This is a genomic window from Sphingomonas sp. BK481, from assembly GCF_014194875.1.
Lineage (GTDB): Bacteria > Pseudomonadota > Alphaproteobacteria > Sphingomonadales > Sphingomonadaceae > Sphingomonas > Sphingomonas aerolata.
The window spans coordinates 1-57,671 of record NZ_JACIAP010000015.1 but is presented as its reverse complement, the minus strand read 5'-3'; the positions used below and the strand labels follow the sequence as shown (position 1 = coordinate 57,671).

General features: G+C 67.7%; 44 protein-coding genes and 1 tRNA gene (1 of these 45 running past the window's edge). 26 read left to right on the top strand and 19 right to left on the bottom strand.

Features of this window, described 5'->3' with window-relative positions:
- The 6 genes from FHY04_RS19680 to FHY04_RS19655 form a co-directional block, all read left to right on the top strand.
- Positions 1 to 341 carry the 3' portion of an undecaprenyl-diphosphate phosphatase gene (locus FHY04_RS19680; protein ID WP_183937551.1) on the top strand. It extends 469 nt beyond the left edge of the window, so the window shows 341 of its 810 coding nt (coding positions 470-810); its start codon lies off the left edge, out of view; it ends in the stop codon at positions 339 to 341.
- A gap of 152 nt (positions 342 to 493) precedes the next feature.
- Positions 494 to 1,936, top strand: a complete 1,443-nt coding sequence (locus tag FHY04_RS19675; RefSeq protein WP_056409692.1) for an NAD(P)-dependent oxidoreductase — start codon at positions 494 to 496, stop codon at positions 1,934 to 1,936.
- Complete coding sequence (locus tag FHY04_RS19670) at positions 1,933 to 2,514, top strand: DUF2059 domain-containing protein (RefSeq protein ID WP_183937550.1); 582 nt, start codon at positions 1,933 to 1,935, stop codon at positions 2,512 to 2,514. The genes FHY04_RS19675 and FHY04_RS19670 overlap by 4 nt, the downstream gene beginning before the upstream one ends.
- A gap of 2 nt (positions 2,515 to 2,516) precedes the next feature.
- Complete coding sequence (gene gltB, locus FHY04_RS19665) at positions 2,517 to 7,031, top strand: glutamate synthase large subunit (RefSeq protein ID WP_166746678.1); 4,515 nt, start codon at positions 2,517 to 2,519, stop codon at positions 7,029 to 7,031.
- A gap of 327 nt (positions 7,032 to 7,358) precedes the next feature.
- Positions 7,359 to 8,033 carry a glutathione S-transferase family protein gene (locus FHY04_RS19660; RefSeq protein WP_031396481.1) on the top strand — a complete coding sequence of 225 codons (675 nt, stop codon included), beginning with the start codon at positions 7,359 to 7,361 and terminating at the stop codon, positions 8,031 to 8,033.
- Positions 8,034 to 8,035: 2 nt separating this feature from the next.
- A complete protein-coding gene (locus tag FHY04_RS19655; RefSeq protein WP_183937549.1) occupies positions 8,036 to 8,380 on the top strand; it encodes a tRNA-binding protein in 345 nt (114 codons plus the stop codon).
- Between the two features lie 34 nt (positions 8,381 to 8,414).
- On the opposite strand, the gene pepN is transcribed toward FHY04_RS19655, so the two are convergent.
- Positions 8,415 to 11,027 (bottom strand): aminopeptidase N, encoded by a 2,613-nt coding sequence (gene pepN / locus FHY04_RS19650; RefSeq protein ID WP_183937548.1) that lies wholly within the window; start codon positions 11,025 to 11,027, stop codon positions 8,415 to 8,417.
- A 119-nt stretch (positions 11,028 to 11,146) separates the two neighbouring features.
- Here pepN and FHY04_RS19645 point away from each other — a divergent pair, with 119 nt between their 5' ends.
- Both FHY04_RS19645 and FHY04_RS19640 read left to right on the top strand, forming a co-directional pair.
- Positions 11,147 to 12,889: a M28 family metallopeptidase gene (locus tag FHY04_RS19645; protein ID WP_183937547.1), complete on the top strand. Its 1,743-nt coding sequence runs from the start codon at positions 11,147 to 11,149 to the stop codon at positions 12,887 to 12,889.
- Positions 12,886 to 13,722, top strand: coding sequence for an NAD(P)-dependent oxidoreductase (locus FHY04_RS19640; protein ID WP_183937546.1), 837 nt, complete (start codon positions 12,886 to 12,888; stop codon positions 13,720 to 13,722). Before FHY04_RS19645 ends, FHY04_RS19640 begins: the two co-directional genes overlap by 4 nt.
- Here the strand turns inward: FHY04_RS19640 and FHY04_RS19635 are convergent.
- The 3 genes from FHY04_RS19635 to FHY04_RS19625 form a co-directional block, all read right to left on the bottom strand.
- Entirely contained in the window at positions 13,635 to 14,567 is a 933-nt protein-coding gene (locus FHY04_RS19635; protein WP_183937545.1) for a DMT family transporter, read from the bottom strand. The genes FHY04_RS19640 and FHY04_RS19635 overlap by 88 nt on opposite strands.
- Positions 14,564 to 15,565: a low specificity L-threonine aldolase gene (locus tag FHY04_RS19630; RefSeq protein WP_183937544.1), complete on the bottom strand. Its 1,002-nt coding sequence runs from the start codon at positions 15,563 to 15,565 to the stop codon at positions 14,564 to 14,566. Before FHY04_RS19630 ends, FHY04_RS19635 begins: the two co-directional genes overlap by 4 nt.
- A gap of 116 nt (positions 15,566 to 15,681) precedes the next feature.
- Positions 15,682 to 17,871, bottom strand: a complete 2,190-nt coding sequence (locus FHY04_RS19625; RefSeq protein WP_056409713.1) for a transglycosylase domain-containing protein — start codon at positions 17,869 to 17,871, stop codon at positions 15,682 to 15,684.
- A 118-nt stretch (positions 17,872 to 17,989) separates the two neighbouring features.
- Here FHY04_RS19625 and FHY04_RS19620 point away from each other — a divergent pair, with 118 nt between their 5' ends.
- The gene (locus FHY04_RS19620) at positions 17,990 to 18,616 is read left to right on the top strand and encodes an NADPH-dependent FMN reductase (protein ID WP_260171666.1); all 627 of its coding nucleotides are present in this window, start codon (positions 17,990 to 17,992) and stop codon (positions 18,614 to 18,616) included.
- Between the two features lie 68 nt (positions 18,617 to 18,684).
- Here the strand turns inward: FHY04_RS19620 and FHY04_RS19615 are convergent, their stop codons facing one another.
- From FHY04_RS19615 to FHY04_RS19605, 3 genes are read right to left on the bottom strand one after another with little or no spacing between them, the layout of a single operon-like run.
- Complete coding sequence (locus FHY04_RS19615) at positions 18,685 to 20,178, bottom strand: efflux transporter outer membrane subunit (protein WP_183937543.1); 1,494 nt, start codon at positions 20,176 to 20,178, stop codon at positions 18,685 to 18,687.
- Between the two features lie 4 nt (positions 20,179 to 20,182).
- On the bottom strand, positions 20,183 to 23,380 hold the full coding sequence (locus FHY04_RS19610; RefSeq protein ID WP_183937542.1) for an efflux RND transporter permease subunit: 3,198 nt from the start codon (positions 23,378 to 23,380) through the stop codon (positions 20,183 to 20,185).
- A 6-nt stretch (positions 23,381 to 23,386) separates the two neighbouring features.
- Positions 23,387 to 24,589: an efflux RND transporter periplasmic adaptor subunit gene (locus FHY04_RS19605; RefSeq protein ID WP_183937541.1), complete on the bottom strand. Its 1,203-nt coding sequence runs from the start codon at positions 24,587 to 24,589 to the stop codon at positions 23,387 to 23,389.
- 128 nt (positions 24,590 to 24,717) lie between these two features.
- Between FHY04_RS19605 and FHY04_RS19600 the strand changes: the two genes are divergently transcribed.
- From FHY04_RS19600 to mdoH, 3 genes are all read left to right on the top strand, one after another.
- Positions 24,718 to 25,293, top strand: coding sequence for a helix-turn-helix domain-containing protein (locus FHY04_RS19600; RefSeq protein ID WP_311725698.1), 576 nt, complete (start codon positions 24,718 to 24,720; stop codon positions 25,291 to 25,293).
- Between the two features lie 113 nt (positions 25,294 to 25,406).
- On the top strand, positions 25,407 to 26,954 hold the full coding sequence (locus FHY04_RS19595; protein ID WP_183937539.1) for a glucan biosynthesis protein: 1,548 nt from the start codon (positions 25,407 to 25,409) through the stop codon (positions 26,952 to 26,954).
- A 3-nt stretch (positions 26,955 to 26,957) separates the two neighbouring features.
- Positions 26,958 to 28,826: a glucans biosynthesis glucosyltransferase MdoH gene (gene mdoH, locus FHY04_RS19590; protein ID WP_183937538.1), complete on the top strand. Its 1,869-nt coding sequence runs from the start codon at positions 26,958 to 26,960 to the stop codon at positions 28,824 to 28,826.
- 25 nt (positions 28,827 to 28,851) lie between these two features.
- Here the strand turns inward: mdoH and FHY04_RS19585 are convergent, their stop codons facing one another.
- Together FHY04_RS19585 and FHY04_RS19580 are read right to left on the bottom strand one after the other, a co-directional pair.
- Positions 28,852 to 30,819: a beta-N-acetylglucosaminidase domain-containing protein gene (locus FHY04_RS19585; protein ID WP_260171665.1), complete on the bottom strand. Its 1,968-nt coding sequence runs from the start codon at positions 30,817 to 30,819 to the stop codon at positions 28,852 to 28,854.
- A gap of 206 nt (positions 30,820 to 31,025) precedes the next feature.
- Positions 31,026 to 31,100 (bottom strand) — tRNA-Thr (locus tag FHY04_RS19580).
- A gap of 89 nt (positions 31,101 to 31,189) precedes the next feature.
- On the opposite strand from FHY04_RS19580, the gene FHY04_RS19575 reads away from it, so the two are divergent.
- Positions 31,190 to 31,339: a hypothetical protein gene (locus tag FHY04_RS19575; RefSeq protein WP_183937536.1), complete on the top strand. Its 150-nt coding sequence runs from the start codon at positions 31,190 to 31,192 to the stop codon at positions 31,337 to 31,339.
- A 5-nt stretch (positions 31,340 to 31,344) separates the two neighbouring features.
- On the opposite strand, the gene FHY04_RS19570 is transcribed toward FHY04_RS19575, so the two are convergent.
- The gene (locus tag FHY04_RS19570; RefSeq protein WP_183937535.1) at positions 31,345 to 33,156 is read right to left on the bottom strand and encodes an aminopeptidase P family protein; all 1,812 of its coding nucleotides are present in this window, start codon (positions 33,154 to 33,156) and stop codon (positions 31,345 to 31,347) included.
- Positions 33,157 to 33,409: 253 nt separating this feature from the next.
- On the opposite strand from FHY04_RS19570, the gene FHY04_RS19565 reads away from it, so the two are divergent.
- The 3 genes from FHY04_RS19565 to FHY04_RS19555 all read left to right on the top strand — a co-directional run bounded on the left by FHY04_RS19565 (position 33,410) and on the right by FHY04_RS19555 (position 36,670).
- Positions 33,410 to 35,503, top strand: coding sequence for a S9 family peptidase (locus FHY04_RS19565; RefSeq protein WP_183937534.1), 2,094 nt, complete (start codon positions 33,410 to 33,412; stop codon positions 35,501 to 35,503).
- Positions 35,504 to 35,696: 193 nt separating this feature from the next.
- Positions 35,697 to 36,275: a DedA family protein gene (locus FHY04_RS19560; RefSeq protein WP_221211894.1), complete on the top strand. Its 579-nt coding sequence runs from the start codon at positions 35,697 to 35,699 to the stop codon at positions 36,273 to 36,275.
- A complete protein-coding gene (locus tag FHY04_RS19555; protein WP_183937533.1) occupies positions 36,272 to 36,670 on the top strand; it encodes a thioesterase family protein in 399 nt (132 codons plus the stop codon). The genes FHY04_RS19560 and FHY04_RS19555 overlap by 4 nt, the downstream gene beginning before the upstream one ends.
- Before the next feature lie 95 nt (positions 36,671 to 36,765).
- On the opposite strand, the gene ppc is transcribed toward FHY04_RS19555, so the two are convergent.
- The 3 genes from ppc to FHY04_RS19540 form a co-directional block, all read right to left on the bottom strand.
- A complete protein-coding gene (ppc, locus tag FHY04_RS19550; RefSeq protein WP_183937532.1) occupies positions 36,766 to 39,459 on the bottom strand; it encodes a phosphoenolpyruvate carboxylase in 2,694 nt (897 codons plus the stop codon).
- A gap of 105 nt (positions 39,460 to 39,564) precedes the next feature.
- Positions 39,565 to 39,942, bottom strand: a complete 378-nt coding sequence (locus FHY04_RS19545) for an EF-hand domain-containing protein (protein WP_056409745.1) — start codon at positions 39,940 to 39,942, stop codon at positions 39,565 to 39,567.
- Positions 39,943 to 39,979: 37 nt separating this feature from the next.
- Positions 39,980 to 40,546, bottom strand: coding sequence for an HNH endonuclease (locus tag FHY04_RS19540; RefSeq protein WP_031440448.1), 567 nt, complete (start codon positions 40,544 to 40,546; stop codon positions 39,980 to 39,982).
- 89 nt (positions 40,547 to 40,635) lie between these two features.
- Here FHY04_RS19540 and gluQRS point away from each other — a divergent pair, with 89 nt between their 5' ends.
- Entirely contained in the window at positions 40,636 to 41,499 is an 864-nt protein-coding gene (gene gluQRS / locus FHY04_RS19535) for a tRNA glutamyl-Q(34) synthetase GluQRS (RefSeq protein WP_311725679.1), read from the top strand.
- Positions 41,500 to 41,622: 123 nt separating this feature from the next.
- Here gluQRS and FHY04_RS19530 read toward each other — a convergent pair whose 3' ends face one another.
- Complete coding sequence (locus FHY04_RS19530) at positions 41,623 to 43,098, bottom strand: S41 family peptidase (protein ID WP_260171664.1); 1,476 nt, start codon at positions 43,096 to 43,098, stop codon at positions 41,623 to 41,625.
- Positions 43,099 to 43,235: 137 nt separating this feature from the next.
- Between FHY04_RS19530 and FHY04_RS19525 the strand changes: the two genes are divergently transcribed.
- From FHY04_RS19525 to egtD, 4 genes are all read left to right on the top strand, one after another.
- The gene (locus FHY04_RS19525) at positions 43,236 to 43,463 is read left to right on the top strand and encodes a twin transmembrane helix small protein (protein WP_031395690.1); all 228 of its coding nucleotides are present in this window, start codon (positions 43,236 to 43,238) and stop codon (positions 43,461 to 43,463) included.
- A gap of 19 nt (positions 43,464 to 43,482) precedes the next feature.
- Positions 43,483 to 44,049, top strand: a complete 567-nt coding sequence (locus FHY04_RS19520) for a cob(I)yrinic acid a,c-diamide adenosyltransferase (RefSeq protein WP_183937530.1) — start codon at positions 43,483 to 43,485, stop codon at positions 44,047 to 44,049.
- Positions 44,050 to 44,116: 67 nt separating this feature from the next.
- The gene (egtB, locus tag FHY04_RS19515; RefSeq protein WP_183937529.1) at positions 44,117 to 45,394 is read left to right on the top strand and encodes an ergothioneine biosynthesis protein EgtB; all 1,278 of its coding nucleotides are present in this window, start codon (positions 44,117 to 44,119) and stop codon (positions 45,392 to 45,394) included.
- Positions 45,394 to 46,371, top strand: coding sequence for an L-histidine N(alpha)-methyltransferase (egtD, locus tag FHY04_RS19510; RefSeq protein ID WP_183937528.1), 978 nt, complete (start codon positions 45,394 to 45,396; stop codon positions 46,369 to 46,371). The genes egtB and egtD overlap by 1 nt, the downstream gene beginning before the upstream one ends.
- Before the next feature lie 158 nt (positions 46,372 to 46,529).
- Here the strand turns inward: egtD and ppa are convergent, their stop codons facing one another.
- From ppa to FHY04_RS19495, 3 genes are all read right to left on the bottom strand, one after another.
- Positions 46,530 to 47,108 carry an inorganic diphosphatase gene (gene ppa, locus FHY04_RS19505; protein WP_031393175.1) on the bottom strand — a complete coding sequence of 193 codons (579 nt, stop codon included), beginning with the start codon at positions 47,106 to 47,108 and terminating at the stop codon, positions 46,530 to 46,532.
- A gap of 77 nt (positions 47,109 to 47,185) precedes the next feature.
- Positions 47,186 to 49,099 (bottom strand): M61 family metallopeptidase, encoded by a 1,914-nt coding sequence (locus FHY04_RS19500; protein WP_183937527.1) that lies wholly within the window; start codon positions 49,097 to 49,099, stop codon positions 47,186 to 47,188.
- A 211-nt stretch (positions 49,100 to 49,310) separates the two neighbouring features.
- Positions 49,311 to 49,961 (bottom strand): DUF1345 domain-containing protein, encoded by a 651-nt coding sequence (locus FHY04_RS19495; protein WP_031393173.1) that lies wholly within the window; start codon positions 49,959 to 49,961, stop codon positions 49,311 to 49,313.
- 49 nt (positions 49,962 to 50,010) lie between these two features.
- Here FHY04_RS19495 and hisS point away from each other — a divergent pair, with 49 nt between their 5' ends.
- From hisS to FHY04_RS19475, 4 genes are all read left to right on the top strand, one after another.
- Positions 50,011 to 51,255, top strand: a complete 1,245-nt coding sequence (hisS, locus tag FHY04_RS19490; RefSeq protein WP_183937526.1) for a histidine--tRNA ligase — start codon at positions 50,011 to 50,013, stop codon at positions 51,253 to 51,255.
- Positions 51,256 to 51,361: 106 nt separating this feature from the next.
- Complete coding sequence (prfA, locus tag FHY04_RS19485; RefSeq protein WP_107045050.1) at positions 51,362 to 52,435, top strand: peptide chain release factor 1; 1,074 nt, start codon at positions 51,362 to 51,364, stop codon at positions 52,433 to 52,435.
- A gap of 123 nt (positions 52,436 to 52,558) precedes the next feature.
- A complete protein-coding gene (gene prmC / locus FHY04_RS19480; RefSeq protein WP_183937525.1) occupies positions 52,559 to 53,404 on the top strand; it encodes a peptide chain release factor N(5)-glutamine methyltransferase in 846 nt (281 codons plus the stop codon).
- A 260-nt stretch (positions 53,405 to 53,664) separates the two neighbouring features.
- Complete coding sequence (locus FHY04_RS19475; protein ID WP_183937524.1) at positions 53,665 to 54,900, top strand: DUF4167 domain-containing protein; 1,236 nt, start codon at positions 53,665 to 53,667, stop codon at positions 54,898 to 54,900.
- A 99-nt stretch (positions 54,901 to 54,999) separates the two neighbouring features.
- Here FHY04_RS19475 and FHY04_RS19470 read toward each other — a convergent pair whose 3' ends face one another.
- Positions 55,000 to 55,290, bottom strand: coding sequence for a hypothetical protein (locus tag FHY04_RS19470; RefSeq protein WP_031394022.1), 291 nt, complete (start codon positions 55,288 to 55,290; stop codon positions 55,000 to 55,002).
- Between the two features lie 71 nt (positions 55,291 to 55,361).
- Here FHY04_RS19470 and FHY04_RS19465 point away from each other — a divergent pair, with 71 nt between their 5' ends.
- Positions 55,362 to 55,814: a CBS domain-containing protein gene (locus FHY04_RS19465; RefSeq protein ID WP_031394021.1), complete on the top strand. Its 453-nt coding sequence runs from the start codon at positions 55,362 to 55,364 to the stop codon at positions 55,812 to 55,814.
- Between the two features lie 30 nt (positions 55,815 to 55,844).
- Here the strand turns inward: FHY04_RS19465 and FHY04_RS19460 are convergent, their stop codons facing one another.
- Complete coding sequence (locus FHY04_RS19460) at positions 55,845 to 57,380, bottom strand: lipopolysaccharide biosynthesis protein (protein WP_183937523.1); 1,536 nt, start codon at positions 57,378 to 57,380, stop codon at positions 55,845 to 55,847.
- Between the last annotated feature and the right edge of the window lie 291 nt (positions 57,381 to 57,671).

The following is a 57,671-nucleotide window of genomic DNA, read 5'->3' as shown; positions in this document are numbered from 1 at the left end:
TCGCGATGATCCCTGGCGTCAGCCGCTCGGGCGCAACGATCCTCGGGGCGCTGGCACTCGGCGTCGAGCGGCGCACCGCCGCCGAGTTCAGCTTCTTCCTCGCCATCCCCACGATGCTGGGGGCGAGCGGGCTCGAACTGATGAAGAACCATGCGGCGCTGACCAGCGGCGATGGTGTCGGCCTGCTGTCGATCGCGATCGGCGCGCTAGTTTCGTTCGTCGTCGCGTTGCTGGTGGTCAAATGGTTCGTCGGGATCGTCACAAAACACGGGTTTGTGCCGTTTGCATGGTATCGCATCGCCGCAGGCTCCGCCGCGCTGGTATGGCTCCTGTCGAAATAGGTCCGGGTCGGGATATATTTTGTGAGATTGGTGAATATTTTTCCCGACCTGCGCGATTTGGCGTAATTTATAGGTCAGGTTGGCTGACATAATGGGCGATTTTGCCGTGACAAACCTCCGACGACGCAATAACGCGATTGTCGGAGGCATACATGGCGAACGATTCGATGCTCAAATTCGTCGGGCGGGAGCAATCCTATCCCGACAAGCGTAATGCGGCGGAACGCGCGGACGATTTTCGCGAGATCGCCGCGCGCTATGCGGTCGAACCCGCCGAAGAGCAGGCGGGGCGCTGTTCGCAATGCGGCGTGCCCTATTGCTCGGTCCATTGTCCGCTCCACAACCATATCCCCGACTGGCTGCGCCTGACTGCCGAGGGCCGGCTCCGCGAGGCGTATGAGCTGAGCAACGCGACCTCGACCATGCCCGAGATCTGCGGTCGCATCTGTCCGCAGGACCGGCTGTGCGAGGGTAATTGCGTCATCGAGTTCACGGGCCACGGCGCGGTCACGATCGGCTCGGTCGAGAAGTTCATCACCGACACCGCCTGGGAGAATGGCTGGGTCGAGCCGCTGGTCCCCGGCAAGTCTCGCGGCCAGTCGGTCGGCGTGATCGGGGCAGGGCCTGCCGGGCTGAGCGCCGCCGAATATCTGCGCGGCCACGGCTATGACGTGCACGTCTATGATCGTTACGACCGCGCGGGCGGCCTGCTCACTTATGGCATTCCCGGGTTCAAGCTCGAAAAGCCGATTGTCATGCGTCGGGTCGAGCGACTGAAGACCGCGGGCATCGTGTTCCACGAAGGCTTTGCGGTCGGTGACGACGCCAGCCTCGACGAGCTGAGGCAGCGCCACGACGCGATCCTGATCGCGACCGGCGTGTACAAGGCGCGCGCGATGGACCTGCCCGGTGGCGGTTCCAATGGCGTGGTGGCGGCGCTCGACTTCCTCGTTGCGTCCAACCGCAAGGGTTTCGGTGATGCGGTCCCCGCGTTTGACGACGGCAGCCTGAATGCCGAGGGCAAGGACGTCGTCGTGATCGGCGGCGGCGATACCGCGATGGACTGTGTCCGCACCGCGATCCGCCAGGGCGCCAAGTCGGTGAAGTGCCTCTATCGCCGCGACCGCGCGAACATGCCCGGGTCGCAGCGCGAAGTCGCCAATGCCGAGGAGGAGGGCGTCGAATTCGTCTGGTTGTCGGGCCCGCAGAGCTTCGACGGCGGCGAGAGCGTGTCGAGCGTCAAGGTGCGCAAGATGCGTCTGGGCGCAGCCGATGCGAGCGGTCGCCGCACGCCCGAACCCGATCCTGCCGGTGACTATTCGGTCGATGCCGACCTCGTCATCAAGGCGCTGGGCTTCGACGCCGAGGACTTGCCGACCTTGTTCGCGACGCCCGAACTGGGGGTAAGCCGCTGGGGTACCGTGCTGGTCGACGGCAAGACGCTGATGACCAGCCTCGACGGCGTGTTCGCGGCGGGCGACATCGTCCGCGGCGCGAGCCTGGTTGTGTGGGCGATCCGTGACGGGCGCGACGTGGCGGCGACGATGCACAAGTATCTCAAGGCGAAGGCGGCCAGCGCGAAGGTCGCGGCATGAGGCTCGGGTTTCTCGGGGCGGTTTTGCTGGCGGGTGCGGTAGTCTCGTCGGCGGCGCATGCGCAGGCAGCGCCTGTTGCCGCCGCGGCCCCTGATCCGGCCCGACTCGCAGCAGCGCGCGAATTGATCGACGTCTTGATGCCTCCCGAATCGCGCGCGCGGATGATCGAGGGCATGATCGCGCCGATGTTGGGCAATCTCCAGCAGGGCATGGCGCAGAGCCCGATGTTCAGCAGCGCAATGGCTAAAAATCCGCAGATGCAGGCGCAGTTTGCCGCCTTCATGAACCAGCAGCAGACTCGCACGCTGACGTTGATGCGCGACGGCATGCCGGGCATGTTCGATGCGATGGCGCGTGCCTATGCGCGCCGCTTCGACGTTGCCCAGTGTCGCGACATCAAGGCGTTCTTCGCGACGCCGAGCGGACGCCTGTACATGCAGCAGTCGCTGACGATCATGGCCGATCCTGACGTCGCCGCGTGGCAGCGGTCGATGATGGAATCCTCGATGCGCCACATGCAGGCCGATGTCGCCGAATTCGCCAAGCACGTTGCCACGCCCGAGCAAAAGAAGAAGTGACGATGACCGATTCCAGCACCGATCAGCGCCAATATCTCGCCGAACACGGCATGTACCGCCCCGAGTTCGAGGGTGATGCCTGCGGCGTCGGGCTCGTCGCCGCGACCGACGGCCGCGCCTCGCGGCGCGTCGTGCAGTCCGCGGTCGATGCGCTGAAGGCGGTGTGGCACCGCGGCGCGGTCGATGCGGACGGCAAGACCGGCGATGGCGCTGGGCTTCACATCGACCTTCCGCTCAAGTTCTTCGACGACGCGGTCGCCGCCTCGGGGCACAAGGTGCGGCCGAACCGGCTCGCGGTCGGCATGATCTTCCTGCCGCGCACCGATCTGGGGGCGCAGGAGGATTGCCGGACGATCGTCGAGAGCGCGATCATCGAGGCGGGCTATACCATCTATGGCTGGCGCCAGGTGCCGGTCGACGTGTCGGTGATCGGCCAGAAGGCGCAGGCGACGCGCCCCGAGATCGAGCAGATCATGATCGCCGGGCCGCTGCCCGACGAGCAGGACGCCGCCGAGTTCGAAAAGACGCTGTACCTGGTCCGCAGGCGTATCGAGAAGCGCGTGATCGCGGCGCAGATCCAGGGCTTCTACATCTGTTCGCTGTCGTGCCGCTCGATCATCTACAAGGGGCTCTTCCTCGCCGAATCGCTGTCGGTCTTCTATCCCGATCTGTGCGACCAGCGGTTCGAGAGCCGCGTCGCGATTTTCCATCAGCGTTATTCGACCAACACCTTCCCGCAATGGTGGCTGGCGCAGCCGTTCCGCTGCCTTGCGCATAACGGCGAGATCAACACGATCCGCGGCAACAAGAACTGGATGCTGTCCCACGAGATCCGGATGGCGAGCCTCGCCTTCGGGGACAATTCGGAGGACATCAAGCCGGTGATCCCGGCAGGCGCGTCCGACACCGCCGCGCTCGATGCGGTGTTCGAGGCGATCTGCCGGTCGGGCCGCGATGCGCCGACCGCCAAGCTGATGCTGGTGCCCGAGGCTGCGAGCCCCGACATGCCGCCCGAGCACCGCGCGATGTACCAGTATCTGGCGTCGGTGATGGAGCCATGGGACGGCCCGGCCGCGCTGGCGATGACCGATGGCCGCTGGGCCGTCGCAGGCATGGACCGCAACGCGCTTAGGCCGCTGCGCTACACGTTGACCGTCGACGGGCTGCTGATCGTCGGATCGGAAAGCGGGATGGTCGTCGTCCCCGAATCAACGATCATCGCCAAGGGGCGGCTCGGGCCGGGCGAGATGATCGCGGTCGACCTCGACGAAGGGCGGCTGCTGCAGGACCGCGCGGTCAAGGATCGCATCTCCGGCGAGGCCGACTATGCCGCGATGATCGGCGAGTTCCACACGCTGGCAGACCTGCCGTCGGTCGAGGATGCCGTGGTCCGCTATGATCGCGCCGAGCTGGCACGACGCCAGGTCGCGGCCGGGCAGACGATCGAGGACATGGAACTGATCCTGTCGCCGATGGTCGAATCGGCCAAGGAAGCGATCGGATCGATGGGCGACGACACGCCGCTCGCGGTCATTTCGGACAAGCCGCGGCTGATCAGCCAGTTCTTCCGCCAGAATTTCAGCCAGGTGACGAACCCGCCGATCGACCCGCTGCGCGAGCGGCACGTGATGTCGCTCAAGACGCGGTTCGGCAATCTCGCCAACATCCTCGACGTGCGCGACCAGCGCGAGCGCGTGCTGGTGCTCGATTCACCGGTGCTTACCGGTGAGCATTGGGCGCGGCTGAAGGCGCATTTCGGCGGCGCGGTCGCCGAGATCGACTGCACCTTCGACGCGGGCGGCGGCCCGGAGAAGCTGCGCGCGGCGATCCAGCGGATCCGCAACGAGGCCGAGCAGGCGGTCCGCCAGGGCAAGAGCGAGCTGTTCCTGACCGACGAGGCGATCGGCGAGGACCGCGTCGGCATCGCCGGCGTGCTTGCGGTGGCGGCGGTGCACACGCATCTCGTCCGTCGCGGCCTGCGCTCCTATGCGTCGATCAACGTGCGCACGGCGGAATGCCTCGACACGCATTATTATGCGGTGCTGATCGGCGTCGGCGCGACGACCGTGAACGCCTATCTCGCCGAGGCCGCGATCGTCGATCGCCAGAGCCGCGGGCTGTTCGGTGATCTCGATCTGGCCGAATGCCTCCGCCGCCACCGCGTCGCGGTCGAGGAGGGGCTGCTCAAGATCATGTCGAAGATGGGCATCGCGGTCATCTCGTCCTACCGCGGCGGCTATAATTTCGAGGCGGTCGGCCTGTCGCGCAGCCTGGTCAACGACCTGTTCCCCGGCATGCCCGCGAAGATCAGCGGCGAGGGCTATGCCTCGCTTCACGTCAACGCGACCGATCGCCACGAGGCGGCGTTCGATCCGGCGGTCGCGACGCTGCCGATCGGCGGCTTCTATCGCCAGCGCCACACCGGCGAAACGCATGCCTATTCGGCGCAGCTGATGCATCTGCTCCAGACCGCGGTCGCGACCGACAGCTATACGAGCTATCTGCAATTCTCGCGCGGGGTGTCGGACCTGCCGCCGGTGTATCTGCGCGACCTGCTCCAGTTCAACTTCCCCGCCGAGGGCGTGCCCGTCGACCAGGTCGAGGCGATCACCGAGATCCGCAAGCGGTTCGTGACGCCGGGCATGTCGCTCGGCGCGCTCTCCCCCGAGGCGCACGAGACGCTGGCGATCGCGATGAACCGGATCGGCGCGAAGGCGGTGTCGGGCGAGGGCGGCGAGGACAAGTCGCGCTTCGTGCCGTACGCGAACGGCGACAATGCGAACTCGACGATCAAGCAGATCGCGAGCGGCCGGTTCGGCGTGACCGCGGAATATCTGAACGCGTGCGAGGAGATCGAGGTCAAGGTCGCGCAGGGTGCCAAGCCCGGCGAGGGCGGCCAGCTGCCCGGCTTCAAGGTGACCGAGTTCATCGCCAAGTTGCGTCATGCGACGCCCGGCGTGACGCTGATCTCGCCGCCGCCGCACCACGACATCTACTCGATCGAGGATCTGGCGCAGCTCATCTATGACCTGAAGCAGATCAATCCGCGCGCGCGCGTCTGTGTGAAGCTCGTCAGCTCGGCGGGCATCGGCACCGTGGCGGCGGGCGTCGCGAAGGCACATGCCGACGTGATCCTGATCGCGGGCCATGTCGGCGGGACAGGCGCGTCGCCGCAGACGTCGATCAAATATGCGGGCACGCCGTGGGAAATGGGGCTGTCCGAGGTCAACCAGGTGCTGACGCTCAACGGCCTGCGCGGACGCGTGCGGCTGCGCACGGATGGCGGGCTCAAGACCGGACGCGACATCGTGATCGCCGCGATCCTCGGCGCGGAGGAGTTCGGGATCGGCACGCTGTCGCTGGTGGCGATGGGCTGCATCATGGTCCGCCAGTGCCATTCGAACACCTGCCCGGTCGGTATCTGCACGCAGAATGACGCGCTCAGGCAGAAGTTCGTCGGCACGCCCGAGAAGGTCATCAACCTGATGACGTTCATCGCCGAGGAAGTCCGCGACATCCTCGCGCGGCTGGGCGTGAAGAGCCTCGACGACGTGATCGGCCGTACCGAGCTGTTGCGGCAGGTCAGCCGTGGTGCCGAGCATCTCGACGATCTCGATCTCAACCCGATCCTCGCCAAGGTCGACGCCTCGGATGCCGAGCGGCGTTTCTCGCTCTCGACCTTCCGCAACGAAGTGCCCGACAGCCTCGACGCGCAGATCATCAAGGATGCTGCGGCGGTGTTCTCGCGCGGCGAGAAGATGCAGCTGACCTATTCGGTGCGCAACACGCACCGCGCGGTGGGCACGCGGCTGTCGAGCGAGATCACGCGCAAGTTTGGCATGTCGACGCTCGCGGACGATCACGTCACGATCCGGTTGCGGGGCTCGGCGGGCCAGTCGCTCGGCGCATTCCTCTGCAAGGGGATCACGCTCGAGGTGTTTGGCGATTCGAACGACTATGTCGGCAAGGGGCTGTCGGGGGGGACGATCATCGTCCGGCCCGCGGTAAGCTCGCCGCTCGCCAGCCAGGACAACACGATCATCGGCAACACCGTGCTCTATGGCGCGACCAGCGGCCGGCTGTTCGCGGCGGGGCAGGCGGGCGAGCGGTTCGCTGTCCGCAACTCAGGTGCGACCGTGGTCGTCGAGGGCTGCGGCGCGAACGGCTGCGAGTACATGACCAACGGAATCGCGGTCGTGCTCGGCGCGGTGGGGGCGAACTTCGGCGCGGGGATGACCGGCGGGATGGCGTTTGTCTACGATCCCGAAGGCCTGTTCGCAAAGCGCGCCAACCCCGAGAACATCACCTGGGACCGGGTGAAGTCGCTGCACTGGGCGGATGTCCTGCTAGACCTGGTGCGCGACCATGCGGATACGACCGACAGCAAATGGTCGAAGGGCCTGCTCGAGGACTGGGACCGGGTGGCACCGCATTTCTGGCAGATCGTCCCGAAGGAAATGCTGACGCGCCTGCCGCATCCGCTGGACGACAGCGCGGAGCTGGTCGCGGCGGAATAGCTCTGCCGGTTATTCCACCCCGGCGAAGGCCGGGGCCCAGTTGGAAAGGTCGCAGTAACGGAGCGCGGCGCTTCGTTATCTGCGCGCCCCAACTGGGCCCCGACCTTCGCCGGGGAGGGGGAAAGAAGGGGGTTCACGCGGAGGCGCGGAGACGCGGAGCTTCAATCCCCTCTGCTGCTTCTTGATCGCGAACGGTGATGAAGGAGCTTTGCTAATAGCGAGCGCGACACCTCCGCGCCTCCGCGTCTCCGCGCGAACCCAATCTTCTTACGCACCAGCAAACCCGCGCTAGTGACACACCCGCCCGATGCCGCCTAAACGGACGCTATGTGGCAGCTTTATCAATTCCCCTTATGTCCCTTCTCGCGAAAGGTGCGCTTGCTGCTAGGCGAGAAGGGCATCGGCTACGAGCTCGTCCGCGAATCGCCCTGGGAGCGGCGCGACGAGTTCATGGACATGAACCCCGCGGGGCAGACGCCGGTGATGGTCGATGCGTCGCGCGGCGTCGCGCCGCTGATCGATTCGATGGCGATCTGCGAATTCTTCGAGGAAACCGTCGAGAAGTCGGCGATGATCAACGGCACCGCGACCAACCGCGCGGAGATCCGCCGGCTGGTGACCTGGTTCGACACGCATTTCTACCGCGACGTGACCGGCCCGCTGCTTCACGAGCGGATGGTCAAGCGCCTCGCGCACCGCGCCGCACCCGATGCGAAAGGCCTGCGCGAGGCGATGAAGGCAGCGGTGGGGCATCTGGACTACACCGATTACCTGCTCGATCACCGCAACTGGCTCGGCGGCGCGACAATGAGCCTGGTCGATCTGGCCGCCGCGGCGCAGATCTCGGTCACGGATTATCTCGGCGGGATCGACTGGAAGGGGCACGACCAGACGGCACGCTGGTATCGCGGGTTCAAGAGCCGGCCGAGCTTTCGTCCCTTGCTTAGCGAGCGCATGGAATTGATCGCGCCGCCCGCGCATTACGACAATGTGGATTTCTGACGATGGCCGAGCCCGTGATCGCGTTCGACGACTTTGCCAAGGTCGATATCCGGGTCGGGACGATCATCGCGGCCGAGGCCTTCCCCGAGGCGCGCAAACCTGCGTTCAAGCTGAAGATCGATTTCGGTGACACGATCGGGATCAAGCGATCCTCGGCCCAGATCACCGACCATTATTCGCTCGAGACGCTGATCGGCCGCCAGGTTGCCGCGGTGGTCAACTTCCCGCCGCGGCAGATCGGGCCGATGATGTCCGAGGTGCTGACATTGGGCTTTCCCGATGCCGACGGCAAAGTTGTGCTGATCGCACCGTCCGAGCCCGTCCCGAACGGCGGCCGCCTCTTCTGACGCCGCGCCGTCCGGGGCGAATACGGCCCGGCGCCTAGCCCTCGAGGCTTTTCGAGCTCTGCTCGACCATGTCGCGCGACAAGCCGGGCGTGTTCAGGATCCGCTCGAGTTCCGCACGCATCAGCCCGGCGCGTTTGGCGTCGAACCGGCGCCAGCGACCAAGCGGCGGCAGGAGCTTTGCCGCCGTCTGCGGGTTGAGCCGGTCGAGCGCGATCAGATGATCGGCGAGGAAGCGATAACCGCTGCCGTCGATCGCATGGAAGGCACGCTGGTTTGCCGCGAACGCGCCGATGAGCGCGCGCGCGCGGTTCGGATTGGTCAGCGTGAAATCGGGATGGCGGGCAAGCGCCGCGACGACCGTGCCGGTATCGTCGCGTGACGACTGGGCCTGGGTCTGGAACCACTTGTCGAGCACCAGCGGATTGCTGCTGTAGCGCGCGTAGAAGCGGTCGAGCGCCGCGTCGCGCTGTGCCGCGGTCGAACTGACGAGCGCGGTCAGCGCGCCCTGGCGGTCGGTCATGTTGTCCGCCCCCTCGAACTGCGCGAGCGCCAGTTCGGCGGCGTCGGGCGCGTCGCTCGCCATGATATAGGCGAGCGCGACCGAGCGCAGCCGGCGCAGGCCCTTGCCCTCCGGCGTATAGGCAAAGGGTGCCGAACCGGCGCGCGCATGCGCCTGGCGCCACTGGCGTTCGAGCTGCGTGCCGAGATCGCGACGCAGGCCATCGCGCGCGCGGAAGATGGCGTCGGGATCGACGATCCGCATCTGGTCGCCGATAAAGCTCTCGGACGGCAGCATCACCGCTTCGGCGATGAAGGCGGGGTCGAGATCGGGATCCTCCAGCGTCCGGGCGACCGCGGCGATCACACCGTCATGCTCCGCCCGACCCGTGCTTGCGCTGGCCACGAGCGTCTCGAGCATCAGCTGCTGCATCGCCTCGTACCGCGCGAAGGGGTCGTCGTCATGCGCGCTGAGAAAGGCGAGATCCGCGGCGCTGCGATCGCTTTCGACCACGACCGGCGCGGAAAAGCCGCGATTGATCGACAGGACCGGGCGTTCGTCGATCCCCTCGAACCGGATCGTCTCGCCCGGCCGGTCGAGCAGGACGAGCCGTTCGTCGATCAGCGCGGTGCCCGTGTCGGCGCCGAACAGCTTGATCGCGAGCGGCAGGACCATCGGCGCCTTGTCCGGCTGGCCCGGCGTGGCGGGTACATGCTGCGCCAGTGTCAGCGTCGCGCGCCGCGCCGCGGGATCATGCGACAGGCTTGCCGAGAGACGCGGAGTGCCTGCCTGCGAATACCAGAGGCGGAACTGCGTCAGATCGATCCCGCTCGCCTCTTCCATGCTGGCGACGAAATCCTCGCAGGTCGCGGCGGTGCCGTCGAAGCGGTGGAAATACAGATCGGTCCCCGCCCGGAAGTTCTTCGGCCCGAGGATCGCCGCCATCATGCGGATCAGCTCGGCGCCCTTGTTGTAGATGGTCGCGGTGTAGAAGTTCGAGATTTCCTGGTAGGACTCGGGGCGGACGGGATGCGCGAGCGGTCCTGAATCCTCGGGAAACTGCGACGCGCGCAGGCCGCGAACGTCCTCGATCCGCTTGACCGCACGGCTGCCCTGGTCGGCGGAGAAGCCCTGGTCGCGATAGACCGTGAAGCCCTCCTTCAGCGACAGCTGGAACCAGTCGCGGCAAGTGATCCGGTTGCCCGACCAGTTGTGGAAATATTCGTGCGCGACGACCGCGGCGATCGCGTCATAGTCATAATCGGTCGCGGTATCGGGGTCGGCCAGGATGTAGCGCGAGTTGAAGATGTTGAGCCCCTTGTTCTCCATCGCGCCGAAATTGAAGTCGTCGACCGCAACGATGTTGAACACGTCGAGATCATATTCTCGGCCATAGGTCGCCTCGTCCCAGGCCATGGAGAGCGCCAGCGCCTCGAGCGCATGATCGGTCTTGGCGAGGTCCGCCTTGCGCACCCAGATGCCGAGCGAAACCTCGCGCCCCGACATCGTCGTGAAACGGCCCGAATTGACCGCGAGATCCCCGGCGACGATCGCGAAGAGATAGGAGGGCTTGGGGAAGGGGTCGTTCCATTCCGCCCAGTGGCGGCCATCGGCCAGATCGCCCTGTGCGACGGGGTCGCCGTTCGCCAGCAGCACGGGGAAGCGCGCCTTGTCCGCGGTCATCCGCACCGAATGGCGGCTGAGCACGTCGGGGCGGTCGGGGAAATAGGTGATGCGGCGAAACCCCTCCGCCTCGCACTGCGTGCACAGATTGCCGCCCGAGGCATAGAGCCCCATCAGCTGGGTGTTGCGGTCGGGGGCGATCTCGACCTCGGTCTCGACGACATGCGCGTCGCCCGACAGGGGGATCACCAGCTGCTCGCCCTCGAAATGCCAGTCGTTGACCGCGACGCCGTCGACCATGATCGACAGCGGTCGCTGGCCTGCCCCATCGAGCTTCAGCGGATCGCGGTGGTCACCGTTGCGGGTGACGGACAGCGTCGCGATGACGCGCGTCGCGGACGGATCGAGCGTGAACTCCAGCCGTGTCGTCGGCACCAGCCAGGCCGGCACCCTATAATCGACCCGGCGAATGGCGACCGGGGCAGCGATGTCGGGCTGGGCGAGGCTGTGTTGGATGTCGAGCATAGACGTCGAATATAGGGGCCGTCGCGGGCTCCGCCAGCCAAAGCTTGCCGGGCTGTGCTTGCGTGTCCCGGCCGGCGTGCTACCCGGCTGCAACACGTTCGTCTTGCAAGGATTTCGGCATGTATCGGTTCATCGGCGCGCTCTCGGTGCTCGCCCTCTCCACGGCGACGCTGGCGCAGACGTCGGCCCCGCAACCGAAAGCCGCCGCGCCGACACCGGCAGCCGCACCCGCGGCCACCCCGGCGGCAAAGCCCGATCCGGCGATCCTCAATGCACGGCTCGCAGCGCCGCTGCCGGCGGATCAGGCGGCGATGAAGGCGCACGTCCTGTTCCTCGCCTCCGATGCGATGAAGGGGCGCGAGGCGGGCAGCCCCGAGTTCGACATCGCCGCGCAATATGTCGCGGCGCAATTCTATGCCGCCGGTCTGCGGCCAGGTGGTGACGATGCCGGCTATCTGCAGCGCGTGCCGCTGGTCAGCTACAAGGCCGCGGACAAGGGCAGCTTCACCTGGACGCCGCAGTCGGGCGCCGCGCAGCCGCTGGTGTTCGCGGCAGACTATGTCCCCGCCGCCAACGGTGCGAAGGCGGATACCGCGGTGTCGGCGCCGATCGTGTTCGTCGGCTATGGCATCGACGCCCCGCAATACGGCCAGAACGACTATGCCGGCGTCGACGTCCGCGGCAAGATCGTCGCCTATTTCGGCGGCGCGCCGGCACGGTTCAGCGGCGAGGAGCGCGCCTTTTTCGGATCCGGCGGCACCAAGGCCCGGACCGCCGAAAGCAAGGGGGCGGTCGGCGTGATCACACTGGAAAGCCCGCGGACCGCCAAGGCCCGCCCGTTCGCGCGATCGGCGCAATTCTACGACGCCGCCCGGATGACCTGGGCCAACCCCGACGGCACCGGCAAGGTCGACGCGCCCGGCGCGCCGTCGCTCGGCACGCTGAGCGTCGCAGGTGCGACCAAGCTGTTCGGCGCGTCGTGGAAGGCGATCGCCAAGCAGGCGCGGTCGGACAATGCGAAGTTCAAGTCGGCGCCGCTTGCGGGCACGCTGACGGTCGCGACCAAGACGAGCTTCGCGCCGGCGGCGAGCAGCAACGTCGTCGGCGTCATCCCCGGCACCGATCCGGTGCTTGGCAAGGAGGTCGTCGTGCTGTCCGCGCATCTCGACCATATCGGCATCACCCGGCCCGCGAACGGCGCGAAGGACGGCGATGCGCTCAACAACGGCGCGCTCGACAATGCGATCGGCATCGCCAGCCTGATCGAGGAAGCCAAGCGCTTCACGACCAGCGGCAAGGGCTCGAAGCGCACGCTGATCTTCCTTGCGGTCACTGGCGAGGAAAAGGGGCTGGTCGGCAGCGATTATTTCACCAACCATCCGACCGTGCCGCTCGCCAATATCGTCGCGGACGTGAATCTCGACATGCCGATCCTGACCTACAAGTTCGAGGACATGGTGGTGTTCGGCGCGGAGCGATCGACGCTCGGCCCGATCGTCCAGAAGGCGGTCGCGGCGATCGGTGTCGGCCTGTCGCCCGATCCGATGCCCGAAGAGGGAATCTTCGTCCGCTCGGATCATTTCCGCTTCGTCCAGAAGGGGATCCCGGCAGTGTTCCTGTGGCCGGGGCAGAAGGGGCCGGGCAAGGCCGCGGTCGCCTATTTCATGGCGAACAACTATCACAAGCCGTCTGACGATCTGTCGCAGCCGATCCTATGGGATCAGGGCGTGCGGTTCGTCGATGCGAACTACCGGATCGCGCGCGAGATCGCCGATGGCGCGGAGCGGCCGGTCTGGAATGCGGGCGACTATTTCGGCACGCTCTACAAGGGGCCGATGGGCCGGGCGGCGGCCGCGAAATGAGCCGGCTCCTCGTCTTCGGCCTCGGCTATACCGCGTCGCGGATCGCACGCCGCCTGGCCGGGGACGGGTGGCATGTCGTCGGCACGTCGCGCGACGGTCGCGACGGCACGATCCGGTTCGACGACGCCGCCGCGGTCATGACGGAGATCGCCGCGGCGACGCATATCCTGTCCTCGGTCCCGCCCGAGCATGACGCCGACCCCGTGCTGGCGCGCTACGGATCGGCGCTGCTGCGGACGCGCGCCTGGCTCGGCTATCTGTCGTCGACCGGCGTCTACGGCGATGCCGGCGGTGCCTGGGTCGACGAGACCGCGCCGATCGGCGGCGGACGCCGGAGCGCGCGCGCCGCGGCGGATGCCGACTGGCTCGCGATCGGTGCGCGGACCTTTCGCCTGCCCGGCATCTACGGCCCCGGCCGGTCGCCGCTCGACCGCGTGCGCGAGGGCAAGGCGCACCGGATCGACCAGCCGGGACAGGTGTTCAGTCGCGCGCATGTCGACGATATCGGCGCGGGCGTGATCGCCGCGTTCGATGCGCCGCCGGGCGCCTATAATCTGGCGGATGACGTTCCGGCGTCGCAGAACGACGTCGTCGCCTTCGCCGCAGCGCTGCTCGGTCTGCCCGCGCCGCCGTTCGTGACGATCGAGCAGCTGTCGGCCATGGGGCGCGGCTTCTATGCCGAGAACCGGCGGGTGGCGAACGGCAAGGCGAAGCGCGTCCTGCGCTGGACGCCGACCTGGCCGGATTACCGGGCGGGTCTGCGGGCGCTGAGCGCGATGACGAGCCCGGCACCGGCGAGCACCGCACCGGCCACCGCTAGCGTCGACCAGTGATAATGCTCGAAGATCGTCGATAAGATCATCGCGATGACCGGCACGATCACCCCCGAATAGGCCGCCTTGGCAGGCCCGATCGCGCGGATGACGTTGAAATAGAGCGGGAAGGCGAGCGCGGAGGCGAAGATGCCGAGATAGAGGATCCCGGCGATATAGCCCAGCCGCAGCTCGAACACCGGCGGTCCGGTGGTGATCCAGGCGAAGGTCGCGTCGAGCGTCGCGCCGATCAGCATCGCGATCGCCAGCATCGGGGCCATCGGATAACGTTTGGCAAACGCGCTGCCCTGCATGACATTGGCGATCGACGCGGCGAGGACGCCGCCCAGCGTCAGGGCGATGCCGATGGTCGCGGACTGCGGACCATGCGGATCGACCCGCGCCTCGTTGACGAACAGCAATGCGACGCCCGCCATCGCGACGCCGCACCCGAGCATCAATTGTCGCCCGAGCTTCTGCCCCAGGAAGATGCGGCCGAACACCGCGTTGGGGACGAGCAGCAACGCGAACACCACCGCGACCAGCCCCGACGTCACATAATGCTCGGCGCGGTAGACGAAGTTGAAATTGAACGCGAACAGCGCGGTACCGATGACCGCGGCAAAGGCGTAGCCGCGGGCGTCGAGCACGAGGCTTTCGCGCTTCACCCGCGCATAGATCGCCATCGCGATGCCGGCGATGAGGAAGCGGTAGCTGATCGACCAGCTCGGCGGCACCACCGCGATCTGGTCGCGGATGACGAGCCAGGTCGACCCCCAGATCAGCGTGACGATCCCGAACGGGACCAGCACCGCCGCACGCGTCGACTGGATCGGGGGTTGCGGCGAACCGGACGGCCCGGTCATAACGCCCGGATCGCGTCCGCGAGCTGGTCGACCGGACCAACCGGCGTGTCCCATGCGGTCACCAGCCGGATCTCGCCTGCTGCCCAGTCGTAGAAGTCGAACCCCTGCGCGCGGAGCGCGGCGGCCTCGTCGGGGGTCGCGCGGAGAAAGACCTCGTTGGCCTCGACCGGATGGACGAGGCGGTCGCCCGCCGCCGCGGCCAGTCGCGTGGCAGCCTGGTTCGCGGCCTCGCCATTGGCGAGCCACAGGTCGTCCTCGAGCATCGCGAGGATCTGCGCGGCCAGATACCGCCCTTTTGACAGCAGCAGGCCCGCGCGCTTGCGGCGATACTGGGTGACGGCGGCAAGCTCGGGCTTGAAGAACACCAGCGCCTCCGCGCTCATCGCGCCGTTCTTGACGAACCCGAAACTGAGCGCGTCGACGCCCGCGCGCCACGTCATGTCGGCGGGCGAGCATCCCGCATGGACCATCGCGTTCGCAAAACGCGCGCCGTCCATGTGGAAGCCGAGCCCGCGCTCACGCGCGAGCGCGCCGATCTCGGCGACCTCGTGGGGAAGGTAAACCCGGCCATATTCGGTGGCGTTGGTGATCGAGATCGCGTGCGGCTGGACGCGGTGAACGTCGTCGGGGATCGCGTCGAGGATGGTGCGGATCGTCGCGGGCGTCAGCTTCGCGCCGTCCCCATCGGCGAGGAACAGCTTGGCACCGTGGGTGTAGAATTCGGGCGCGCCGCCCTCGTCATTCTGAATATGCGCGTCGCGGTGGCAGACGATGCCGCCATGCGGCGGGCACAGCGCTGCAAGCGCGAGGCAGTTGGCGGCGGTGCCGGTAGGCACCCACAGCACCGCGACCTCGGTTTCGAACAGCGCCGACAGGCGGCCGTCGAGCTGCTGGCTCCATTGATCGCCCGCATAGGCGGTGTCGAGCGTGTCGGCGGCGGCGATCGCGGCCATGACCTGTGGGTGGATCCTGGCGGCGTTGTCGGAGAAAAAGCGCATCGTCAGGACATGCTGCGATGCGGTGATGGCGTCAACGGGCGCTTCGCCTTGGTCGCCGCCTTCTACGTCGTCATCCCGGGGCCTGACTTTCGTCAGGATGACGGCGGGGGATCGAACTACTGCCCCTCGTCAAACCCCGGTTCCTCCTCGGGCGGCCGGCGATCGTCGCGTGGTGGCCCATCCTCCGGTCGATCGCGGCGTGCGGGGCCGACCGAGATCGTCCCGTCCTCGCCCATCTTCAGGTTGAAGCCGAGCCCCTCGATCTCGCCGCCGAGCGGCAGGACGCTGTTGTCCCCGTCTTCGGGCGGCAGTGCATCGGGGTCGATCTCCTCGACCGGCGGCGCGGGGGCGGCGACGGGGGCGATGCCCAGCGCGGACTGCATGAAGTCGCGCCAGATCCGCGCCGGGATGCCACCGCCGGACAGGCCGGGATTCGAACTGTTGTCGTCGTTGCCGACCCATACGCCGACCACCAGGTCGCGTGCGAAGCCGACGAACAGCGCATCCTTGTTGTCCGACGTCGTCCCGGTCTTGCCGAACGCATCGACTGTCAGGTTGGCGCTCCGCCCGGTTCCGTTGCGGATCGAGGCAGCGAGCAGGTCGAGCATCTCGTCATGGATCTTCGGCGGCAGGGCGGTCGAACCCCCGGTCAGCGACTGATACCAGCCCTTTTCCCGAACATCGGCGAGCCCGCGCGGCTGCACCGGATAGGTCTCGCGCGCGATCGCGGCATAGGCGGCGGTCAGTTCGAGCAGCGACACGGTCGAGGTGCCGAGGCCGATCGTCGCCTCGTTCGGAATGGGCGTGGAAATCCCCAGGTCGCGCGCGGCCTTGATCACCGCCCGGACGCCGACTTCTTGCGTCAACCGGGCGGCGGCAACGTTGGAAGAGCGGGCAAATGCCTGGCGCAGCGTGATCGTCCCCTGATAGCGCCCGTCGCTGTTCTTGGGCGTCCAGTCGCCGATCGTCACCGGGCGGTCCTCGATCGTCGAATCGGGTGTCATCCCCGCGCGCATCGCGGCGAGATAGACGAACAGCTTGAACGTCGATCCGGGCTGGCGACGCGCCTGAGTCGCACGGTTGAACGGGCTCTTGCGGTAATCCTTGCCGCCGACCATCGCAACGACGCGCCCGTCGGGACGCATCGCCACCAGCGCGACCTGCGCCTCGCGCAGCCCGGCGCGCGCGACGGTGCGTTCGGCGGCACGTTGCAGCCGCGGATCGAGCGTGGTCCGGACGGTCGTCTCGGTCTTCACCTCGCCCGCCTGGTCACGCGCCTCGGGCAGGATCCAGTCGGCGAAATAGGTGCCGTTGGGGAGTTGCGTCGGGCGGTTCGACAGGACGCGTTGCGGGCGGACCGCATCGCCCTCAGCTTCGGTAAGGAAGCCTGCGGCGACCATCGCGCCGACGACGACGGCTTCACGCTTTCGCGCACCCTCGAGGTTGGAGGTCGGGGCGAGCCGCGACGGCGCCTTGACCAGCCCGGCGAGCATCGCCGCCTGGCCGACGTTCAGCGCCGCGGGCGTCCGGCCGAAATAATGCTTGGCAGCCGCGCTGATCCCATAGGTGTTGTCGCCGAAATACACGTTCGACAGATAGCGCGAGAGAATCTCGTCCTTCGACAGCCATGCCTCGAGCCAGACGGCGATCATCGCCTCCCGGATCTTGCGCGTCGCGGTGCGGTCCGAATCGAGGAACGCGTTCTTCGCGAGCTGTTGCGTGATCGTGCTGCCGCCCTGGCGCACCCCGCCCGACCCGAGATTCGCCCAGGCCGCGCGCGCAATGCCACGCGGGTCGATACCCCAGTGCGAATAGAAGCGGCGGTCCTCGATCGCGAGGAACGCCTCGCGCACGTGCGGTGGCAACGTCGCCGCATCGACCGGTTTGCCGATGATCGCGCCGCGCCGTGCGATCGGCGTGCCGTCATCGGCGGTCAGCGTGATCGAGGGCGGGGTCGGCGGCTGCAGCGATTTCGACAAAGGCGCGGTGATCGCCAGCCAGATGATCGCGATCACCAGCAGGATGATGCCGATACCGGTGCCGCGCACGATCCACCGGCCGATCCCGCCCCGCCTGCGCCGCGGTGTTGCGGGCTGGGGGTAGCCATCGTCCTGGCGGGGATCGTAATTGCCGTCCGGATCTTCGCCCAGTCGCTCGCGCTCATATTTCTCGCGCAGGCGTTCGCGCTCGGTGATCAACCGTTCGCGTTCATAGGCATAGGGCTCGCGTTCGCCGGACATGCCGGAGCCGGATCGGGCGGGGTCGAAGGGATCGGGGCGCATCGGATCGTTCCAGCGGTCGGGCATCTGGTGTGTTATCGTTCTATGACAGTTCGGACAAGCCTATGCGCACGCTTAACGTGTACGCGCGCTGAGCGACAGCATTGGCCTGTTGTCATCACCGGGCGAAACGGGGAAGAGCATAATGATGATGTTCGAACAGGGTGACACCGTGGCAGCTACCGACTCTCTATCGCCCTCCCTGCCGCTTGTCGTCGGCATTGGCGGGACGATCGGCGGCGTGTCGTCGACCGAGCGCGCGTTGCGGATCGCGCTCGATTCGGTCGAACGACACGGATACCGGACACAGATGTTCGGCGGTGCGGACATGGCCCGGCTGCCGCTCTACGATCCCAAGGCGACCGAACGGACCGAAGACGAGCGTGCCTTTGTCGCGGCAGTGCGCGAGGCTTCGGCGGTGATCATCGCCAGCCCGGGCTATCATGGCAGCATCTCGGGCGTGGTGAAGAACGCGCTCGACCTGCTCGAGGAAACCGCACGCGATCCCGACCGGCCCTATCTGGCGGACATGCCGGTCGGGCTGATCGCGACCGCTTACGGCTGGCAGGCGACGGGCAGCACGATCGCGGCGCTGCGCTCGATCGTCCATGCCTTGCGCGGCTGGCCGACGCCGTTTGCCGCGGCGATCAACACGCAGGTGACGAAATTCGATGCCGAGGGCGGCGCGAGCGATCCGGCGGTGATCGAACAGCTTCGCTTGGTCGGCCGGCAGGTCGCTCGGTTCGCGCCGCTTTCCGAACCGGCAAACTAAGCACGCGTCGCACCGCCGCGTCACCCGGGCCTAGCCCTAGATGACGCGGCGGGCGTGACGGGCCGGTGTTACCGCAACCCGCCGCCGAGCGCGCGATAGAGCTCGACCGCGTTGGTGTCGCGAACCAGCCGCGTCGCCAGCAGGCTCTGCTGCGCGGTGTAGAGCGACCGCTGTGAATCCAGCGTGTTTAGGAACGGATCGATCCCCGCGCGGAAGCGCAGTTGCGACAGGTTGAACGCGCCCGCCGCATTGTCGCGCAGCGACGTTTGCGCTTCGAGCTGCCCGTTGATCGTACCGCGCCGCGCGAGTGCATCGGCAACCTCGCGGAAGCCGGTCTGGACGCTCTTCTCATAGGTTGCGAGCATCGCGTCGCGCGAGGCCTTGGCGTAGTCCAGATTGCCCTTGTTGCGACCGAAGTCGAAGATCGGCTGCGTGATCGACGGCGCGACCGACCAAGATTCGCTGCCCTTGCCGAACAGGTTCGACAGGCCGAGGCTTAGCGTGCCGAGCGACGCGGTCAGCGAGATATTGGGGAAGAACGCTGCGCGGGCCGCACCGATATTGGCGTTCGCCGCGATCAGCTGATGCTCGGCAGCCGCGACGTCGGGGCGCCGCAGAAGCACCTCGGACGACAGGTTGGCGGGCAGATTTTCCAGCGTCGGCGTCTTCTCCGGCATCCGGGCCGGCAGCAGGTCGGCGCTCAGCGTGGTGCCTGCGAGCAGGTTGAGTGCGTTCTGGTCCTGCGCGATGAGCGTCGTCGCGTCGGCGATGTCGGAGCGCGCCTGGTCATAGGTCGTCCGCGCCTGGCGCACTTCGAGTTCGGACGCGATGCCGATGCGGAACCGATCCTGCGTGAGCTTGAGCGTTTCCCCGAAGGCCCGTTCGGTGTCCTGCGCGATCTTCAGGCGATCCTGGTCCGCCGCCATCGTCAGCCAGGCTGTCGCGGTTTCCGCGATTAGCGACACCTGAGCGGCGTTGCGGTTTTCCTCCGCGGCGAAATAGGCCTGTTGCTGCGCCTGGGTCAGATTGCGGACCCGGCCGAACAGATCGATCTCCCAGGCCGAGACGCCGAGATTGGCCGAATAGATATCGAAGCGGCCGCCGCCGGCGACCGCCCCGGCACCGGTGCCGCCGCCGCCGGTGCCGCCTCCAGTACCGCCCGTGCCGCCACCCGTGGTGCCGCCCGTACCGCCACCGACGGCGCCGAAGGGGGACTTCTGATAGGTTGCGCTGCCCGTCGCACCCAGCGTCGGGAACAGGTCGGCGCGCTGGACGCGATATTGCGCCCGCGCCTGCGCGACATTGGCAACCGCGATGCGGACGTCGCGGTTGTTGTCGAGCGCGGTGCGAATGACGCGGCGCAGGCGGTCGTCGGTGAAGAACGCCTCCCATGCGGTGTCCGCGGGCACGATCGCACCCGCCGCATCGGTCGCCGCATAAGCCGGTCCGGTCGGTGTGGACGGGGCCACCGGAAGCTCGGGCCGTACATATTTCGGGGCCAGGTTGCAGCCGGCGAGCGTGAGCCCGGCGGCGAACGTCAGAGCGATTTTGCGCGAGAACATCGGATCAGGCCTCCTGCGGCCGCTGGTCGTGGGGCGTGGTGTCGCCGTCACGGGTATCGTCACGTGTGTCATCACGGCGGTGGTCTCCGTCCTGCAGGCCGGGCTTGTCCTGCTTGAAGACGCGCTTCACGAGCAGGAAGAACAGCGGCACGAAGAAGATCGCGAGCACGGTCGCGGACAGCATGCCGCCGACCACCGCCCAGCCGATCGCATTCTGGCCGCCGGCACCCGCACCGCTCGACAGTGCGAGCGGGAGAACACCGAAGATGAACGCGAACGAGGTCATCAGGATCGGGCGAAGACGCAGCTTGGCAGCCTCGACCGCGGCATCCGCCGCATTCATCCCGTCACCCATCTTTTCCTCGGCGAACTCGACAATCAGGATCGCGTTCTTCGCCGCCACGCCGATCGTCGTGATCAGCCCGACCTGCAGATAGATGTCGTTGTTGAGCCCCGCGACCATCGCCGCGAGCACCGCACCGAGCACGCCGAGCGGCACGACGAGAAGCACGGCGATCGGGATCGACCAGCTCTCGTACAGTGCGGCAAGGCACAGGAACACGATCAGCAGCGACAGCGCATAGACATAGGTCGACTGCCCGCCCGAAAGCTGTTCCTCATAGCTGAGGCCGGTCCACTCATAGCCGATGCCGGGGGGTAGCTTGGCCGCCATTTCCTCCATCGCCTTGATCGCGGTGCCGCTGCTGACGCCGGGTGCGGGCGACCCCATGATCTCGAACGAGGCGACGCCGTTATAGCGTTCGAGACGTGCGGGGCCGTAGGTCCAGTCGGTCGTCGAGAAGGACGACATCGGCGTCATCGCGTTGGTCGCGCCGCGGACATAGAAGTTGCCGAGGTCGGCGGGCGACTTGCGGAACGGTGCATCGGCCTGGACGAACACCTTCTTCACGCGACCGCGGTCGATGAAGTCGTTGATGTAGGATCCGCCGAACGCGGTGCTGACGGTGGTGTTGATATCCGCCTGGCTCAGCCCGAGCGCGCCCGCCTGGGCCTGGTCGACGTTCAGTTTGAGCTGTGGCGCATCCTCCAGGCCGTTCGGACGGACCTGCATCAGGCGCTTGTCCTGGCTGGCCATGCCGAGCAGCATGTTGCGTGCCTCAAGCAGCTTGTCGTGGCCAACGCCGGCATTGTCCTTCAGCATGAAGTCGAAGCCGTTGGCGTTGCCGAGTTCCTGCACGGCGGGGGGCACGAAGCCGATCACCATGCCCGCGCGGATCCCGGCAAGCGCCTGGTTGGCGCGCTGGGCGACCGCAGCGACGGTGTTCGCGTCGCCTTCGCGATCCTCCCACGGCTTGAGCTGGATGAAGGCGAGGCCGACATTCTGGCCCTGGCCGACAAAGCCGAAGCCGCTGATCGTGAAGATGCCCGCAATGTTGGCCTTCTCGTCGACCAGGAAGTGATCGCGCAGCTTGTCCATCGTCCGCGCGGTCTCTTCCATCGTCGTGCCCGTGGGCATCGACACCTGCGCGAACATCAGCCCCTGATCCTCTTCGGGAAGGAAGCCCGAGGGCAGTCGCAGGAAGACGAACAGCATCGCGCCGACGATGACCACATAGACGATCATCGTCCGCACCCAGCCCTTTTCGACGCGACGCAGGCCCTTGCCATATCTGTCGACGCCGCGATCGAAGGTCCGGTTGAACCAGCCGAAAAAGCCCTTCTTGTCGCCGTGATCCTGCTTGGACGGCTTCAGGATGGTGGCGCAGAGTGCGGGCGTCAGGATCAGCGCTACCAGCACCGAAAGCACCATCGACGAAACGATGGTGATCGAGAACTGGCGGAAGATCACGCCGGTCGAACCGCTGAAGAACGCCATCGGCAGGAACACCGCGGACAGCACGAGACCGATGCCGACCAACGCGCCGCTGATCTCGTCCATCGATTTCTTGGCGGCTTCCTTGGGGCTCAGCCCCTCTTCCTGGATCAGGCGTTCGACATTCTCGACGACGACGATCGCGTCATCGACGAGCAGACCGATCGCCAGCACCATGCCGAACAGCGTCAGCGTGTTGATCGTGAAGCCCGCGACCTGAAGCACGGCGAGCGAGCCGAGCAGCACGACCGGCACCGCGATCGTCGGGATGAGCGTGGCGCGGAAGTTCTGGAGGAAGAGGAACATCACGAGGAAGACGAGGATGATCGCCTCGATCAGCGTGTGGACCACCTGTTCGACCGACAACCGCACGAACGTCGAATTGTCGACCGGATAGGCGATCTTGACGTCGGCCGGGAACTGCTTGGCGATCTTCTCGACCTCGGCCTTCACCAGCGTGACGGTGTCGAGCGCGTTGGCGCCCGGCGCCAGCTTCACGCCGAAGCCCGCCGCCTGCTTGCCGTTGTAGCGCGCCTGGAAGCTGTAGTTTTCCGAGCCCATTTCGACCCGGGCGACATCGGCGAGGCGCACGGTGGCGCCGCCGGTGGCCGAGCGGATGATGATCTGGCGGAACTGTTCCGGAGTCTGCAGACGCGACTGCGCAGTGACGGTCGCGTTCAGGGCCTGGCCCTTGACCGCGGGAAGGCTGCCGACCTGACCGGCGGAAACCTGTGCGTTCTGCGCGGTGATTGCCGAGGTGATGTCGGTGACGGTGACGCCGAGGTTCGACATCTTGAACGGATCGACCCAGATCCGCATCGAATATTGCGCGCCGAACACCTGCGTGTCGCCGACGCCCTTGATCCGGCTGAGCGGATCCTGAAGCTTGGATGCGATCAGATCGCCGAGATCGACCTGATCATGGCTGCCGTCCTGCGAATAGGCGGCGATCACGAGCAGGAAGTTGGCGGTCGCCTTGGTCACGCGAAGCCCGGCCTGCTGCACTTCCTGCGGCAGGAGCGGGGTCGCCTGTTGCAGCTTGTTCTGCACCTGAACCTGCGCGATGTCCGCGTCGGTGCCCTGCTCGAAGGTCAGCGTGATCGCGAGATTGCCCGCGCCGTCGCTGGTCGAGGCGAAGTAGCGAAGGTTGTCGATCCCCTTCATCTGCTGCTCGATGATCTGCGTCGTCGTGTTCTCGAGCGTTTGCGCGTCGGCGCCCGGATAGGACGTCGCGACCGTCACTTTGGGGGCGGCGATCTCGGGAAACTGCGCGATCGGCAGCGACCGGATCGCAAGGACGCCGGCCAGCATCAGGATGATCGCGATAACCCATGCGAAGATGGGTCTATCGATGAAATAGCGTGACATGAGGCGTTACTTCCCGGCCTGCGTGGAGGCGGCGCCGCCAGCCGTGGCATTCCCGGCGGCGTCCTTGCCACCGGCCTTGCCGACCTGCTGCGGGGCGGCGGGCTTGACGGTCGTGCCGGGGCGCAGGTTGAGCAGCCCCTCGACGATCAGCTTGTCGCCGGGCTTCAGCCCGCTGGTGACGATCCACTTGTCGCCGATCACGCGGTCGGTGACGACATTGCGCTGCTCGACCTTGTTCTGCGCGGTGACGACCATCGCGGTCGCCTTGCCGCGCGGATCGCGCGTGATGCCTTCCTGCGGGGCCATGATCGCCTGGCTGCGGATACCCTCGACGAGCTTGGCGCGGACATACATGCCCGGCAGCAGCAGCCCGTCGGGATTGGGGAAGCTGGCGCGCAGCGTGACCGCGCCCGTCGCGGGGTCGACGGTCACTTCGGCGAACTGCAGACGGCCCTCGATCGGATAGGTCTGGCCGTTGGGCAGGATGAGCTGAACGCGTGCGGTGCCGTCGCCACGCGTCACGCCGCCCGACGCCATCGCCGCCTTCAGGTCGAGCAACTGCGCCGCCGACTGGGTGACGTCGACATAGACGGTATCGGTCCGCTGGATCGTCGCGAGCGCGTCGGTCTGCCCGGTCTGGACGAGCGCGCCGGCGGTGAAGATCGAACGGCCGATACGACCCGAGATCGGCGCCTTGATGCGGGTGAAATTGAGGTTCACGCGCGCGGCTTCCACCGCCGCACGCTGCGCTGCAACATTGGCACGCGCCTGCTGGGCGGAGGCGGTGGCGTTGTCCGCCTCCTGCTTGCTGACCGCGTTCAGCGCGACGAGCTGGCCGTAACGCTGCGCCTGGAGTCGGGTCGCATTGATCTGCGACTGCGCGGCGCCGAGCTGGCCCTGCGCGGTGCCGAGCGCGGCGCGATAGGGGGCGTCCTCGATCTCGTAGAGCACCTGGCCCGAACGAACCATCGCGCCCTCGGTGAACAGGCGACGGCGGATAACGCCCGATACCTGCGGCCGCACTTCCGACGTCTCCACCGCGGCAATCCGCCCCGGCAGCTCGGTGGTGAGCGTCACCGCCTCCTGCGCGACCGTTACGACGCCGACCGTGGGCGTCGGCGGGGGCGGGGGGGCTTCTTCCTTGCTGCACGCCGCCATCAGCGCCAGCGCGGCCAGGGCCACCGATCCCTTGAGATTCAATCGCTGCATGTTGAGCATCCCGACGTCCGTGCAGAAGAGTTCACCGGAATGAACGTTCATTCCGCTTGCGCCGCCGCTATGGACGTGCAAACGCCGGGTCAAGTTAAAACGTCGTCCGGAGTGGAATTTTGAGTGCAGTGCAACATGAGAAGTCGGCGCGTTCGCACATCGTTGATGCGGCCCGGCATCTTTATGCGACGCAGGGATTCCATCAGACGTCGATGGCCGAACTGGCTGCCGCTGCGGACGTCAGCGTCGGCCAGATCTATCGCCTGTTCACTGGCAAGAACGCGCTGATCCAGGCGCTGATCCTCGAGGATGCCGAGGCCAAACTCTCAGACCTGCGCAAGCTGACCGACGACGTGTCGACGGGGCGGCTGTCGATCGAGCGCGGATTTGTCGAGCTCGCGCGGCGGTCGCTCGCCAAGGGGGACGAGGCGCTGTCGTTTGATATCATGGCGGAAGCGCATCGCAACGGCGAGGTCGCGGACACGATCGGTTCGCTGTGCGCGGGGTTTCGCGCGGTGGTGCGCGATCTCGCCTGCGTCGCGAATCCGGCGCTGTCGGCAAATGCGCTCGACGGCGCGGAGGAGCTGGTGCTGGCGTGCATGTTCGGACTGGGGCACCGGACCTTGTCCTGTCCGCGGCTGTCCGAGACCGAAACCGCAGAGGTCACCGGGCGGATGATCCTCGCGGCGCTCCACGCGCTCTGAGACACGACACGGTGTCCTGACGACGGGGCAGGCGGCCCCGTTTGGCGGGCGGGCGGCGGCGCGGGGCATTACCGATTGTTGCACTGCGGCGCGCGAAGTCGGATAAGCGGTGCATGACCGAAACGACACGACGCGACATCATGATGGCCCTTGCGGCCACGGGCCTGTGGCCGGCGGCGGCACTGGCACAGACGGGGTCGGGCACCCCCCGCAAGCGCAGCGCCGCGGCGTCGTCCGCCCCCGCGCTGGGCAAGCCCGAGTCGTTTTCCTGGGAGGCTCTGCAGCAGCGCGCCGCGGCGCTGGCGCGCGCGCCCTACCGCGCACCGGCCAAGGTCGCGGCGGCGGAGGCGATCGATTATGATGCGGTAGGGTCGATCAGCTATCGACCCGAACGGACGCTGGCGGGCGGCATCCGCCTGTTCCCGCTCGGCCGCTATGCGCCGACGCCGGTTGCGATCCACGTCGTCGAACGCGGGCAGGCGCGTGCGGTCGATTTTGCCGCGGATCTCTTCAAGACCGAATCCGGGCATCACGCCGCACTCGGCATCGCCGGCTTCCGCGCGGTGTCGAGCGACGGCAAGAGCGACTGGATGGCGTTCATCGGCGCCTCTTACTTCCGCACCGCCGGTTCGCAGGATCAATATGGCCTGTCCGCGCGCGGTATCGCGATCGACACCGGGATCGACGGCAAGGAGGAGTTTCCCGCCTTCACCGCCTTCTGGATCGAGGCGACGGGCGCGCAGAGCTATACCGTCTATGCGCTCCTCGACGGGCCCAGCGTGACCGGCGCGTACCGCTTCGTGTGCCGCTACACCGACGGGACCGATGGCGGCGTCGTGCAGGATGTCTCGTCGACGATCACGCTGCGCAAGGACGTCGCGCGGCTCGGCATCGCGCCGGCGACGAGCATGTTCTGGTATGGCGAGGGCAACCGCGCCGCGGCGATCGACTGGCGCCCCGAAATCCATGACTCGGACGGGCTGGCGATGGCGACCGGTGCCGGTGAGCGGATCTGGCGTCCGCTCGCCAATCCCGCGACCCCCACGCTCGACAGTTTCCAGGACGACAACCCGCGCGGCTTCGGCCTGATCCAGCGTGACCGGGCGTTCGATCATTATCAGGACGACGGCGCCTTCTACGATCGCCGCGCGAATCTGTGGATCGAGCCGAAGGGCGACTGGGGCAAGGGCGCGGTGACGCTGTACGCCTTCCCGACCGCGAGCGAGACGGTCGACAATGTCGCCGCCTTCTGGGTGCCCGCCGCGCCGGCGACCGCGGGCAAGACGATGCAGTTCGACTATCGGCTGACCTGGTCGTCGCGCGATCCGTCGGTCGCGCAGCCCGCGCATGCGGTCGAGAACTGGCGTGGCTCGGCCGGCCGGCCGGGCGCCGAGCCGACGCCGGGCGCACGGAAGGTCGTGGTGGATTTCGTAGGGGCGACGCTCGCCGGTCTCGACCGGTCGAGCGGGGTGACGGTGCAGGCCGATGTCAGCCGTGGCCGGGTCCTCGCGAGCGCCGCCTATCCGGTCGTCGGCCAGCCGAACCGCTGGCGCGTGACGCTCGATGTCGCCCCCGAACGCGGCGTCCTGGCCGATGTCCGGCTGTTCCTGAAGCGCGGCGGGCAGTCGCTCAGCGAAACCGTGCTGACGCAGGTGGGTTGAGCCATGACCGTGGACAGCCCGGGCCGCCCCGGTCATCCCGCACTTCCGGCACGATTGCCCGCCGACGTCCCGATCGACATGCCGCTGCAGAATTTCCGGGCGCGCGGCACCGGCGGCGGGCCGACACCCGACCCGCTGGCCGGACCGTCCAATGGCTCGGACACGCTGACCTCGCCCGAGGGCATGTCGTCGCGGCGACTGCTCCTGTTCCTGCTGACCATGCTGCTGGCCACCACCGCCTCGGCGGCGGTCCAGGACTCGCTGCTCGGCGACGGCATCGACCTGTGGGACGTCGCGCTGCTGGTGCTGTTCTTCCCGCTGTTCGCGTGGATCGCGTTCGGGTTCCTCAACGCGCTGATCGGGTTCGTCCTGCTGATGACGCGGATGCATCCCGGCTTCGTGCCGGTGCCGCAGAACCGCCAGCCGCTGACCGGGCAGACCGCGGTGCTGATCCCGGTCCATAACGAGGATGTCGACGCGGTGTTCGGCCGGATCGCGCGGATGATGCATGCGATCGAGGCTGCGGGCGAGGCGGGGAGCTTCGCCTTTTTCGTGCTGAGCGATTCGGGCGAAGAGTCGGGCGCACAGGAGGTCGCGGCCTGGGAGGTGCTCGCACCTGGATCGCGCGTTCCGCTCTATTATCGCCGCCGGACCGACAATGTCGCACGCAAGCCGGGTAATGTCGCCGACTGGGTCCGGCGCTTCGGCGGCGGCTATGATCACATGCTGGTGCTCGACGCGGACAGCCTGATGAGCGGCGACGCGATGATCGGCATGGCGCAGGTGATGGAGCGCCGCCCCTCGGTCGGCTTGTTGCAGACGGTGCCGACGATCCGCGGCGCGACCACGCTGTTCCAGCGCTGGATGCAGTTCAACAGCCGGCTCTACGGCCCGATCTCGACCGCCGGTCTGGTCTGGTGGTCGGGGTCGGAGGCGAGCTTCTGGGGGCATAATGCGATCATCCGCACCCGTGCCTTTGCCGAAAGCTGCGGCCTGCCCGTGCTGCCTGGCGGCCCGCCGTTCGGCGGCGCGATCATGAGCCACGACATGGTCGAGGCCGCCTTGCTGCGGCGGCGCGGCTGGGCGGTCCACCTGATCATGATCGACGACAGCTATGAGGAGTTTCCCCCGACGCTGATCGACATGGCGGTGCGCGACCGACGCTGGGCGCAGGGCAATATCCAGCATCTGAAGCTGCTCGGGTCGGACGGGTTCCATCCGGTCAACCGGCTGCAGCTCGCGATTGGGGCGTCCGCGTACATGACGTCGCCCGCCTGGCTGGTCCTGATCCTGACGACCATCGCGCAGGCCTTTGCCGGCGAAAGCAAGCTGGTCGAGGCGACGACCTCGGCGCGCGTGCTGGCGCTGACGGTCATCCTGCTGTTCGGCCCCAAGCTGCTCGGGATCATCTGGGCGGTGTCCGACCGGAGCCGGCGCGCGGCGTTCGGGGGCGCGCGGGCGATCATCGCGTCGGCCATTGCCGAGATCCCGCTATCGATGCTGTCCGCGCCGGTCATCATGCTGACGCAGACGATGGATCTGATCAGCATCTTCCGTGGCCAGCCCTCGGGCTGGAGCCCGCAGAACCGGGATCGCGACGGGCTGTCGATCGCGGATGTCGTGCCGCGCTATCGCTGGCATCTGGCGGCAGGGGTCGCCCTGCTCCTGATCTCGCCCGCCGTTCCGATCACCGCGCTGTGGCTGGCGCCGGTGACGCTCGGGCTGTTGCTGTCGCCGTGGCTCGCCAAATGGAGCGCGAGCAACGCGGCGGGGAGCCGCGCTGACGCGCGCGGCCTGTTCCAGGTGCCCGCCAGCGGCATCGACCAGCTACCCGCGACCGAGGCGTCGGCGCTCCGCGCGATCGCGCACTGACGCGCGACGCGCGGCGCAGGTGCCGCTACCGCACGGCTTCGGCGGAGGCGGAAACGGCTGGGGCGGATGCGGCGACGATCAGCGTCGGGGCCTTCGCGACGAACCGGTCGAGCACGCCGTCGGCGACCCGGATCGCACCGTCGAACCGAGTCGCGCCGGGAATGGTCTGGACGGCCGCGGCCTGTGCGGCGAGACGGCGCGCTTCGGCGAAATAGCCGGGGGCGGCCGTGCCGTCGTGGTTCGCGGCGTCGAGTCCCGCGGCGGTCATCTGCAACGCGCGACCCCAGAGCTGCATCGCATCGAGCCAGGGGCGTGCCTGGTCCGCAAAGCCCGGATCGATCGTGCCCGAGCGGATCGTGTCGGCCGCCGCCGCGAGGGTGTCGGCCGCCCTGGCCAGATCGGCGAGCGCGAGACCGCGGGCCGCCGCGTCGCCCTCCGCCAGCGCGAGGCGCACGGCGTCGAGCTGCGCCTTGAGCCTGGGCGCCTGGGGCTGCCAGGGCTGGCTGCCGAAGGTGGGGGCCAGATGCTGCGTGTCGAAAAAGCTCAGCAGCGCCGCGGTCGCGCGCGGATCGCCGCCCGCCAGCTCGCGGGCGGCGAACTGCCACGTGCGGTCCGCGTCATAATCCTTGTCGTTCCAGCCGAACGCAGCAACGCCGGTCACCGCGACGCGGCTTGGCGCCTCCTGGTTCATCGGGTTCGACAGGATCCCCGTCAGTTCGCCCGCCAGCCCCGCCTCGCGCCGCGCATAGGGCGCGAGCAGCAGCCGCCCGGTGGTCTGCGCATAGTCGTTGACCGGATAATTGTCCCACAGCAGCGTCTTGCGCCCGAAAGCCTTGGTCGCGGTCTTCGCATCGGCAATCGAGATCGCGGGGGGGACGACATCGGTGCCGGTCCACTGCACCACGACGCGGGGGTCGAGATATTTGCGCAGCGCCGCCTTGTACGGGGTTTCCTTCGCGTCGTAATATTCGGTCGGCACCATGATCAGCGGGCGCGACGACGGATCCTTTGCGAGCAGATCCGCCTGGACCGCGTTCAGCAGGCGCGATTGCGCGATGCCCGCGGCCTCGGCGCCCGATGGTCCGAAACTGGCCTTGTCCCGCTCGCAATTCCATTTGGTATATTCGATGTCGTCGAGCGCAACATAGAAGCTGTGGACGCCGATCGATCGCAACGCGGCGAACTTGCGTTCGAGCGCCTGAGCATCGGCGGGGTCTGAGAAGCACACCGATGGGCCCGGCGAGACCGCATAGACGAAATCGACATGATTGCGCCGTGCGGTCGCGACCAGCGTGCCGAGCGCGGACAAAGTCGCCGCGGGATAGGCCTCGCGCCAGCGATCTCGCGCATAGGGATCGTCCTTGGGGCTGTAGACATAGGTGTTCGCCTTGACCGTGGCGAGGAAGTCGAGATGCTTCGTCCGGTCCGCCATCGTCCAGGGCTTGCCGTAAAAGCCCTCGATCGTGCCGCGCATCGGCATAGCGGGATGATCCTGGATCACCAGCGCGGGGAGGACCGCACGTGTCGCGAGCTGGCGGAACGTCTGGACGGCGTGGAACAGTCCGTCCGCGTCCTGGCCCGCCAGCGTGATGATGCCGCTGTTGCCCGCCGCGAGCGTGGCGATCGTATAGCCTTCGGGATGTGTATCGCGGACGGTACCGGTGCGGGCAAGCGCGTCGCGGACGATCGCGGTGTCGCCGGTGCCGAGCAGGATGTGCGGGCGATCGGGGGTGGCGGGCAGCCGTCGCGCGGTCGTGATCGTCGTGACGCCGGCGGCGCGCAGGATCTCGCGGACCAGCGCGACGCTGTCACCGTCGGTGCCGGCAGGGGCGACGAGCACCACCGATCGGCCCAGTGTTATCGTGCCGGTCCGCAGCGCGACCGACGTCGGCGCGGGGAAGATGGCGGGCATCGTCACCGGCTGCGCGGCACCCTGCGCGGAGACCGTGGTCGCCAATCCCGCTGCGATCAGTGCCGCGTACGTCCCCGTCATGGCCATGCGTCGCGTCATAACAGCTCTCCGGTATTTCATTGGTATTATGAGAGCGGTTTAGGCACAGGACGGCGTCACGGCAAGGCGTCGCTGCCATGGCGGCCATTGACGACAGACTTTGGTAAGGATGGGGTAACCGACCTAGGGCCCGCTGTTGCGGGGCCGGCGGGACGTCGGGTCCACGCGGCGGTCGGATGAAAAAAAGCTGGTGCTGCCGGTGAGGATTGAACTCACGACCTCAGCCTTACCAAGGATGCGCTCTACCACTGAGCTACGGCAGCACTCGTCGACATCGCTGTCGGCGGAGTGGGGCTAAGAGACGAGGGCGGGACGATTGTCAAGGCGTCGCGCGACGATGTAGGGCGTTATTATGCAATCGAACGATGAAAAGGCGGCGGAAAAAGCGGCCCGCATGGCCGCCGCGCTGCGCGAGAATCTGCGCCGTCGCAAGGCGCAGGCGCGTGCCGCGGCGGCTGAACCCGCCGCGGCACCAACCCCGAAGGAGCCGCCGGCGGACTGAGGCGGTCAGCCGATCGGTGCGCATTTCTGCTGCAGCCAGGCGAGGTCGTCGCCGGTCATTTCGGGCGAGAGCGTGTCCAGCACCTGCGCGTGATAGGCGTTCAGCCACGCGAGCTCGGGCTGGGTGAGCAGCGACGGCTCGATCAGGGTGCGCTCGATCGGGCAGAAGGTCAGCGTCTCGAAGCCGAGCATCGTGCGGTCCGCGCCCGGAATCGTGCGCGGTTCGATCAGCAGCAGGTTCTCGATCCGGATGCCGTATTCGCCCGCCTTGTAATAGCCGGGCTCGTTCGACAGCATCATGCCCGCACGCAGCGGCTCCATCGCCGCGCCGCCGGGATAGTTGGGCGAAGCGATCCGCTGTGGCCCCTCGTGCACCGCCAGATAGGCGCCGATGCCGTGGCCGGTGCCGTGCGCGAAATCGAGGCCGGCCTCCCAGAGCGGACGGCGGGCGAAGGCGTCGATCTGGCCGCCAAGCGTGCCGTCGGGGAAGACCGCGGTCGCAATCGCGATATGGCCCTTGAGCACGCGGGTGAAGCGGTCGCGGATCTCCTTGCCCTGTTCGGGCGCCAGCGCGCCGATCGGCATGACGCGGGTCACGTCGGTGGTGCCGTCGGCATATTGCCCGCCCGAATCGACCAGATAGAGCTGGCCGGGCTCGAGGGGGACGTTCGACTCTTCGGTGCAGTGGTAATGCGGGCTGGCGCCGTGCGCGCCGGTCGCCGAGATCGTGTCGAACGAGGTGTCCTTCAGCAGCCCGGTCGCCTCGCGGAAGGCGAGCAGCTTCGCGGTCGCGGACAATTCGGTCTGGCTGCCGTCGGCGCAGTCGGTCTCGACCCAGCGCAGGAAGCGCGCGAGCGCGGCGCCGTCGCGGACCGAGGCGGCGCGGTGGCCGGCGATCTCGACCGGGTTCTTGAGCGCCTTGGCGAGCACGACGGGATCGCGCATCGCGAGGACCTTGGCCCCGCCGGCGATAAGCGCGTCGGAAATCGCGGCGACGGCGCGTTCGGGGTCGGCGGCGACGCGCTTGCCCGCATAGTCGCGCAGCGCGGGCTGGAACGCGGTGCGATCATGGACGCGGACCGCGTTGCCGAGATGCTGGCGGACGGTGTCGTCGAGCTTTTCGGGTGCAACGAACAGGTCGGTGGTGCCGTCGGCGCCGACGATCGCATAGCTGAGCGCGACGGGGGTGTGGCTGACGTCGTCGCCGCGGATGTTGAGTGTCCACGCGATCGAATCGAGCGCGGAGAGCACGACCGCGTCGGCGCGCTGTTCGGCGAGCCAGTCGGCGATCCGCGCGCGCTTCTCGGCGGACGAGGCGCCGGCGAAATCGTCGGGCTGGATGGTGATCCTGGCGGGCGAGGGCGCGGGGCGGTCGGTCCAGATCGCGTCGATCGGGTTGGCGTCGACCGCGACGAGTTCAGCCCCGCAATCGGCGAGCACTGCGCTGGCTTCGGCGACCCAGGCGCTGGTGTGCAGCCACGCGTCATAGCCGATCCGCGCGCCCTCGGTGACGTGGGTGCCGAGCCAGGCGGCGACACTGGTCTGCGGCACGGGGGCGTAGTCCCAGTGATCGCCATCGACCTGTTCGCGGACCTGGAGCGTGTAGCGGCCATCGGTGAAGATCGCCGCTCGGTCGGCGAGCACCGCGGCGCTGCCCGCCGAGCCCTGGAAGCCGGTCAGCCAGCCGAGCCGCTGCGCATAGCCGCCGACATATTCGCTCATATGCTCGTCGGTCAGCGGCACGACGAAGCCGTCGAGGCCGGCGGCGGCGAGATGGGCGCGCAGGGCGGCGAGTCGGGTCGGGCTGGATCGGGTCATCGGGGCTTTCGTCGATCTGAATGTTGTGAATGTTGAGACGCTGGCAGCAAAATATGCGGCTTTGTCAGGGGCAGCGTGCCGGTCGGGTGCCGCGCGGGCGGGGCGTGTGCGGGCGATTGGGGCCGGGACAGGGCCTTGGGAGGGGCATGGCGCGTGTTGTGACAGAAACGCGGCATGTAGGACAGCGGGGTTTGCTTGCGGGGGTGGGGGCCTCTTGCGTTGGCTTCCGGTCGTGGGGGCGGTAACAGGGGGGATGACCATGAATTCCCCTGCCATCTCTTCGCCCGAGACCCCATCCGTACCGCCGCGTGCCGAGCAGCGGCCGCACAGCTTCACCGCGCATGGCGTGACGATCGAGGATCCCTATGCGTGGCTGAAGGATCCCAACTATCCCGAGGTCGATGACGCGGACGTGCTGGCGTATCTTGCCGCCGAGAACGCCTATTTCGAGGCGCAGATGGCGCCGCACAAGGCGCTGACCGACACGTTGTACGAAGAGATGAAGGCGCGGATCAAGGAGGACGAATCCTCGGTCCCGCAAAAGGACGGCGACTGGCTTTACTGGACCGCCTACGAGACCGGCGGCCAGTACAAGAAATGGTGGCGCAAGCCCGTTGCGGGCGGTCCCGACGAGTTGCTGCTCGACGAGCCGGCGCTGGCCGAGGGGCATGAATATTTCCGGCTCGGCGCGTTCTCGGTCAGCAATGACGGGCGCTATCTCGCCTATGCGATCGACGACAATGGCAGCGAGCGGTTCGAGGTCCGGGTCAAGGACCTGGATACCGGCGAGCATCTGCCCGACGTCATCCCGGGCATGCTGAGCGAGATCGTGTGGACCGCGGACGATGCGGGCTTCCTCTACGGCCTGGCGAACGAGCAGTGGCGGACCGACAATGCGCGGTTCCACCGGCTGGGCACGCCGATCACGGACGACGTCGTGCTGTTCCACGAGGAGGACGAGGGCTTCCGCGTCGGCGTCGGCGAGACGAGTTCGCGCAAGTGGATCGTGATCGCGACGAGCGACCATGTGACGAGCGAGATCTACCTGCTGCCCGCGCACGAGCCGCTGGCGGTGCCGATCCTCGTCTCGGCGCGGAAGGTTGGCCGCGAATATGACGTCGACGAGCATGACGGCACGCTGTTCATCCACACCAACGACGTCGATCCGAACTTCCGCCTGTGCACCGCGCTGGTCGAGGAGCCGGGCGCGTGGAGCGAGCTGATCCCGGCCAGCCCGACCTTCTACATGACCGGGGTGGAGTGCTATCAGGACTTCTTCGTGGTCGACGGGCGCGAGGACGGGCTCGATCAGATCGCGATCCACCGGTACGAGACGCCGACCGAGGGCAAGCGGATCGAGTTTCCCGAGGCGAGCTATGTCGCCGGGCTCGGCGATAACCCTGAGTACGACATGACCGTGCTGCGGCTCGGCTATGAATCGATGGTCACGCCGGGGACGGTGTATGATTATGACGTCGATACCGGTGAGCGGACGATGCTCAAGGTGCAGGAGATTCCGAGCGGTTACGACGCGGCGAAATACGCGACCGAGCGGCTGAAGATCACCGCGCGGGACGGCACCGAGATTCCGGTGTCGATCGTCTATCCGGCCGGGTTCGTGCGCGACGGGTCGGCGCCTGTGTTCCTCTATGCCTATGGCGCTTACGGCTATGCGATCCCGCCGGGCTTCTCGACCGGGCGGATGAGCCTGCTCGATCGCGGCTTTGCCTATGCGATCGCGCATATCCGCGGCGGCGATGACCTTGGCCAGCAATGGTATCTCGACGGCAAGCTGGAGAAGCGCGAGAACACGTTCAACGATTTCGTCGACGTGGCCAAGGCGCTGGTCGACGCGAAGTGGACGTCGGCGGGGCGGATCGCGATCGCGGGGCGGTCTGCGGGCGGCGAGCTGATGGGGGCGGTGGTCAATTCCGACCCAGCGCTCTGGGGCCCGGTGATCGCCGACGTGCCGTTTGTCGACGTGCTCAACACGATGCTCGATGCCGAGCTGCCGCTGACGCCGGGGGAATGGCCCGAATGGGGCAATCCGATCGAGGATCCGGCGGCGTTCGCGCTGATCCGCTCCTATTCGCCGTACGACAACGTCAAGGCGCAGGCCTATCCGCCGATGTTCATCAGCGGCGGGCTGAACGATCCGCGCGTGACCTATTGGGAGCCGGCGAAATGGGCGGCCAAGCTGCGGCTGATGAAGACCGACGACAATGTTCTGCTGCTCAAGACGAACATGGGTGCGGGGCATGGCGGCAAGTCGGGCCGGTTCGAGTCGCTGCGCGAGGCGGCGGAGGAGCATGCGTTCGTGCTGTGGCAATTGGGCGTGGCTGGGTGAGACCTGGGTCGCGTGACGCCGCCGAGAAGGGGGTGTTCACGCGATGGCGCGAAGGCGCGAAGAAGATTGGTTCGCGCGGAGGCGCGGAGGCGCGGAGATAAAGAGTAAGAATGTCGTATCTTTCTGCTCCGCGTGCTCCGCGCCTCCGCGTGAAAATCCCTGCTCTTTGCGCCTTCGCGCCTTCGCGTGAACAATGGTCGCTTGCAGCGTGACGATCGAGGCGTTGGTGGCGCGGTACGGCGTCGTGGCGATTTTTCTGGGGGCGGGGGTCGAGGGGGAGGCGGCGGTCGTGACGGGCGGGGTGCTGGCGCATCAGGGGCTGGTGTCGCTGGCGGGTGCGATGGCGGCGGCGGTGATCGGGTCGTTCGTCGCGGACCAGCTGTTCTTTGCGGGCGGGCGGTATTTCCGCGAATCGCGCCCCGTTGCGGCGATCCGGCGGCGGTCGGCCTATGCCCGCGCGATCGACCTGCTCGAACGCTATCCGCGGCGGTTCATCTTCGCCTATCGCTTCGTCTACGGGATCCGCACCGTCAGCCCGATCGCGATCGGGACGAGCCGGATTTCGCAGCGCCTGTTCCTCGCGGTAAACCTCGCCGCGGCGATCGTGTGGGGCTGTGTGTTCAGCGCGATCGGCTATGCGTTCGGCAACGTCATCGAGGAGATGCTGGGGCGGATCGGCACCGGGCGGCTGATCCTGTTCGGCGCGGCGGCGCTGCTGGCGGTCGGCGGCGGCTGGTTCGCGTGGCGGAAATGGCGGGAGCGCAGCGCATGACCTTCACGATGACGATCACCGCGGCCGAGGCGGATATCGACGAGCTGGGGCACGTCAACAATGCGGTCTGGGTCCAGTGGATCCAGCGGATCGCGACCGCGCATTGGGAGGCGGTCGCGCCCGCCGAGCACAAGGCCGCCTATGTCTGGGTCGTGACGCGGCACGAGATCGACTATCGCGGCAGCGTGGTCGCGGGCGAGACGGTGACCGGCGAGACCTGGGTCGAGGGCGGGCCGAAGGGCGCGCGGTTCGACCGGCATGTGCGGTTCGTCGGCGACGACGGGCGCGTGAAGCTGGACGCGGTGACGACCTGGGCGCTGCTCGACCGGGCGAGCGGGCGGTTGCTGCGCGTGCGGCCGGAGATTGCGGCGCCGTTCTTTGGTGCGGCGGGCTGAGGGTTTTGGGGTGAGGGTCTTGGCCTCACTTGCCCTCACCCTTCCCGCGGCAAGGGCCGCGGGCCCCTTCCCTCTCCCCCGAGGGGAGAGGGAGGTTAGCCTGAGTTCCTCAGACCCGTCGCGATCGCGTTGATCGAGAGGAGGATGCCTTCGCCGATGCGCGCATCCTCTTCGCCGGCACGGCGGCGTTTGATGAGTTCGATCTGGAGCAGGTTGAGCGGCTCGATATAGGGCAGGCGGAGGCGGATCGACGCCTCGAGCGCGGGGTGCTTTTCGAGCAGGCGCGACTGGCCGGTCGCGTCGAGCAGCCCGTCATGTGTCTGCTGCCAGCCGTCGCGGATCCGGCCGAAGACGGTGTCGCGCAGCGCCGGATCCTCGACGAGCCCGGCATAGCGTGCGGCGATCGCCATGTCCGACTTGGCCAGCACCATCTCCAGATTGGCGAGCGCGGAGGCGAAGAGCGGCCAGCCCTGCGCCATGTCGCGCAGCAGCGCCTTGTCCTCGAACCCGGCGAGCGCCTGGCCGACGCCGTACCAGCCGGGGAGCATGACGCGCGCCTGCGCCCAGCTGAACACCCAGGGGATGGCGCGCAGATCCTCGATCCGGTCGGACTTGGTGCGGCTGGCAGGACGGCTGCCGATCTTGAGCCCGGCGATCTCGGCGATCGGCGTCATCTGGCGGAAGAAGGTGCGGAAGCCGCGCTCGTCGCCGCCGACCGTGCCGTAGACGAGGTCGCGATAGCTGTGGAACGCGGTGTCGCTGAGCCAGTCCATCGCGGCGCAGAAGCGCGTGGTGTCGGCGTTCGACAGGCGTTCGGGTTCGAGGCTGGCGAGCAGGGTCGCCGAGGCGATCGCCTCGAGATTGGTCATCGCGGCGTCGCGCGTGCCGTATTTGGCGGCGATCACCTCGCCCTGTTCGGTGATGCGGATGCGGCCCTGCACGGTGCCGCCGGGTTGCGCGCGGATCGCCGCGAAGGCGGAACCGCCGCCGCGCCCGACCGCGCCGCCGCGGCCGTGGAACAGCTGCATGCCGACGCCCGCCTGCTCGAAGACGGGCCTGAGCGCGGTCGACGCCTTGGACAATTGCCAGGTGGAGGTGAGGTAGCCGCCATCCTTGTTGCTGTCCGAATAGCCGATCATCACCTCCTGATGACCGCGCGCCTTGGCGATCGTCGCGATCTCGGGCAGCGCGAACCAGGCGGTCATGACCGCGGGCGCGGCTTCGAGATCGCCGATCGTCTCGAACAGCGGCACCGCCATGATCGCGGCGGTCGGCGTGTCGCCGGGGCGGTAGAGCCCGACCTCCTTCAGCAGCAGGTTCACCTCGAGCAGGTCGCTGACCGACTGTGCCATCGAGACGATGTAGTTGGTGATGCAGGCGGGGCCATAGGCGGCATGTGCATCGGCGGCGGCCTGGAGGATGGCGAGCTCGCCCGCGGTCTCGTCGCTATAGGCGGCAAAGCGGGTGGTGAGCGGGCGCGCATTGGCGAGTTCTCGGCGGAGCAGCGCGACGCGCGCGTCCTCGTCGAGCGCGAGATAGTCCGCCTCGACTCCCGACACCTTGAGCAGTTCGGCGACGACGCGTTCATGGACCGCGCTGTTCTGGCGCAGGTCGAGCGTGGCGAGGTGGAAGCCGAACGTCTCGACCGCGCGGATCAGCCGGCCGAGCGCGCCGCCGGTCTTGAGCGCGGTGCCGAGCCCGTGCGCGAGCGTGACGAGATCGGCGCGCAGATCGGCGGGGCTGGCATAGGGGGCGCCGGTGAGGCGGCCGGGACGCGGCGCGGTCTTGCCGGTCAGCTTGTGCTGCGTCGCGGCGAGGCGCGCATAGATCCCCGACAAGGCGCGGCGATAGGGTTCGTCGGCGCGGCTGGTCGCGTCGTCACCGCTCGCTGCAGCCAGCGCCTCGACCGCGGGGTCGGCGACGGCGTGCTCGGTCGAGATCGACAGCTCGGCGCCAAGCGCGTGGACCGCCTGGCAATAATAGCCGAGCACCGCCTCGCTCGCGCGGGCGAGCGCGGTCTTGAGCGAATCGGCGGTGACATAGGGGTTGCCGTCGCGGTCGCCACCGATCCAGCTGCCGGGCTTGAGGAAGCTCGGCGTGCGTTCGCCGAGCGCGCGGTCCCAGCGCTGATAGAGCGCGGGCAAAGCGGGGAGGAAGACGTCGCGCAGATAGCTGAGCGCGGTATCGACCTCGTCGGTGACGTAGAGCCGGTCGCGGCGCAGCACGCGCGTCTGCCACAGCAGTGCGATCTGGCGCAGGATCGCGTCGTCGACCCGGTCGCCATCGGGGGTGGTGTCGCGACCCGCATCGCGCAGCGCGAGCAGCTCGGCGATCCGGTTGCGGTGGTCGATCATGCTCTTGCGCCGCACCTCGGTCGGATGCGCGGTGAGCACGGGGACGATCAGCGCATGGTCGAGCAGCGCGCGGACCTGCGTCCGGTCGATCCCCTCGGCTTCGAGCTGCGCGATTGCGGAGGCGAGGTCGGCGCCGTGTTCCGCCGCGATCCCCTGCCGGTCCTCGGCGAGATTGGCGAGCATCGAGAACAGCATGAAGCCGCGGACGAAATCGAGCGTCTCGTCGAGGCTGAGCTTTTCGAGGCTGAGATCGACCGCGGCGTGATCGTCGGTCCGGCCCTCGGCGAGGCCGCGGTGACGCTCGACCGAGGCCTTGCGGATCGTCTCGGTCGCCTCGAACAGACGCGGCCCGCCATAGCTGCGGATGACGTCGCCGAGCAGCGTGCCGAGGAAACGGATGTCGGAATTGTTCGCGATTGCGGGAAGACTGGCCATGCGCCTTGCTGCGCTGCGACAGGGATCAGGTCAACCGCCGAACCCGCAATCGGCGATGAAATCCGCGTCTGAAGGCGTGCGGTCAGGACATAAAGTTACAGGCGATCACCGCCCCTCGCGCTTGCGGGCTTCGGCGCGCTCTTCGGAGGTGACGGTGCCGTCGTGGTTCAGGTCCATCCGGTCGAACCATCGCAGCGTGCCCTCGCTCCACTCGACCTCGGTGATCACGCCGTCCTTGTTGCGGTCGAACGCCTTGATCCGTGCATTGGGGGAGGGCAGCTCGTCCTTGGTGATGCGATCATCGGCGTTGCGGTCGAGCGTGCGGAAGCGGCGTTCCATGCTGGCGCCGAAATCGAGCCGCGAGGTGACCGAGGGGGGCACGAAGCCGACCGCGCCGGCATCCGCCTCGGCGCGCTGCGCATCCTTGTCGCCGCACCCTGCGACGATCAGTCCCGCCGCGATCACACCCATCATCACCCGCATCGACCCGTCTCCCGCACAGTGCTGCGCGGCCGGACGGTCACGCTTCGAGTTCAATGTCCCAGTAGAGCCAATCATGCCAGGTTTCGTGCAAATAATTCGGCGGGAAGCTGCGGCCATGTTCGTGCAGATGCCAGTTGGTCGGGCGGATCGGCTCGAGATGGAGCGGCATCGCCGCCTGGCGCGGGGTGCGCCCGCCCTTTTTGAGGTTGCACGGCGCACAGGCGGTGACGACATTTTCCCAGGTGGTCCGCCCGCCTTGTGCGCGCGGGATGACATGGTCGAAGGTGAGATCGCGCAGCTTGCCGCAATATTGGCAGGTGAACTTGTCGCGCAGGAACAGGTTGAAACGGGTGAAGGCGGGAAATTGCGACGGTTTGACGAATTGCTTGAGCGCGATCACCGAGGGCAGCTTCAGCGCGAAGCTCGCGCTGCGCACCTCGCGTTCGTAATTGGCGACGATATCGACGCGATCGAGGAAGACGGCCTTCACGGCGGTCTGCCAGGGCCAGACGCTGAGCGGATAATAGGAGAGCGGCGTATAATCGGCGTTGAGCACGAGCGCCGGACATCCATCCGGGTGGCGTATCAGGTCGGGGTGAAACACGGCTCCTCCCACAAAAGTCCCGGACGCGCTTTCGCGCACCGGCATGACAGGGTCATGACAGCACGGCGCGGGACATGGGGTCAAGTCCAGTGAACAGCGCAGAATTCGTCACGACGCGGTTCGCGCCCAGTCCGACGGGGCGGCTGCACCTCGGCCACGCGCTGTCGGCGATCCGCGCGCACGACTTTGCGCGGGCGCGGGGCGGGCGGTTCCTGCTGCGGATCGAGGATATCGACATGGGCCGCAGCCGGCCCGAGCATGTCGCGGGAATCGTGGAGGATCTGCGCTGGCTGGGGCTGGACTGGGACGATCTGTCGTACCAGTCAGCGCGGCTCGCATCCTATCAGGCGGCACTCGGCGGATTGAACGCGCGCGGGCTGCTCTATCCGTGTTTCTGTACGCGCGCGGAGATCGCGGCGAGCCTGTCGGCGCCGCATGAGGGCGAGGGCGCGGTCTATCCGGGAACGTGCCGGCGGCTGGCGCCCGCCGAGGTCGCGGCGCGGATGGGCGAGGCGCATTGCTGGCGGCTCGACATGGCGGCGGCGCTTAGCGTCACGGGACCGCTCGACTGGGTGGATGCGCGCGCGGGGAGGGTGCGTGCCGACCCGGTGGCGCAGGGCGACGTGGTGCTCGCGCGCAAGGACGCGCCCGCCAGCTATCATCTCGCGGTGACGCTCGACGATGCAGCGCAGGGCGTCACCGACGTGGTGCGCGGCGACGACCTGTTCGCGGCGACCGACGTGCACCGGCTGTTGCAGGCGCTGCTCGGGCTGCCGACGCCGCGTTATCATCACCATCCGCTGATGCTGGGGGCGGATGGCGCGCGGCTGGCCAAGCGCACCGGCGCGCCCTCGCTCGCGGCGATGCGCGAACGGGGGGAGGACGGGCTCGCGGTTGCGGCGCGGGTGCGCGGGATGCTGGCGGAGGATACGCCCTATTCGCCGTCATCCTGACGGAAGTCAGGATCCAGGGTTACGACGTGCGGCGTATTTGGCTCTGGATCCTGACTTTCGTCAGGATGACGGGGTGGGTGGGGGTGCCAGCGCGTTCAGTCCGGGGCGTCAGATAGCGCGCGTTCAGTAGAGGCCGGGGACTTCGCGTTGCGGGGTGGTGGGGCGGTCGGGGATGAGCAGCGCGCGCGTGGGGAGGTCGGTCGTCGGCGTGGGCGTGCTGGTGCGGGCCGACGCGGTGGCTGCGGTTGCGGTGACGGGCAGGCAGCTGCGGCCGGCGAGGAAGTCGATCGCCTGGCGCGTCGAGGCTTCGCGCGGGTCGCCGAGCGGATAGCGGATATCGTCCTCGGCCCGGCAGCTCGCCTCGACCGTGCCGGCGAGCCCGTCATAATAGGCGCCCTGGCGTGCGGCGTTCTGCGTCGACAGCGCGACCACGCGGAGACGGTCGTCGCAGGCGGCGCGGTCGAGCCCGATCTGGCCGACGGGCTTGCCAAAGGTGTTCGTGCCGATCAGCCCGGCAGCGCTGTGTAGATAGGGGATCATCGCGTTGATGACGAGTTCGCTCGCCGAGGCGGTGCCGCCCGTGCCGATGAACGCGACGCGCGTCGGTGCGATCGATTCGGGCTGCGGCGCGAAGAAGCGCGTCGTGTTGTTGGCGGATTTTTCGGTGCGGAAGGTCGTGTAGCTCGACACTTCGGAGGTCGCGCGGTTGCGGCCGAGCAGGTCGGTCATCAGTTCGGCGATCGAGATCAGCCCGCCGCCATTATAGCGCAGGTCGATGACGATATCGGTGACGTTCTGTGCGCGGAAGCTGGCAAAGGCGGCGCGCAGCGCGGGGTCGGCGGTCGAGATGAACGTCCGGAGGTTGATATAGCCATAGTTGCGGCCGCCATCGGCGATGACCTTCGCGCCGTAGCGGCTCGAGACCGGGAGCAGCGCGAAATCGGTCTTGGTCAGCGTGATGTCGCGCGTGCCCTGCGCGTCGCGGATCTGCAGCACGCGGCTGGTGCCGACCGTGTCCGGGCCGAGCGCGGTCGAGACGCCCGCGCTACCCTCTGCGGCGAAGATCGCGCTGACGGTCCGCAGCGTGTTGGCGTTGGTCCCGATCGCGACGATTTCGGCACCGCGATCGACCTGCGCCGCCAACGCGGCGCCGCCTTCGAAGGTTTCGATGACATAGGCGCGGCGCCCGCTGCCATCGATGCCGAGACGGAAGCCGAAGCCGGCATTGGACCCCGCCTCATAATAGGCGTCCTCCTCCTTGATCGACGTCAAATAGGTGAAATAGCGGTCGCGGCGCTGGCCGCGCGCGGTCGCGGTCAGCGCGTCGATATAGGCGTCGACGGTCGTATAGGGTGTCGGGTCGAGGCTGGCAGGCAGCGTCTCGGGGAACAGATACCATTCGCGCAGCTGGCCTGCGGCCCAGTCCTGGCGCTCGCGCAGGCTGCATCCGGCGACGGTCGTCGGGGTGGTCGTGCCGGTGGTCGGGGTGGACACCCCGGGCGTACCGCCGGTCGATCCCGATACCGCGCCGGAGTCTCCGCCGCACGCACTCAACATAGCCAGCATCGCCAGGCTGGCGCCGATCCGTCCGTTACGCATACTCATTCCCCCATTTGTCACGATGCTAGCCGGGAAGATCGGGGCTGTCAGCGTAGAATTCCGCCCGTTTCGAGGCTTGTCCGACGACCGGCGGAACGGCCATTGCGGGGCGGCGCGCGCATGCCTAGATTGTCGTCATGAACACCTTCCTCGTCATCCTCCTGATCGCGGCGATGATCGCGACGCTCGTTGCTCTGGTGCGCGGGGTGGTGACGTTCCTGCAGGACCAGTCGGCGCAGGTGAAGGACGGGGGGCCGAGCGCCGCGTCGCTGAAATCGAACCGGATGATGCAGCAGCGCATCTTCTTTCAGGCGATCGCGATCCTGATCGTCGTGTTGATCCTGTTCGCCGCGGGCCGGACCTGAGCCCGAAGGGCGTACCGTCATGGTGAAGCTGAACAAGATCTACACGCGGACCGGCGACGCGGGCACCACCGGGCTGGTCGACGGGTCGCGCGTGTCCAAGGCGTGCCCGCGGATGCAGGCGATCGGCGATGTCGACGAGGCGAACAGCGCGATCGGCGTCGCCGCGGTGGCGCTGGGCGATCATCCGCTTGGCCGAGCGCTCGAGCGGATCCAGAACGACCTGTTCGATCTCGGCGCGGACATCGCGACGCCGGGCGAGGATTTCGCGCCGTCCGAAATGACGCTGCGGATCATCGGTTTGCAGGTCGAGCGGCTCGAAGGCGAGATCGACGCGATGACCGCACAGATGGCGCCGCTGACCAGCTTCATCCTGCCGGGTGGATCGCCGGGCGCCGCGGCGCTGCATCTAGCGCGCGCGATCACGCGCCGCGCCGAGCGCGCGGTGGTCGCGGTCGACGACCCGATCAATCCATTGGCATTAGCGTATGTTAACCGCTTGTCGGATTTCCTGTTCGTCGCCGCGCGTGCGGTGAACCAAAACGGGGCGAGCGACGTTCTTTGGCGACCGGGGGCAACGCGCGGATAGCGCTCCGTATCGCTGCATCCTTTTATAAGGGGCCGTGCCGCGTGCATCGCCCGCACGAGGACAGTCGATGCCGAACCCCGTCCCCACCCATAATCCTGCGACCTTGCCTGACACGGACGCGCTCGGTGCGCGGTTCACAGCCGTGCGCGACCTGTCGATCGCGTTGGCCGCGCCACTGTCGGATGCGGATGCGACGGTGCAGTCGATGCCCGACGCGTCGCCGACCAAATGGCATCTGGCGCATACCAGCTGGTTCTTCGAGACGTTCGTGCTGCGCGATCATGTCGCGGGCTACCGGCTGCACGACGAACGCTTCCCGTTCCTGTTCAACAGCTATTACGAGGCGGAAGGCCGGCGGCATGCGCGCGACCGGCGCGGGATGATCACGCGGCCGACACTCGACGAGGTGCGGGCGTACCGCGCGCATGTCGATGCGGCGCTGATCGCGGCGCTGCCCGACCTGCCCGAGGCGGCACGCGAACTGGTCGCACTGGGTTGCCATCACGAGGAGCAGCACCAGGAATTGCTGGTGACCGACATCCTCCATCTGTTTTCGGAAAATCCGCTCGAGCCCGCGGTCTGGGCTGCACCGCGCAAGGTGCCGGTCGAGATGCCGGGCGCGATCGGCTGGATCGAACGCGACGCCGGGATCGCGCGCATGGGGCATGACGGCGACGGCTTCGCGTTCGATTGCGAGACGCCGCGGCACGACACGCTGCTCGCGCGCCACGCGATCGCCGACCGGACGGTGACCAATGGCGAATGGGCGGCGTTCATCGCCGATGGCGGCTATAGCGAGCCGCGCCACTGGCTCGCCGATGGCTGGGCCTGGGTGAAGGCGGAGGGCATCGTCGCGCCGATGTACTGGGAAGAACGCGACGGCGGCTGGACGCGGTTCGGACTCGACGGGCGGCGCGCGATCGATCCGGCGGCGCCGGTGACGCATGTCAGCTTCTACGAGGCGGACGCCTATGCCAGCTGGGCGGGCGCGCGGCTGCCGACCGAGGCCGAATGGGAGGCCGTTGCGGCGGACTATGCCGGCGATGGCGGCAACCAGATGGATGCGGCGGGCCCGGTCGAGCCGCGGCCGGCACACGCCGGCGACCCGGCCTTTTTCGGCGACGTCTGGGAATGGACGGGGAGCGCCTATCGGCCCTATCCCGGCTTCCGCGCGGTCGAGGGTGCGGTCGGCGAGTATAATGGCAAATTCATGAGCGGCCAGTTCGTGCTGCGCGGCGGGAGCTGCGCGACGCCGCGCGGCCATGCGCGCGCGAGCTATCGCAATTTCTTCTACCCGCACCAGCGCTGGCAGTTCACCGGCGTCCGGCTCGCCAAGGATATCTGATGTTGAAGCGTGAAATCGAAGACGGCGAGCAGAGCCTGGCCGACCCCGCCTTCCGGGCGGACGTGCTCGCCGGGCTGGAACGGCGGCCGCGCGCAATTCCGGCGCGCTGGTTCTACGACCGGCGCGGGTCGGAGCTGTTCGAGGCGATCACCGACCTGCCCGAATATTATCCGACGCGGAGCGAGCGCTCGATCCTCGAGACCGCCTGTCCCGAGGTCGCCGAGATTGCCGGCGCGGGACGTGCGGTGGTCGAATTCGGGTCGGGGTCGTCGACCAAGACGCCGATCCTGCTGAGCGCGGTGGCGCCGTCGGTCTATGTGCCGATCGATATCTCGGGCGATTTCCTGCGCGAATCGTCGCGTGTGCTCGCGGCGCAGTTCCCCGAGCTGCTGGTCCTGCCGTTCGAGGCGGATTTCATGCGGCCGCTCGCATTGCCGAAGACAATCGCGGACACGCCCAAGCTCGGCTTCTTTCCGGGGTCGACGATCGGCAACATGATCCCGCTGATGGCGGTCGACCTGTTGAAAGCGATGCGCGCGTCGCTCGGGATCGGCGCGATGCTGCTGATCGGGATGGACCGGATCAAGGATCCGGCGGTGCTGGTCCCCGCCTATGACGATGCGCAGGGTGTGACCGCGGCATTCAACATGAACCTGCTCGAGCGGATCAACCGCGAGCTCGACGCCGACGTGCCGGTCGAGGCGTTCCGCCACAAGGCGGTGTGGAACGACGACCGCGCGCGGATCGAGATGCATCTCGAGGCGCAGCGCGACGCCGCGTTCACGATCGAGGGGCGGCCGTTCGATATCGCCGCGGGCGAGACGATCCACACCGAGAACAGCCACAAATACGGGTCGCGTGATGCGCGGATCCTGTTGCGGTCGGGCGGGTGGACGCCGATCCGCGAATGGACCGATCCGGCGGGGTTGTTCTCGCTGTACCTGGCGGAAGCGCAGGCGGAGCGGCCGGCGCCGTAAGGGCGGGGCGGCTGGGTGAGGGCGGCTGGGTGAGGGCGGGGCAGGTGCTTCGACTTCGCTCAGCACGAACGGGGGGGCGTAGTTCGCGGCCCCGTTCGCCCTGAGCGCAATCGAAGGGCGCGCCGTGTGCGCGCCGCTTCGACTTTGGTCGTTTGTAATCAGCGGCCTGCGGCGTCGTCCGCGTTCATGGGCTCGTCGCCCTGCTTCTTGGCCTCTTCGTAGCGCTCGATCGCCTCGATCGTGATGCGCTTGGCTTCCTCGGCATCGCCCCACTTGCCGACGCGGACCCACTTCTTCTTCTCGAGGTCCTTATAGTGGGTGAAGAAATGCTCGATCTGCTCGAACACGATCTCGGGCACGTCGGCACGGCCGCCGACGTTCGAATAATAGGGGAACACGTCGTTGACGGGGACGCAGACGAGCTTCTCGTCGCCGCCGGCCTCGTCCTCGAGGTTGAGCACCGCGATCGGGCGCGCGCGGACGACGCAGCCGGGGATGAACGGCGAGCGCGCGATCACGAGCGCGTCGAGCGGATCGCCATCGGGGCTGAGCGTGTGCGGCACGAAGCCGTAGTTCGCGGGGTAGCGCATCGGCGTGTGCAGGATGCGGTCGACGAACAGCGCGCCCGATGCCTTGTCGAACTCGTACTTCACGGGCTCGCCGCCGGTCGGCACTTCGATGATGACGTTCAGATCTTCGGGCGGATTCTTGCCCGTCGGGATGAGGTCGATACGCATGGCGGTCCTTTCAGAAATGGCGGTGCCGGCCGCTTCCCCTTGGGGAGGCGGCCGGCACCGGAAAAATATCGGAACTGTCAGCGCGGCATCAGCAACTTGTCCAGTCCACCGTCACCTGTACCGACCTTCTCGAGCCGCGGATAGCGCGGGCCGTCATGGTAATCGAGCGAGACGTCGCGGAATCGCTCGTTGTTTTTTACAGTCAGACGGATCGGCAGCTTCGTGCCCTGAGCCGCCAGAATTGCCGCTTTCATGCGGTCCGACGAGTAGGACTCGCCGTTGACCGCCTCGATTTCGGTGCCGACGTCGATCCCGGCGCGGAACGCGGGGCTGTCCCAGATCGAGGCAGTCACGACGCCGTCCTTGTTCATCACCAAGCCCAGCGAATAGCTGACATCGGTGCCGCGGGTCTTCTCCGCCTGCTTCAGATACGGGCTCTGCACGGGGCCATAGACCAGCTTGTAGCCGTTCATCGCAAAGCCGTTGATCGGCGCGGGCTTGCCCGTCTCGGTCAGGCGCGTGGTGAGGAAGCCCGCCCAGTCATAGGGCAGGATGCCGTTCAGCGTCTTGGCCACGTCGTCGAACGTATAGGTGACCTCGCCATAGTCACCGTTGCGGATGCCGAAGAAGGCTCGCGCGAAATCGTCGATCGACTTGGTGCCGCCCGACTTCTGGCGGAGCATCGCGTCGACCTCCATCCAGACCATCAGCCCTTCGTTGTAATAATCCTCCGACCGCTGCCAGCTGGTCCAGCCCTTGGGACGGCGCGACGAGATGACCGGATCGTTGGTGGTGTCGATCAGCGGGCGCCACTGGCGACCCTGTGCGGTGTCGTAGGTGCCGAGAATCGAGGCATAGCCGTCGAGCGTGTCCTGCTTGCTGACCAGACCCGAGCGCGCCTGGAGCACATAGCCCCAGAACTGCGTCTGGCCCTCATAGACCCAGAGCAGCGAGTTGCGCATCGGCGTGCGGAAATCGGGCGTCCACAGGTCCGCGCCGCGGCGGAACTTGCCGTCCCAGCTGTGCGTGAACTCGTGCGGTAACAGGTTGCGCGCCGACGCGCCCGTCTCCCATTCGGTGAAATAGCCGGGGCGGACGCCGTTTTCCGAGCTGCGATGATGTTCGAGGCCGATCCCGCCGAGCTGATCGGTGATCGAGAGCAGGAACTCGTAATGATCATAATGCTCGGCGCCGAAGGTGCGCGCGGCCTGGTCGACGAGCCGCTTGTGGGCGTCGATCTGTTCGGGCTTGGCGGCGAGCTGGTCGGGGGTGTCGGCGAAGACGTTGAGGTCGACCTTAGGGCTCAAAGGCCAGACCTTGCCGTATTTGCCCGCGAGGATCGGCGAATCGACGAGGATCTCGTAATTGGTCCGGTCATAGGCATAGGTCGCGCCCGAGACCTTGGCGGGGACTGCACCCGCGGCGGTCCAGCCGGTCGGGTAGGTGACGGTCATCTTCACCGGGATCTGACGCGTATAATAGCCGGCGGGGTAGAGGCTGACCGAGTTCGGCTGGAGGCTGATCATCGTCGGCGTCATGACCACACGGCCCTGGTCTGCCTTGGTCGCGGAGATGAACTGGAAGGTCGCGTCGAGCTGTCTGGTGCCCGCGGGGACGTCGATGTGGAAGGCGTAGACGTCGACCGGATCGCGCGTCCAGGGCAGGATCCGGCCGTTCGCGCGGATCACCAGCCCGGCGAGCTTCTCGATCTCGCCGCGTGGCGCATGGTTGCCGGGCAGCCATTTCGGGAAGAGCAGCGCCATCTTGCCCGACTTCGCGACGGGGATCGTCTCCTTCACGCGGAAGATGCCGCGCTCGGTATCGGTCGCGTCGATGTCGAGCAGGATCGTGCCGGGATAGGGCGTGTCCTGCGCGGCGGGGATCGTGTCGACGAACGGCACCGGCTGTGGTGCGGTGTTGCCGGCGGGGACTTGAGCGACCGCGGGAAGTGCAGACGCGAGCAGGGATGCGACGAGAAGCTTGCGGATCAAGGAAAAGGCCTTCGGCAGAGAGACGATGGTCAAGGTGTAAGCGGCAGAAAGGGCAGTCGTCCAGCCCTTTGCCGGGAGGTATAGTTCACCCGGTCACCATGACCTCTTCCCGTCATCCTGACGAACGTCAGGACCCAGGGTTACGGGCGGTGGCGTGTCTGGCTCTGGGTCCTGACGTTCGTCAGGATGACGAAACAGCGACGGACCCGCGTCAGCTGCTGCCGAGCACGTTGATGGTGAAGGCGAGCACGCCGATGTTGAAGACGAACGCCGCCATGCACTGGCCGAGCGCGACCTTGCGCACGCGCCGCGACGTGATCTCGACGTCGGAGGTCTGGAAGGTCATGCCGAGCGTGAAGGCGAAATAGGCGAAGTCCCAGTAATCGGGCTCGGCGCAGGAGGGGAAATCCAGCCCGCCCGCATCGCTGCCATCCGCGGCGTCGCTGTAGAACAGATGCGCATAATGCAGCGTGTAGACCATGTTCGAGAACAGCCAGGCGAGCACCAGGGTCGCGACCGAGATCAGGATCGCGACGAGATCGGTCTTGCCCTGCAATTCCTTCGCCACCGCGACGAGCACGACGATCAGGATCGTCCCGCTGAACGCGAGCAGCACCGCGCGGTTGGCGTCGTTTTCGTCCGCATAGCGCCGCATCCGCTCCGCGGTGGCGTTGCCGAACAAGGTCGCGACGGTGGCAAGGAACAGGACTGCGGCGATATCGAAGGCTGCCATCGTGCCGCGCCCCAGACCCAGTCGGGGGATCAGCGCGACGAGGCCGATCGCGAAAACGCATGCGAACAGCACGAAGCGCGGCGGGGCGATGCGCCGGCCGAGCCCCCAATAGCGGACGTCGTTGCTCATGTGACGGCGCTAGCGCTTCGCGGGCACGTCGCCTAGATACGCGCGCATCATGGCCAGAACAGAAACCCCGCGTCGCATCCGCGGCACTCAGGACATCTTCGGCGACGAGCAGCGCCGTTTCGCGCATGTTCTCAGCACCTTCGAACGCGTGCGTGCGTTGTATTGCTTTCAGCGGATCGACATCCCGGTGTTCGAATCCACCGCGGTGTTCGCGCGCTCGCTCGGCGAGACGACCGACGTCGTGTCGAAGGAGATGTATACGTTCGAGGATCGCGGCGGGGATTCGCTGACGCTGCGGCCCGAATTCACCGCCGGGATCGCGCGTGCCTATCTGACCGAGGGGTGGCAGCAGTTCGCGCCGCTCAAGATCACGACGAGCGGCCCGGTGTTCCGCTACGAACGCCCGCAAAAGGGGCGGTTCCGGCAGTTCCACCAGATCGACGCCGAGGTGATCGGTGCGGCGGAGCCCGGGGCGGACGTCGAACTGCTGGTGCTGGCGGACCAGCTGCTGCGCGAGCTCGGCATTGCCGACGGCGTGACGTTGCAGCTGAACACTTTGGGCGATGCCGACACGCGCGAGGCATGGCGTGCGGCGCTGGTCGCGCATTTCGAGGCGCATCGCGGCGAGCTGTCCGAGGACAGCCTGACGCGGCTCGAGAAGAATCCGATGCGGATCCTCGATTCGAAGGATCCGAAGGACCGCCCGATCGCGGACAGCGCCCCCGACATCGACGCGTATCTGACGCCCGAGGCGCGCGCGTTCTTCGACGCGGTGACCGCCGGGCTCGATGCCGCGGGTGTCGCGTGGGAGCGCAATGCACGGCTGGTCCGCGGGCTCGATTATTACCGGCACACCGCGTTCGAGTTCGTGACCGATCGGCTGGGGTCGCAGGGCACCGTGCTGGCCGGCGGGCGCTATGACGGGTTGATCGGGTCGCTCGGCGGGCCCGAGACGGCGGGTGTCGGCTGGGCGGCGGGGGTCGAGCGGCTGGCGATGCTGCTGGAGGAGCCGGCGGCGGCGGGGATCGATGCGGTGGTCGTGCCGATGGGTGCCGCGGCCGAAGCGCGCGCGACCGGCATCGTTGCGGACCTGCGGCGTGCGGGCGTGGCGGTCGAGATGGCGTATAAGGGCAAGATGAAGGCGCGGATGGCGAAGGCGGATGCGCTCGGCGCGCGGTTTGCGATCATTCTCGGCGATGACGAGCTCGCCAAGGGCGTCGGCGCGGTGAAAGCGCTCGCGACCGGCACGCAGACCGAGGTCGCGTTCGCCGATCTGGCGGAGGCGCTGCGTTGAGCCTCCCCGTCATCCCGGCGCAGGCCGGGATCCAGCGCCATGAGGGCTGCGCCCGGTCACCCTGGATCCCAGCGTTCGCTGGGATGACGCAAGAGGGAGCGTCCGCATGACCCAGATCTCCCCGGACCGCATCCGCGCGATCGAGGCGCGGCGGGACGAGTTGCAGGCGCTGATGTCGACCGGCGACCTGCCGTCGGACCGCTTCGTCGCGGTGTCGAAGGAATATGCCGAGCTCGAACCCGTCGCGCAGGCAGCGACCGAGGTGCGGCGGCTGCGGCAGGAGGCCGAAAGCCTCGCCTTCATGGCCGAGGATGCCGATGACGAACTGCGCGCGATGGCGTCGGAGGAATTGCACGAGAATCGCACGCTGCTCGAGACCGCGGACCGCAAGCTCGCGCTCGCGTTGCTGCCGCGCGATTCCGCGGACGAGCGCTCGGCGATGCTCGAGGTGCGCGCCGGGACCGGCGGCGACGAGGCGGCGCTGTTCGCGGGCGACCTGTTCCGGATGTACCAGCGTTATGCCGAATCGCAGGGCTGGCGGGTCGAGATGATCTCGGGATCGTCGTCGGACGCGGGCGGCTTCAAGGAAGTCGTCGCCAGCGTCACGGGGCAGGGCGTGTTCGCGAAGCTGAAGTTCGAGAGCGGCGTCCACCGCGTCCAGCGCGTGCCCGCGACCGAGGCGGGCGGCCGGATCCACACCTCGGCGGCGACCGTCGCAGTGCTGCCCGAGGCGGAGGAGGTCGACGTCAAGATCGACGACAAGGACCTGCGCATCGACGTCTATCGCTCGTCGGGGCCGGGCGGCCAGTCGGTCAACACGACCGACAGCGCGGTGCGGATCGTCCATATCCCGACCGGGCTGACGGTGATCCAGCAGGACGAGAAGTCGCAGCACAAGAACAAAGCGAAGGCTTTGCGCGTGCTGCGGACGCGGCTCTACGAGGCGGAGCGCGACCGGTTGCATGCCGAGCGCGCGGGTGCGCGCAAGTCGATGGTCGGGTCGGGGGATCGCTCGGAGCGGATCCGGACGTATAATTTCCCGCAAGGCCGCGTGACCGATCACCGCATCAACCTGACGCTGCACCGCCTGCCGGAAATCGTCGCGGGCGACATGGGCGAGCTGATCGGTGCGCTGGTATCGCAGGACGAGGCGGACCGGCTGGCGCAGCTGGATGGCTGAGCCTGGCTGCTTCCCCCCCTCCCGCAAGCGGGAGGGGGCCGGGGGGTGGGCGCGCGGCCGGTTCCATGAGGGCGCTTCGTTCCGGTCTTTCGACACATCACCGACGGTGCGACCGCGGTGAGCGTGAGCCCACCCCCCAGCCCCCTCCCGCAAGCGGGCGGGGGGGTAAGCGCAGCGATCGCCACCGCGGCCGCGCGCTTTGCCTTCTCCACCACCCCCCGCCTCGACGCCGAACTGCTGATGGCGCATGCGCTGGGCGTCGAGCGGAACGCGATCCTGCTCGATCCCGACCGCTACGCCGTCCCCGCCGGTTTCGCGGCGCTCGTCGAGCGTCGTCTTCGCCATGAGCCGATCGCCTATATCACCGGCACGCGCGGCTTCTGGTCGATCGATCTTGCGGTCGGGCCGGGCGCGCTGGTGCCCCGCGCGGACAGCGAGACGCTGCTGATCGCCGCGCAGGCGCATTTTGCCGGCGGTGCGCCTGCGACCATCCTCGATCTCGGCACCGGCCCCGGCACGCTGTTGCTCGCCGCGCTCGACGAATGGCCCGCGCGCGGTCTCGGCATCGACTTTTCGGCGGACGCGCTCGGCTATGCGCGCGCCAATGCGGCGGCGCTCGGCATGGCGGACCGTGCGCAGTTTTTGCGTGGCAGCTGGGCGGACGCGATCACCGGGCGGTTCGACCTGATCCTCGCCAACCCGCCCTATATCGGTACCGCCGAGACGCTGCCGCCCGAGGTCCGCGATCACGAACCGCACGCGGCGCTGTTCGCGGGCGCGGACGGGCTCGACGATTACCGGATCCTCGCGGCGCAGCTCCCCGCGCTGATCGCACCCGGCGGCGCGGCGGTGATCGAGATCGGCGCGACGCAGGCGGGACCGGTCTCGGCGTTGCTCGAGGCGGCGGGGCTGCACGTTGCGCTACATCATGATTATGGCGGAAACCCGCGCGTCCTGCTTGCGCGATGACCGGCGCGACTTGACGATTATGGCCTGCCGCCGCATATTTCGCTTGTGGGAGGCCCTTCCGGGCCGCTATCACGTGGGCAGGGGCACGCAATCTCGACAACTTGGTCGTTTTTGAGCGTTGACCCGCATCCTTCGCCTTAAAGTCGCTGCAGTCCGGCGGCCCTGGCAAGTCCGACGCATCGTCATCGGTGCGCGGCGGGGGGTTTGCACCGCATTTCGGAGCACGACCAGATTTTGGTTCGACGACTGAGGACACAAGCTTGATCAACAACCGGCAAGCCGGCCGCCGTCGCGGTCGTGGCAACAATAATAATGGCGGCGGTGGCGGCGGTGGCGGTCAACGCCAGGGCGGCGGCGGTGGTGGTGGCCAGGGTGGCCGCGACACCGGCAACCGCATCGACAGCCGCGCGCGCGGCAACGCGAGCCAATTGTACGAGAAGTACAAGAACCTGGCGCGCGACGCGCAGATGCAGGGCGACCGCGTCAACATCGAATATTATCTCCAGTTCGCGGATCATTATTTCCGCGTGCTGAGCGAAACCCGCGCGCGCTTCGAAGAGAGCCAGCCCCAGGCGCAGCAGCAGCCGCGTCGCCAGCAGCCGTTCGATCTCGACGGCGACGATGATTATGGCGACGAGGGCGAACCGATCCGCTCGGGCGAGCAGCAGGGCAGCCAGCAAAACGGGCAGCAGCACGGGCAGCAGGGATCCGGCGACCAGGCGGCGATGGCGAATGGCGGCCAGTCCAATGGCCAGTATTCGAACGCCCGCGCGCCCCGTGAAAACCAGGGCCGGGAAAACCAGGGCCGTGACGACCGCTCGCAGCGCGACGATCGCCCACGCTACGACGCGAATCGCAACGATGGTCAGCGCAGCGATGGTCAGCGCAACGAGGGCCAGCGTAACGAGGGCCAGCGTGGCGAGGCTCGCGGCCCGCGGATGACGCCGTCGCGCGACGAACAGCCCGGTGACGAGCAGGGCCAGCAGCGCGAGAGCCAGCCCCGCGAAAACCAGGGTCGCGACGAGTATCGCGATGCCCCGCGCCGCGACACCATCCGTCGTACACCACGCGCCGCGCGTCCGGTCCAGGCCGAGTCCGAGCAGCAGGGCGAGCGCGCGGACGAGGTCGCTGCCCGCAGCGTAACGCCGGCCACGCCCGACGCTGCCACGTCCGACGACCGGTCGTCCGCGCCCCAGTCCATGGGCGACCCGGTCGACGTTGTGGCCGCAACCGCCCCGGCGCCCGCGTCGGACGGTTCGGGCGAGGAGCAGCCCCGCCGTCGTGGTCGCCCGCGTCGCGACCGCAGTCTCGACACGCCGGTCGCCACGGACGATGCCGCACCCGCGGCGTTCGACGCAGACCGCCTGCCGCCATCGCTCGGCATTTCGGCCTCGGCACCGGCACCCGCTGCCGACGCTTCGGCGGACGGCGCAGCCGCGGAAAAGCCGCGTCGCCGTCGCGTCCGCGTCGCCACCGACGAGGTCGAAGCGGGCTGACCGTCGCGCCAGACGGCAGGATAAAAAAGGCCGGTATCGCGACGCTGCGGTACCGGCCTTTTTTCGTTTCATCCCTCGCCCGCGCCATCGCCCGGACGGCTAGTCGATCCGGGTCACGTCCTCGTCATGGCCGCTTCCCGAACTCAGAAAGACGAGCCCCATCAACAAACCGGCCATGATCACCGATCCGCCGACCCCGCCGAGAATCGCGAGCATCGTCACGAGGTGCAGCGCCCCCTGAAGATGCGCCATCGCGACGATGACGCCCGCGGCGCAGATCGCCGCCGCCAGAATCATCCACGCCATGATCGTCCGGAACCGGCCCCAGGCGAACGCGGCATAGTGGGGATCGTCGAGTCCGGTCGGTGTCTCGGCAGAAGGATCGGTCATCGCTTTTCATTGCCGCGCAAACATGGTTTTCTCAAGCCACGCGCATGGAGACGCGACAAGGAGAGGCGGAGATGACGATCGCGACGATCCTCGAGACGAAGCGGCGGACCGGTGACGGCACGCGCGCGGACATGGTGCTGTCGTTGCACCCCGATGCGAGCGTCGCGGACGCGGTGGCGATGCTCGCGGAACAGCGGATCGGCGCGGCGCCGGTGCTCGACGACGGCCGCGTGGTCGGGATATTTTCCGAACGCGACGTGATCCATTGCCTGCAGGCCAAGGGCGCGGGCGCGCTGACGCAGCGGATCGGCGACGTGATGACGCGCGCGGTCAAATCGGTCGCGCCGACCGAATCGGTGATCGGCGCGCTGTCGCTGATGACCCAGCGGCGGATCCGGCATCTGCCCGTGATCGACCATGATCAGCTCGTCGGCTTCGTCTCGATCGGCGATCTCGTCAAATTCCGGATCGACCGGATCGAGGCGGATGCCGCGGCGATGCGCGCCTATATCCAGTCCGCCTGACCCGCGGACCCGATCAGGGCGCAGGCCCGATCAGGCCGCAACGGGGCGTTTGCGCAGCACCGCGACGAGCTCGCCCAGCGCCGCGCGCGCAAAGGCGAGCATCCAGCCTGCATAGACCGTGCCGCCCACCGCGAGCAGCACCGCGAGGCGCCAGACCGGATCGAGCACTGGCAGGCGCTGATCGACCAGCCAGACCGCGAGCGCCATCGCGATCGCGGCCAGCGCGGGCGACGCGACCGCGCGCGCGACCGCGCGGGCGGGGACGCCGATCACCGGCAGGCTCCGCCACGCGCTGATCGCGAAATACAGCGGATAGGCCGCGATCCAGGCAAGGCCGAGCCCGGTCGGCCCCCACTCAACCCCGATCAGGAACGCGGTGCCGAGGATCGCCGCGCCGGTCGCGCCGTTGCGCACGCCGATACCCGGTCGCCCCCGTGCATCGGAGGCGGGGGTCAGCAGGACCTGGAGCGTCATGAACGGCATCGCCAGCGCGAGCAGCCGGACGATCGGCGCGGTCTCGACCCATTTTTCGCCCAGCACCGTCAGCACCAGCGGCTCGGCGGTGACCGCGAGCCCGAGATAGAAGGGCATGGCGACGATCATCACCAGCCGCACGCCCTTCACGAACGCCCGTCCGATCGCGTCGGGATCCGCCTGCATCCGCGCATAGGCGGAAAAGGCGACCTCGTTGAGCGGCGGCACGAACTTGCTGACGAAGATCTGCGTGAGGAACAGGCTGGTCGTGTAGATGCCGAGCATGTGCGGCGAGAACCGGCGCCCGGCGATGAACACATCGGCCTGGCTCTGCAGGAACCAGAAGAGCTGGCTCGCCGCCATCACCCCGCCATAGCGCGCGAGCCGGCCCGCGCCGCGAAAGTCGAAGCTCGGCCAGACCAGCGAGCGTGCGCTCCACGTCATCATCGCACCGCGGACCGCGAACAGCACGAGCGGGGCGATGACGAGCGTCCATACCCCAAGGCCATAGAGCGCGCCGCCGAGCGCGGTGCTCGCCGAAGCGATCGAGGCGGTGATGTTCGCCTTGGCCTGATGGCGAAAATCCATCGCGCGTGACAGCAGCGCATAGGGCAGGGCGATGAACGGCGTGGTGAGATAGAGCAGCGCCTGGACGCGCAGCATGTCGGCGACGACCGGCTGCCGGTAATAGGCCGCAGCCAGCGGAGCGAGCACCAGCTGCGCCGCGGCCAGCGTCGCATTGAGTAGGATCAGCATGCCGAAGAGCTGGCGCACCTCGTGGCGGCTGATCGTCGCCTGCTGGATCAGCCCGCTCGCGAGGCCATAGCCGTTGAGCATCGCCATGAAGGTCAGGATCACCTGGCACATCGCGAACAGCCCGTAATCGGCGGGGGCGAGGATGCGGATCACCAGGAAGGTGGCGCTCCACTGCACGAGCTGCGCGACGATCTGGCTGCCCGACCGCCAGATCAGCGCACTGCGGACCTGCCCGGCGAGCGGCGCCGGGGCGGCCAAGCCGTCGATCGGCCCGTCGGGCGGCCGGTCCGCCAGCGGGTCTGCCGCCGGCGGGGCGCTGGGAATCGGCGTGGTCATCGGACCGGCCCTATAATCGCCTGCGCTTCACAAGCACTTAAGAAAGCTGCGCGGGGATGCCGCGTCGCGTCCCTTGCTGGCACGCAGGGGCGCCGTCGTCGTGCCCTGCACGGCTCACACGGGCTGCCTGGGGGCGTAAGTCGGTCGAAATGAAGAAAATTGCCATAAAAGTGAAATTTGCGTTTGACGGGATTGTGGAGTGGGCCTAGAGGGGTGTCACCGCAGCGAACGGCCACACGGTCTGGTTGCTGCGGTCGCAAACAACCAGATGCTCCAAGCCTTCCGCGAGGG

What these genes read in the sequence shown, in the direction of transcription:
- FHY04_RS19625 (WP_056409713.1), bottom strand. Translation starts at nt 17,871, where the DNA reads ATGCCCGACCGCTGGAACGATCCGATGCGCCCCGATCCCTTCGACCCC.
- FHY04_RS19495 (WP_031393173.1), bottom strand. Translation starts at nt 49,961, where the DNA reads ATGAGCAACGACGTCCGCTATTGGGGGCTCGGCCGGCGCATCGCCCCG.
- FHY04_RS19660 (WP_031396481.1), top strand. Translation starts at nt 7,359, where the DNA reads ATGTGGCAGCTTTATCAATTCCCCTTATGTCCCTTCTCGCGAAAGGTG.
- FHY04_RS19570 (WP_183937535.1), bottom strand. Translation starts at nt 33,156, where the DNA reads ATGACCCGATCCAGCCCGACCCGACTCGCCGCCCTGCGCGCCCATCTC.
- prfA (WP_107045050.1), top strand. Translation starts at nt 51,362, where the DNA reads ATGACCCAGATCTCCCCGGACCGCATCCGCGCGATCGAGGCGCGGCGG.
- FHY04_RS19675 (WP_056409692.1), top strand. Translation starts at nt 494, where the DNA reads ATGGCGAACGATTCGATGCTCAAATTCGTCGGGCGGGAGCAATCCTAT.
- FHY04_RS19640 (WP_183937546.1), top strand. Translation starts at nt 12,886, where the DNA reads ATGAGCCGGCTCCTCGTCTTCGGCCTCGGCTATACCGCGTCGCGGATC.
- FHY04_RS19655 (WP_183937549.1), top strand. Translation starts at nt 8,036, where the DNA reads ATGGCCGAGCCCGTGATCGCGTTCGACGACTTTGCCAAGGTCGATATC.
- FHY04_RS19615 (WP_183937543.1), bottom strand. Translation starts at nt 20,178, where the DNA reads ATGTTCTCGCGCAAAATCGCTCTGACGTTCGCCGCCGGGCTCACGCTC.
- FHY04_RS19560 (WP_221211894.1), top strand. Translation starts at nt 35,697, where the DNA reads ATGGTCGCTTGCAGCGTGACGATCGAGGCGTTGGTGGCGCGGTACGGC.
- FHY04_RS19470 (WP_031394022.1), bottom strand. Translation starts at nt 55,290, where the DNA reads ATGACCGATCCTTCTGCCGAGACACCGACCGGACTCGACGATCCCCAC.
- FHY04_RS19545 (WP_056409745.1), bottom strand. Translation starts at nt 39,942, where the DNA reads ATGCGGGTGATGATGGGTGTGATCGCGGCGGGACTGATCGTCGCAGGG.
- FHY04_RS19530 (WP_260171664.1), bottom strand. Translation starts at nt 43,098, where the DNA reads ATGCGTAACGGACGGATCGGCGCCAGCCTGGCGATGCTGGCTATGTTG.
- ppc (WP_183937532.1), bottom strand. Translation starts at nt 39,459, where the DNA reads ATGGCCAGTCTTCCCGCAATCGCGAACAATTCCGACATCCGTTTCCTC.
- ppa (WP_031393175.1), bottom strand. Translation starts at nt 47,108, where the DNA reads ATGCGTATCGACCTCATCCCGACGGGCAAGAATCCGCCCGAAGATCTG.
- egtB (WP_183937529.1), top strand. Translation starts at nt 44,117, where the DNA reads ATGCCGAACCCCGTCCCCACCCATAATCCTGCGACCTTGCCTGACACG.
- FHY04_RS19520 (WP_183937530.1), top strand. Translation starts at nt 43,483, where the DNA reads ATGGTGAAGCTGAACAAGATCTACACGCGGACCGGCGACGCGGGCACC.
- pepN (WP_183937548.1), bottom strand. Translation starts at nt 11,027, where the DNA reads ATGCTCGACATCCAACACAGCCTCGCCCAGCCCGACATCGCTGCCCCG.
- FHY04_RS19630 (WP_183937544.1), bottom strand. Translation starts at nt 15,565, where the DNA reads ATGCGCTTTTTCTCCGACAACGCCGCCAGGATCCACCCACAGGTCATG.
- FHY04_RS19575 (WP_183937536.1), top strand. Translation starts at nt 31,190, where the DNA reads ATGCAATCGAACGATGAAAAGGCGGCGGAAAAAGCGGCCCGCATGGCC.
- FHY04_RS19525 (WP_031395690.1), top strand. Translation starts at nt 43,236, where the DNA reads ATGAACACCTTCCTCGTCATCCTCCTGATCGCGGCGATGATCGCGACG.
- FHY04_RS19605 (WP_183937541.1), bottom strand. Translation starts at nt 24,589, where the DNA reads ATGCAGCGATTGAATCTCAAGGGATCGGTGGCCCTGGCCGCGCTGGCG.
- FHY04_RS19595 (WP_183937539.1), top strand. Translation starts at nt 25,407, where the DNA reads ATGACCGAAACGACACGACGCGACATCATGATGGCCCTTGCGGCCACG.
- FHY04_RS19585 (WP_260171665.1), bottom strand. Translation starts at nt 30,819, where the DNA reads ATGACGGGGACGTACGCGGCACTGATCGCAGCGGGATTGGCGACCACG.
- FHY04_RS19465 (WP_031394021.1), top strand. Translation starts at nt 55,362, where the DNA reads ATGACGATCGCGACGATCCTCGAGACGAAGCGGCGGACCGGTGACGGC.
- FHY04_RS19610 (WP_183937542.1), bottom strand. Translation starts at nt 23,380, where the DNA reads ATGTCACGCTATTTCATCGATAGACCCATCTTCGCATGGGTTATCGCG.
- gltB (WP_166746678.1), top strand. Translation starts at nt 2,517, where the DNA reads ATGACCGATTCCAGCACCGATCAGCGCCAATATCTCGCCGAACACGGC.
- mdoH (WP_183937538.1), top strand. Translation starts at nt 26,958, where the DNA reads ATGACCGTGGACAGCCCGGGCCGCCCCGGTCATCCCGCACTTCCGGCA.
- FHY04_RS19635 (WP_183937545.1), bottom strand. Translation starts at nt 14,567, where the DNA reads ATGACCGGGCCGTCCGGTTCGCCGCAACCCCCGATCCAGTCGACGCGT.
- egtD (WP_183937528.1), top strand. Translation starts at nt 45,394, where the DNA reads ATGTTGAAGCGTGAAATCGAAGACGGCGAGCAGAGCCTGGCCGACCCC.
- FHY04_RS19645 (WP_183937547.1), top strand. Translation starts at nt 11,147, where the DNA reads ATGTATCGGTTCATCGGCGCGCTCTCGGTGCTCGCCCTCTCCACGGCG.
- FHY04_RS19670 (WP_183937550.1), top strand. Translation starts at nt 1,933, where the DNA reads ATGAGGCTCGGGTTTCTCGGGGCGGTTTTGCTGGCGGGTGCGGTAGTC.
- FHY04_RS19620 (WP_260171666.1), top strand. Translation starts at nt 17,990, where the DNA reads ATGATGATGTTCGAACAGGGTGACACCGTGGCAGCTACCGACTCTCTA.
- hisS (WP_183937526.1), top strand. Translation starts at nt 50,011, where the DNA reads ATGGCCAGAACAGAAACCCCGCGTCGCATCCGCGGCACTCAGGACATC.
- FHY04_RS19565 (WP_183937534.1), top strand. Translation starts at nt 33,410, where the DNA reads ATGACCATGAATTCCCCTGCCATCTCTTCGCCCGAGACCCCATCCGTA.
- FHY04_RS19460 (WP_183937523.1), bottom strand. Translation starts at nt 57,380, where the DNA reads ATGACCACGCCGATTCCCAGCGCCCCGCCGGCGGCAGACCCGCTGGCG.
- FHY04_RS19555 (WP_183937533.1), top strand. Translation starts at nt 36,272, where the DNA reads ATGACCTTCACGATGACGATCACCGCGGCCGAGGCGGATATCGACGAG.